Annotated in this window: 61 protein-coding genes, 1 tRNA gene and 1 pseudogene (1 of these 63 only partly in view); 33 read left to right on the top strand and 30 right to left on the bottom strand. The window is 60.0% G+C overall.

Annotated features, from left to right (window positions below; all coding sequences use genetic code 11):
• Together AC3WRD_RS26685 and AC3WRD_RS26690 are read left to right on the top strand one after the other, a co-directional pair.
• Positions 1-514, top strand: a pseudogene (locus AC3WRD_RS26685) (type IV secretion protein Rhs); the annotation flags it as partial.
• On the top strand, positions 507-887 hold the full coding sequence (locus AC3WRD_RS26690) for a UCP019853 family protein (RefSeq protein WP_102622494.1): 381 nt from the start codon (positions 507-509) through the stop codon (positions 885-887). The pseudogene AC3WRD_RS26685 and the gene AC3WRD_RS26690, both read left to right, overlap by 8 nt.
• A gap of 79 nt (positions 888-966) precedes the next feature.
• Here the strand turns inward: AC3WRD_RS26690 and AC3WRD_RS26695 are convergent, their stop codons facing one another.
• From AC3WRD_RS26695 to AC3WRD_RS26710, 4 genes are all read right to left on the bottom strand, one after another.
• Positions 967-1,134 carry a hypothetical protein gene (locus AC3WRD_RS26695; protein ID WP_167443766.1) on the bottom strand — a complete coding sequence of 56 codons (168 nt, stop codon included), beginning with the start codon at positions 1,132-1,134 and terminating at the stop codon, positions 967-969.
• 123 nt (positions 1,135-1,257) lie between these two features.
• On the bottom strand, positions 1,258-1,686 hold the full coding sequence (locus AC3WRD_RS26700; RefSeq protein WP_096822966.1) for a glycine zipper domain-containing protein: 429 nt from the start codon (positions 1,684-1,686) through the stop codon (positions 1,258-1,260).
• A gap of 136 nt (positions 1,687-1,822) precedes the next feature.
• A complete protein-coding gene (locus tag AC3WRD_RS26705) occupies positions 1,823-2,191 on the bottom strand; it encodes a glycine zipper domain-containing protein (protein WP_039769955.1) in 369 nt (122 codons plus the stop codon).
• Positions 2,192-2,503: 312 nt separating this feature from the next.
• Complete coding sequence (locus AC3WRD_RS26710; RefSeq protein WP_085701198.1) at positions 2,504-2,692, bottom strand: hypothetical protein; 189 nt, start codon at positions 2,690-2,692, stop codon at positions 2,504-2,506.
• A gap of 243 nt (positions 2,693-2,935) precedes the next feature.
• Between AC3WRD_RS26710 and AC3WRD_RS26715 the strand changes: the two genes are divergently transcribed.
• Positions 2,936-3,220 (top strand): hypothetical protein, encoded by a 285-nt coding sequence (locus AC3WRD_RS26715; RefSeq protein ID WP_102622495.1) that lies wholly within the window; start codon positions 2,936-2,938, stop codon positions 3,218-3,220.
• 54 nt (positions 3,221-3,274) lie between these two features.
• Here AC3WRD_RS26715 and AC3WRD_RS26720 read toward each other — a convergent pair whose 3' ends face one another.
• From AC3WRD_RS26720 to AC3WRD_RS26730, 3 genes are all read right to left on the bottom strand, one after another.
• Complete coding sequence (locus AC3WRD_RS26720; protein ID WP_007959944.1) at positions 3,275-3,595, bottom strand: YbjQ family protein; 321 nt, start codon at positions 3,593-3,595, stop codon at positions 3,275-3,277.
• Positions 3,596-3,745: 150 nt separating this feature from the next.
• Complete coding sequence (locus tag AC3WRD_RS26725) at positions 3,746-4,564, bottom strand: hypothetical protein (RefSeq protein WP_310650460.1); 819 nt, start codon at positions 4,562-4,564, stop codon at positions 3,746-3,748.
• 146 nt (positions 4,565-4,710) lie between these two features.
• A tRNA-Ser gene (locus AC3WRD_RS26730) sits at positions 4,711-4,800 on the bottom strand.
• Between the two features lie 306 nt (positions 4,801-5,106).
• Here AC3WRD_RS26730 and AC3WRD_RS26735 point away from each other — a divergent pair.
• From AC3WRD_RS26735 to AC3WRD_RS26745, 3 genes are all read left to right on the top strand, one after another.
• A complete protein-coding gene (locus AC3WRD_RS26735) occupies positions 5,107-5,796 on the top strand; it encodes a crotonase/enoyl-CoA hydratase family protein (protein WP_085732367.1) in 690 nt (229 codons plus the stop codon).
• Between the two features lie 216 nt (positions 5,797-6,012).
• A complete protein-coding gene (locus AC3WRD_RS26740) occupies positions 6,013-6,735 on the top strand; it encodes a 1-acylglycerol-3-phosphate O-acyltransferase (protein WP_102622496.1) in 723 nt (240 codons plus the stop codon).
• Between the two features lie 134 nt (positions 6,736-6,869).
• Positions 6,870-7,841, top strand: a complete 972-nt coding sequence (locus AC3WRD_RS26745; RefSeq protein WP_096822963.1) for a magnesium and cobalt transport protein CorA — start codon at positions 6,870-6,872, stop codon at positions 7,839-7,841.
• A gap of 42 nt (positions 7,842-7,883) precedes the next feature.
• Here the strand turns inward: AC3WRD_RS26745 and AC3WRD_RS26750 are convergent, their stop codons facing one another.
• The 3 genes from AC3WRD_RS26750 to AC3WRD_RS26760 all read right to left on the bottom strand — a co-directional run bounded on the left by AC3WRD_RS26750 (position 7,884) and on the right by AC3WRD_RS26760 (position 12,068).
• Complete coding sequence (locus tag AC3WRD_RS26750) at positions 7,884-8,606, bottom strand: amidotransferase (protein ID WP_102622497.1); 723 nt, start codon at positions 8,604-8,606, stop codon at positions 7,884-7,886.
• 94 nt (positions 8,607-8,700) lie between these two features.
• On the bottom strand, positions 8,701-10,845 hold the full coding sequence (locus AC3WRD_RS26755) for a 3-hydroxyacyl-CoA dehydrogenase NAD-binding domain-containing protein (protein ID WP_102622498.1): 2,145 nt from the start codon (positions 10,843-10,845) through the stop codon (positions 8,701-8,703).
• Positions 10,846-10,862: 17 nt separating this feature from the next.
• Complete coding sequence (locus AC3WRD_RS26760) at positions 10,863-12,068, bottom strand: acetyl-CoA C-acetyltransferase (protein WP_102622499.1); 1,206 nt, start codon at positions 12,066-12,068, stop codon at positions 10,863-10,865.
• Between the two features lie 583 nt (positions 12,069-12,651).
• Here AC3WRD_RS26760 and AC3WRD_RS26765 point away from each other — a divergent pair.
• Entirely contained in the window at positions 12,652-13,479 is an 828-nt protein-coding gene (locus tag AC3WRD_RS26765; RefSeq protein WP_102622500.1) for a c-type cytochrome, read from the top strand.
• A 14-nt stretch (positions 13,480-13,493) separates the two neighbouring features.
• Here the strand turns inward: AC3WRD_RS26765 and AC3WRD_RS26770 are convergent, their stop codons facing one another.
• From AC3WRD_RS26770 to AC3WRD_RS26815, 10 genes are all read right to left on the bottom strand, one after another.
• Positions 13,494-14,303 (bottom strand): transglutaminase family protein, encoded by an 810-nt coding sequence (locus tag AC3WRD_RS26770; protein WP_085710657.1) that lies wholly within the window; start codon positions 14,301-14,303, stop codon positions 13,494-13,496.
• Positions 14,300-15,250 carry an alpha-E domain-containing protein gene (locus AC3WRD_RS26775; protein ID WP_096822958.1) on the bottom strand — a complete coding sequence of 317 codons (951 nt, stop codon included), beginning with the start codon at positions 15,248-15,250 and terminating at the stop codon, positions 14,300-14,302. Before AC3WRD_RS26775 ends, AC3WRD_RS26770 begins: the two co-directional genes overlap by 4 nt.
• A gap of 12 nt (positions 15,251-15,262) precedes the next feature.
• Complete coding sequence (locus tag AC3WRD_RS26780; RefSeq protein ID WP_025113343.1) at positions 15,263-16,672, bottom strand: circularly permuted type 2 ATP-grasp protein; 1,410 nt, start codon at positions 16,670-16,672, stop codon at positions 15,263-15,265.
• Positions 16,673-17,148: 476 nt separating this feature from the next.
• Positions 17,149-17,496 (bottom strand): ribonuclease E inhibitor RraB, encoded by a 348-nt coding sequence (locus AC3WRD_RS26785; protein ID WP_096822957.1) that lies wholly within the window; start codon positions 17,494-17,496, stop codon positions 17,149-17,151.
• Positions 17,497-17,706: 210 nt separating this feature from the next.
• Positions 17,707-17,940: a hypothetical protein gene (locus AC3WRD_RS26790; protein ID WP_096822956.1), complete on the bottom strand. Its 234-nt coding sequence runs from the start codon at positions 17,938-17,940 to the stop codon at positions 17,707-17,709.
• Positions 17,941-18,094: 154 nt separating this feature from the next.
• Positions 18,095-18,970, bottom strand: a complete 876-nt coding sequence (gene speE, locus AC3WRD_RS26795; protein ID WP_085690505.1) for a polyamine aminopropyltransferase — start codon at positions 18,968-18,970, stop codon at positions 18,095-18,097.
• 136 nt (positions 18,971-19,106) lie between these two features.
• Positions 19,107-19,298, bottom strand: coding sequence for a PLDc N-terminal domain-containing protein (locus AC3WRD_RS26800; protein ID WP_102622501.1), 192 nt, complete (start codon positions 19,296-19,298; stop codon positions 19,107-19,109).
• Positions 19,299-19,369: 71 nt separating this feature from the next.
• Positions 19,370-19,900, bottom strand: a complete 531-nt coding sequence (locus AC3WRD_RS26805) for a hypothetical protein (protein WP_096822954.1) — start codon at positions 19,898-19,900, stop codon at positions 19,370-19,372.
• A gap of 90 nt (positions 19,901-19,990) precedes the next feature.
• The gene (locus tag AC3WRD_RS26810; RefSeq protein ID WP_096822953.1) at positions 19,991-20,509 is read right to left on the bottom strand and encodes an ankyrin repeat domain-containing protein; all 519 of its coding nucleotides are present in this window, start codon (positions 20,507-20,509) and stop codon (positions 19,991-19,993) included.
• Positions 20,510-20,606: 97 nt separating this feature from the next.
• Positions 20,607-22,445, bottom strand: a complete 1,839-nt coding sequence (locus tag AC3WRD_RS26815) for a long-chain-acyl-CoA synthetase (RefSeq protein WP_102622502.1) — start codon at positions 22,443-22,445, stop codon at positions 20,607-20,609.
• A 389-nt stretch (positions 22,446-22,834) separates the two neighbouring features.
• Between AC3WRD_RS26815 and AC3WRD_RS26820 the strand changes: the two genes are divergently transcribed.
• A complete protein-coding gene (locus tag AC3WRD_RS26820) occupies positions 22,835-23,113 on the top strand; it encodes a DUF3509 domain-containing protein (protein ID WP_096822971.1) in 279 nt (92 codons plus the stop codon).
• 73 nt (positions 23,114-23,186) lie between these two features.
• On the opposite strand, the gene mtnC is transcribed toward AC3WRD_RS26820, so the two are convergent.
• From mtnC to aroC, 5 genes are all read right to left on the bottom strand, one after another.
• Positions 23,187-23,870: an acireductone synthase gene (gene mtnC / locus AC3WRD_RS26825; protein WP_102622503.1), complete on the bottom strand. Its 684-nt coding sequence runs from the start codon at positions 23,868-23,870 to the stop codon at positions 23,187-23,189.
• Positions 23,871-23,874: 4 nt separating this feature from the next.
• A complete protein-coding gene (locus AC3WRD_RS26830; RefSeq protein ID WP_007959995.1) occupies positions 23,875-24,420 on the bottom strand; it encodes a 1,2-dihydroxy-3-keto-5-methylthiopentene dioxygenase in 546 nt (181 codons plus the stop codon).
• Positions 24,421-24,513: 93 nt separating this feature from the next.
• Complete coding sequence (locus AC3WRD_RS26835; RefSeq protein WP_085710648.1) at positions 24,514-25,140, bottom strand: methylthioribulose 1-phosphate dehydratase; 627 nt, start codon at positions 25,138-25,140, stop codon at positions 24,514-24,516.
• A complete protein-coding gene (locus AC3WRD_RS26840) occupies positions 25,137-26,282 on the bottom strand; it encodes an MFS transporter (protein ID WP_102622516.1) in 1,146 nt (381 codons plus the stop codon). The genes AC3WRD_RS26835 and AC3WRD_RS26840 overlap by 4 nt, the downstream gene beginning before the upstream one ends.
• Before the next feature lie 31 nt (positions 26,283-26,313).
• Complete coding sequence (gene aroC / locus AC3WRD_RS26845) at positions 26,314-27,405, bottom strand: chorismate synthase (protein ID WP_102622504.1); 1,092 nt, start codon at positions 27,403-27,405, stop codon at positions 26,314-26,316.
• 130 nt (positions 27,406-27,535) lie between these two features.
• On the opposite strand from aroC, the gene AC3WRD_RS26850 reads away from it, so the two are divergent.
• Both AC3WRD_RS26850 and AC3WRD_RS26855 read left to right on the top strand, forming a co-directional pair.
• On the top strand, positions 27,536-28,489 hold the full coding sequence (locus tag AC3WRD_RS26850) for an alpha/beta hydrolase (protein ID WP_096822948.1): 954 nt from the start codon (positions 27,536-27,538) through the stop codon (positions 28,487-28,489).
• A gap of 97 nt (positions 28,490-28,586) precedes the next feature.
• Positions 28,587-29,378 (top strand): hypothetical protein, encoded by a 792-nt coding sequence (locus tag AC3WRD_RS26855; protein ID WP_096822947.1) that lies wholly within the window; start codon positions 28,587-28,589, stop codon positions 29,376-29,378.
• Positions 29,379-29,420: 42 nt separating this feature from the next.
• On the opposite strand, the gene prmB is transcribed toward AC3WRD_RS26855, so the two are convergent.
• A complete protein-coding gene (gene prmB, locus AC3WRD_RS26860) occupies positions 29,421-30,329 on the bottom strand; it encodes a 50S ribosomal protein L3 N(5)-glutamine methyltransferase (RefSeq protein ID WP_096822946.1) in 909 nt (302 codons plus the stop codon).
• 239 nt (positions 30,330-30,568) lie between these two features.
• Here prmB and AC3WRD_RS26865 point away from each other — a divergent pair, with 239 nt between their 5' ends.
• The 5 genes from AC3WRD_RS26865 to AC3WRD_RS26885 all read left to right on the top strand — a co-directional run bounded on the left by AC3WRD_RS26865 (position 30,569) and on the right by AC3WRD_RS26885 (position 33,340).
• Positions 30,569-31,159, top strand: coding sequence for a cysteine hydrolase family protein (locus AC3WRD_RS26865; RefSeq protein ID WP_096822945.1), 591 nt, complete (start codon positions 30,569-30,571; stop codon positions 31,157-31,159).
• A 131-nt stretch (positions 31,160-31,290) separates the two neighbouring features.
• On the top strand, positions 31,291-31,611 hold the full coding sequence (locus AC3WRD_RS26870; protein WP_096822944.1) for a hypothetical protein: 321 nt from the start codon (positions 31,291-31,293) through the stop codon (positions 31,609-31,611).
• A 74-nt stretch (positions 31,612-31,685) separates the two neighbouring features.
• Positions 31,686-32,243, top strand: coding sequence for a Smr/MutS family protein (locus AC3WRD_RS26875; RefSeq protein ID WP_085732349.1), 558 nt, complete (start codon positions 31,686-31,688; stop codon positions 32,241-32,243).
• Positions 32,244-32,320: 77 nt separating this feature from the next.
• On the top strand, positions 32,321-32,866 hold the full coding sequence (gene folE / locus AC3WRD_RS26880; protein WP_003204506.1) for a GTP cyclohydrolase I FolE: 546 nt from the start codon (positions 32,321-32,323) through the stop codon (positions 32,864-32,866).
• Between the two features lie 102 nt (positions 32,867-32,968).
• Positions 32,969-33,340 (top strand): glutaredoxin family protein, encoded by a 372-nt coding sequence (locus tag AC3WRD_RS26885; RefSeq protein WP_102622505.1) that lies wholly within the window; start codon positions 32,969-32,971, stop codon positions 33,338-33,340.
• 30 nt (positions 33,341-33,370) lie between these two features.
• Here AC3WRD_RS26885 and AC3WRD_RS26890 read toward each other — a convergent pair whose 3' ends face one another.
• Complete coding sequence (locus tag AC3WRD_RS26890; RefSeq protein WP_102622506.1) at positions 33,371-34,537, bottom strand: aminotransferase-like domain-containing protein; 1,167 nt, start codon at positions 34,535-34,537, stop codon at positions 33,371-33,373.
• Positions 34,538-34,619: 82 nt separating this feature from the next.
• Between AC3WRD_RS26890 and AC3WRD_RS26895 the strand changes: the two genes are divergently transcribed.
• The 4 genes from AC3WRD_RS26895 (at position 34,620) to AC3WRD_RS26910 (ending at position 39,129) form a co-directional block, all read left to right on the top strand.
• Positions 34,620-35,063, top strand: a complete 444-nt coding sequence (locus AC3WRD_RS26895; protein WP_102622507.1) for a MarR family transcriptional regulator — start codon at positions 34,620-34,622, stop codon at positions 35,061-35,063.
• 198 nt (positions 35,064-35,261) lie between these two features.
• On the top strand, positions 35,262-36,611 hold the full coding sequence (locus tag AC3WRD_RS26900) for an NCS2 family permease (protein WP_085710637.1): 1,350 nt from the start codon (positions 35,262-35,264) through the stop codon (positions 36,609-36,611).
• A gap of 87 nt (positions 36,612-36,698) precedes the next feature.
• Entirely contained in the window at positions 36,699-37,328 is a 630-nt protein-coding gene (locus AC3WRD_RS26905) for a LysE family translocator (RefSeq protein WP_096822940.1), read from the top strand.
• Positions 37,329-37,587: 259 nt separating this feature from the next.
• Positions 37,588-39,129, top strand: a complete 1,542-nt coding sequence (locus AC3WRD_RS26910) for a hypothetical protein (RefSeq protein ID WP_146013103.1) — start codon at positions 37,588-37,590, stop codon at positions 39,127-39,129.
• A 123-nt stretch (positions 39,130-39,252) separates the two neighbouring features.
• Here AC3WRD_RS26910 and uraH read toward each other — a convergent pair whose 3' ends face one another.
• Entirely contained in the window at positions 39,253-39,606 is a 354-nt protein-coding gene (uraH, locus tag AC3WRD_RS26915) for a hydroxyisourate hydrolase (RefSeq protein ID WP_011333195.1), read from the bottom strand.
• Positions 39,607-40,026: 420 nt separating this feature from the next.
• Here uraH and puuE point away from each other — a divergent pair, with 420 nt between their 5' ends.
• From puuE to AC3WRD_RS26955, 8 genes are all read left to right on the top strand, one after another.
• The gene (gene puuE / locus AC3WRD_RS26920; protein ID WP_007960032.1) at positions 40,027-40,953 is read left to right on the top strand and encodes an allantoinase PuuE; all 927 of its coding nucleotides are present in this window, start codon (positions 40,027-40,029) and stop codon (positions 40,951-40,953) included.
• Entirely contained in the window at positions 40,950-41,465 is a 516-nt protein-coding gene (gene uraD, locus AC3WRD_RS26925) for a 2-oxo-4-hydroxy-4-carboxy-5-ureidoimidazoline decarboxylase (protein ID WP_102622510.1), read from the top strand. Before puuE ends, uraD begins: the two co-directional genes overlap by 4 nt.
• An 87-nt stretch (positions 41,466-41,552) precedes the next feature.
• Positions 41,553-42,548, top strand: a complete 996-nt coding sequence (gene alc / locus AC3WRD_RS26930) for an allantoicase (protein WP_007960036.1) — start codon at positions 41,553-41,555, stop codon at positions 42,546-42,548.
• Positions 42,549-42,699: 151 nt separating this feature from the next.
• Positions 42,700-43,203: an ureidoglycolate lyase gene (locus tag AC3WRD_RS26935; RefSeq protein WP_007960046.1), complete on the top strand. Its 504-nt coding sequence runs from the start codon at positions 42,700-42,702 to the stop codon at positions 43,201-43,203.
• Positions 43,204-43,254: 51 nt separating this feature from the next.
• The gene (locus AC3WRD_RS26940; protein ID WP_096822936.1) at positions 43,255-44,568 is read left to right on the top strand and encodes a urate hydroxylase PuuD; all 1,314 of its coding nucleotides are present in this window, start codon (positions 43,255-43,257) and stop codon (positions 44,566-44,568) included.
• A gap of 169 nt (positions 44,569-44,737) precedes the next feature.
• Positions 44,738-46,096: a nucleobase:cation symporter-2 family protein gene (locus AC3WRD_RS26945; RefSeq protein WP_085608811.1), complete on the top strand. Its 1,359-nt coding sequence runs from the start codon at positions 44,738-44,740 to the stop codon at positions 46,094-46,096.
• Between the two features lie 85 nt (positions 46,097-46,181).
• On the top strand, positions 46,182-46,967 hold the full coding sequence (locus AC3WRD_RS26950; protein WP_102622511.1) for an outer membrane protein OmpK: 786 nt from the start codon (positions 46,182-46,184) through the stop codon (positions 46,965-46,967).
• A 372-nt stretch (positions 46,968-47,339) separates the two neighbouring features.
• Positions 47,340-48,125 (top strand): outer membrane protein OmpK, encoded by a 786-nt coding sequence (locus tag AC3WRD_RS26955; protein ID WP_096822934.1) that lies wholly within the window; start codon positions 47,340-47,342, stop codon positions 48,123-48,125.
• Positions 48,126-48,163: 38 nt separating this feature from the next.
• On the opposite strand, the gene AC3WRD_RS26960 is transcribed toward AC3WRD_RS26955, so the two are convergent.
• Both AC3WRD_RS26960 and AC3WRD_RS26965 read right to left on the bottom strand, forming a co-directional pair.
• The gene (locus tag AC3WRD_RS26960; RefSeq protein WP_102622512.1) at positions 48,164-49,336 is read right to left on the bottom strand and encodes a patatin-like phospholipase family protein; all 1,173 of its coding nucleotides are present in this window, start codon (positions 49,334-49,336) and stop codon (positions 48,164-48,166) included.
• A gap of 35 nt (positions 49,337-49,371) precedes the next feature.
• Complete coding sequence (locus AC3WRD_RS26965; protein WP_096822932.1) at positions 49,372-50,304, bottom strand: lipid A biosynthesis lauroyl acyltransferase; 933 nt, start codon at positions 50,302-50,304, stop codon at positions 49,372-49,374.
• Between the two features lie 117 nt (positions 50,305-50,421).
• Here AC3WRD_RS26965 and minC point away from each other — a divergent pair, with 117 nt between their 5' ends.
• The 6 genes from minC to AC3WRD_RS26995 form a co-directional block, all read left to right on the top strand.
• Positions 50,422-51,159, top strand: coding sequence for a septum site-determining protein MinC (minC, locus tag AC3WRD_RS26970; protein WP_102622517.1), 738 nt, complete (start codon positions 50,422-50,424; stop codon positions 51,157-51,159).
• Positions 51,160-51,328: 169 nt separating this feature from the next.
• Positions 51,329-52,141, top strand: a complete 813-nt coding sequence (minD, locus tag AC3WRD_RS26975; protein ID WP_096822931.1) for a septum site-determining protein MinD — start codon at positions 51,329-51,331, stop codon at positions 52,139-52,141.
• Entirely contained in the window at positions 52,141-52,395 is a 255-nt protein-coding gene (minE, locus tag AC3WRD_RS26980; protein WP_003223146.1) for a cell division topological specificity factor MinE, read from the top strand. Before minD ends, minE begins: the two co-directional genes overlap by 1 nt.
• A 91-nt stretch (positions 52,396-52,486) precedes the next feature.
• Positions 52,487-53,122, top strand: coding sequence for an RluA family pseudouridine synthase (locus AC3WRD_RS26985; protein WP_085732336.1), 636 nt, complete (start codon positions 52,487-52,489; stop codon positions 53,120-53,122).
• 46 nt (positions 53,123-53,168) lie between these two features.
• On the top strand, positions 53,169-54,269 hold the full coding sequence (locus tag AC3WRD_RS26990) for a hypothetical protein (RefSeq protein ID WP_102622513.1): 1,101 nt from the start codon (positions 53,169-53,171) through the stop codon (positions 54,267-54,269).
• A gap of 120 nt (positions 54,270-54,389) precedes the next feature.
• On the top strand, positions 54,390-54,501 hold the 5' end (the start) of the coding sequence (locus AC3WRD_RS26995; protein ID WP_096822929.1) for a M18 family aminopeptidase. The gene runs 1,178 nt beyond the window's last position; 112 of the gene's 1,290 nt are visible here — the first part of the coding sequence; it begins with the start codon at positions 54,390-54,392; the stop codon falls past the right edge of the window.

Below are 54,501 nucleotides of genomic sequence, written 5' to 3' on the forward strand. Positions count from 1 at the left end.
GGTGAAGCTGGCGGGTGGGTTGAATCAGTACCGGTACGTGCCGAATCCGACGGGGTGGGTGGATCCGTTGGGGTTGAACTCCAACTGCCCGCCACCGAATATGCCGGGATGTCCGGTGCCGGATGGGGTAGCTGGTTCGGTTGTTGACGAAGGTGAACCGCTGACTCCAAAGCCCAAATCTCGACCGGGAAATTTTGGTAGTGAGGAAAAGCTTGCCGGGCATTTTGAAAAGCATGGCGCCGAATTCAAGGCGATGACCAGCGAAGAGTACTTGCTCATCGCACGAGGAGTAGTGAATCAAGGCACGCGTGTGGAGTACTTATACAAAGGAGAGATGCGAGCAGGGTATATCCAATTGATGGGTACTAACCGGAAAGGTGAAGCGAAATTTGCTTTCGTGGGCACCAACACAAATGATGAAATTACGACTCTACACACCAAAAGTGGAAAAGAGTTTTGGCGGACAATCAATGGTAATGCACAAGATAAAACAGTGAGGCCTGCTCATGACTAAGACACACAAAGCAATGGTCGTCGAAATAGACCAGTTTGTAGAAGACGCTATTTTGCTGGTTGTTGAGGGCGTTGAGGTCAGGTGCTTCGCAAACTACAGCCCTTCGAAAATTGAGGTCGGAAAAACTTACGAAGCTGAGTTCGAAATGGTGTTGTCTGGTGAGGATTTTGTATCAGCTACACAATGCGAAAAAATGCAGATCAAGATGCTCGGTAGTGGATTCCCCTGTGAGGTTTATGGCTACCTGGATGGCGAGGTTTTCCGGTCGTTTGTTGATTTTATGGATCAGGATATCCACTACGAATACCCACATCTGAATGGGCAGTTCGTCAAAATTAACGCGGACAGAATTGATGTCTCGTTTGTTCGATAGCGAATGGCGGGGTTAAACCACTGCTCACTCCCTTAGCGCTCTCAATAGAATTTCCAATATTCAACGAAACGAGTGCCCATCACTCATCATCATCAAAATCCTCATACTCAAGCTCCTCCCCCTCACCCTCCCAAAGCGGAACCGTCGCGTCATCCATCAACGACCCCGGATCTTCATTCCCCGGATCATTGATAAACGGCAATCCACTCGGGCCTTTTTCTTCCTTGCCTTCGGTTTCGGGAGTCATGGCGCACCTCGTCAATCGCATTCGTATACGACGTTCGAAAATTATGGTCGCTAATCGTTCCTGCGCCTGACAAGCAGGCACAAAAAACCCGGCATCAAGCCGGGTTTATGTAGAAACGGTCACTCAATGATGACGATTCTTGTGTTTGTACTTGTGCTTATGGCCGCCCCCAGAGTGCGATCTACCACCATCGTCACCCAGGTTGTTGCCGACCGCGCCACCCGCCGCGCCACCCAATCCTGCGCCGATGGCCGAACCGGTGGAGCCGCCGAGGCTGTTGCCGAGCACTGAGCCACCAGCGGCGCCGAGACCACCGCCAATCGCGGCTTCCGTACGATTGCGCTTGTTCGCCCCGACGGCACTGCCGGCCGCACCGCCCACGCCAGCACCAACCGCCGCACCGGTGCTGCCGCCGAGCTGACCGCCGACCACATTACCCAGCACACCGCCCAGCCCACCACCGACAGCCGCGGAACCATCGCCGGCAGCCATGGCGCCTTGAGCCACGAGCAGTCCAATAACCAACGCAGTTGCAGTTAAAGTCGAGCGCATACAGACCTCACAGGTCCCGGATCGGGACGGTATGCCCGGAGAGGGGCTATGTGAGATTGGAGGCGCATTCAGGGAAAACGTTCAGCAACGAAAAGGCCCGGCATCAAGCCGGGCCTTTTCAGACATGCATTCGCAATCAGTGACGCTTGTGACCTTTGGACAGATTGCTGCCTACCGCGCCGCCAGCTGCGCCACCCAGGCCGGCACCGATGGTTGCGCCAGTCTTGCCGCCCAGGCTGTTACCGATCACCGAACCACCTGCCGCGCCGACACCGCCGCCAATGGCCGCTTTGGTACGGGCACCTTTCTTGGCAGCCAATGCACTACCGGCCGCACCCGCTACACCAGCACCAATCGCTGCACCGGTGCTGCCGCCCATTTTCTGGCCGACCACATTACCCAACGCGCCACCCAGACCGCCACCCAGTGCGGCGGTACCGTCGCCAGCCATTGCACCTTGAGCAACCAGAAGCCCCAGAACCAGAGCAGGCAGAGTTAAACGCATGACGAAAACCTCAACAGAAGGAAGAAAAAAGGGCGCAGATTGAATGCTGTTGCCGCGGTAAAGTCCAGCGTCGCAACGCACTTGGCGCCGATTGGACAGCGATTATGGAAAAGGTTTTATGGCAGGCAAAAAAAAGCCCGCTGGGGAGACGGGCTGGAGACTTGCTTTCTAACGGATGGCTTCACCCTACGTAGACCGGTGTGAAAAGTTTGTGAAAGAAAGCAGGCGAATACGCAATTTCTGTAGGACGTTTCTTTCTGAAAAACACGGATAAAAAACCCCGCTCATTGGCGGGGTTCTTTCGCATCCGGATTACTTCCTGGAACGTGTCGTCACCTTGGGCAGAAATTTCGCTTTCGGCCCCTTGGGTGCTGTCGACTTGATCTTGCCGGTCTGCACCGGATCTTCGCCAAAGCCCGCCTGGTACTCGGTCTGGCCACAGCGCACGCAATTGTTGAATGGAAATTCAGCCCCGTCGTCTTCGATGTACGGATCAGTCATCTCTTCACCCCTTTCAAAAGCGGGTCGATACCGGCAAGACCCTTTTGCCTGAAAAAATATCGACCTCCAAGGCTTTTGAGACTAGCCGGTCATTCCTGGACTTGTGATTCAGATCGCCCAGAGCCCGACGAATGGCCTACAAAAAGCTCGGCGCGAAGATGAACCGCTGGTCCCACAGAGCTAAAGATTCTCGATGACTGGCCGTTGCCCTTTTTCCTACGCAATGAATCTCAAGGAGAGAACATGGAAATCAAAGGATTCCCACCGATGCCTGTTGTAAAGCTCACGGACGAGCAGATCGCCGCCGGTAAAGCCGCGGCGGAAAAATTCAAGGAGAAGCTTGCCTCAGGTGAGATCGTCATCAAGCCGCTGGACGGACCTAGTCCGGTGCAGCCTGGCAAACCTGGCGTCATCTACTATCCAGACCCGGTTCAGCCTGGCCAGTCCACCGGCACTCCACTCGTCGCGATCGACACTCCACTGACCTACGACTCGAAAGGCACCGTCCTGCTCAAACCGCAGGGCTGATTGCCAGCAACGAGCCCATTCACTTGAATGGGCTCACAAGCAGAAAACCAATGCTCAGCGCAACTTGACCGCCGTGCCGGTCGCGAACACCACAACCATACCGCCCTTCCCCGCCGGCATGCTGATCTCGAAATCCACCCCGACCACCGCATCCGCCTGCAAGGCCCGCGCCCGCTCCTTGATCTCGTCAGTCGCCTGAACACGCGCCTCCTTCAACGCCCGCTCCAGCGTCTGCGAACGTCCGCCAAAAAAGTCCCGCATCCCGGCGAACATATCGCGAATCACATTCACGCCCTGCACCGACTCGGCACTGACAATGTCCAGATACGCCGTGATCTGCCGGCCTTCGATGGAGTGGGTAGTGGAAATGATCATGGAAGTCGTCCTTTTACATACAGATAAAACCGCGATTGTACCGCCCCGGCAAAGTGAAGCCGAACCCAACTCTGTGAGCAAAAAAATCCGGACACCAGAATGCACAAGCCCCCCTGGCTTCTTGCAAAACCGGGGGGCTTGTTTATGAACTTATGGGTAGCGGAACGACCTGGCGGACGAGGGCTGCGTGCCTTTGATGGCAACGACGGGGATACGCAGTTCGGGTTGCGTGATGTCATAGAGCTGCAGTTCACAACCGTCCCCCCGATCCACGAAGACAAACTCCGCCAGATAGACCTTTTGTTTCTCGGGAATAAAGGCGCTTGTGATTGGCCCACAGGAGTAAGACGACGGGACGGTCGGATTGGCGGTTACCTGTTTCTCAAACTTGTTCTTCGACGGGTTGAATACATAGTCTTCGTTATAAAGAGTCCGATAGCCCGGTGCCGGAACCTGACTACTGATCGTCGATGAGCCGCCCACTTGCAGAATCTGGCCAGCATCGGCCTGCATTTCCAATTGGGGAAAACGCTTGGAGACCGCGCTGTCGAGACGGCTGAACCATTCGCCGACTTTATTGCGAAACGGTTTGACTACCGTCCCCAAATGATCAGGACGCCTGTCCGAGTCATTACCTCGGATCACTTCAAAATCTACCGGATTGGCCGTATCGCCTGATGCCTGCATGATCACTTTGGCGTGCTGATCATCGACGACAACCTTCTTCTGCTCGAGCATGATGCCGTCTGTCCAGAGTGTCGGCGCAGAACTGCGAGAGTCGGAGCCGCAGCCACACAACCCCAAAAATAGAACCATTGTGACTATTGTCTTCACTGCGCTTCCTGCGTTGAACTGCCGATGACCTTCCAGGCAAGTAGCGTTTCCTGAAGTCGATAACAAAACGCCACTATCGCGCAGAAACATAACCAAAGGGAACTGACGATACGCGGGAATTTCACCCACATTCATTGGAAACTCAAAAGCCGCGCCTGCTTTTTACTCAGCGAAATGGTGCGCCAGTCCCATACTGTTCCCATATCGCCTTTTTCCAGACGCCAAAAACCACAAACCCCCGACTTTCTCTAGGAAAATCAGGGGTTTGTGTTTACTGAATGTGGCGGTGAAGGAGAGATTCGAACTCTCGATACAGTTTCCTGTATACACACTTTCCAGGCGTGCTCCTTAAGCCACTCGGACACTTCACCGTATCTCTTCAAACATGTTCTGTCTGTCGAGGCGCGCTAATGTAGTCGAAAGCTTTTCTGATGGCAAACTTTTTTTCAGAATTTTCATGCGGTTAAGAGAAAAAGTCGTTTCTGCTATCGATGGGCCATGGCGATCCGGCCAATCTCGGGTGGGCGTGGCCCTTCTATATAGGCGCGCAGGCGTTTGCCGTGGGCACGTTACGGCGCATCAGCCGGTCGAGGGTGACCGGCGAGTCAGTCACAGCGCTTTACCTGACCGGCGACGGTGGGTAACGTCTGCCCATCTTTCTTATAAGGAATTGCGCCATGAGCGACCTGATTGCCTACCACCTCGAAGACGGTATCGCGACCCTGACCCTGAGCAACGGCAAGGTCAATGCCATTTCCCCGGACGTGATCGCGGCCTTCAACGCGGCGCTGGATCAGGCGGTGGCAGATCGTGCAATCGTGATCATCACCGGCCAGCCAGGCATTCTGTCCGGCGGCTACGATTTGAAAGTAATGACCGCCGGCCCTAAAGAAGCCGTGTCGCTGGTGACCGCCGGCTCGACTCTGGCTCGTCGTCTGCTGTCGCACCCGTTCCCGGTGATCGTTGCCTGCCCGGGTCATGCCGTGGCCAAAGGCGCGTTCATTCTGTTGTCCGCCGATTACCGGATCGGCGTCGACGGTCCGTTCAGCATTGGTCTGAACGAAGTGCAGATCGGCATGACCATGCACCACGCCGGCATCGAGCTGGCCCGTGATCGCCTGCGCCGCTCGGCCTTCCACCGTTCGGTGATCAACGGCGAAATGTTCGATCCGCAAAGCGCTGTGGATGCCGGTTTCCTCGACAAGGTGGTTTCTGCCGAAGAGCTGCAAGGTGCCGCCCTCGCCGCTGCGCGTCAGTTGAAGAAGATCAACATGACCGCGCACAAGAACACCAAGTTGAAAGTGCGCAAAGCACTGCTGGAAACCCTGGACAACGCGATCATTCAGGATCAGGAACACCTGGGCTGAACCCGCTTCGCTCCTTTATAGAAAAGCCCGACCGTCGTGTCGGGCTTTTTCTTGCACGCACGTTTCAAAACTCCGCAGCTGCTCTAGGACGCCTCTGACCGACAAGTCGGAAACATGCGCTTAAACATCGCCCATCTCCTGACTCTATAGCGGCAATTGCCGAAAACAGTGCACATCCGTACACTGCGCCACCTTTTGTCCCGGTGGGGCCTGAAAATGCTGTTTGTGTTTCGTATGTTATTGATGGGCCTGCACTTTATTCTGGCGGGTGTGCTCGGGGTGATCCTCGGGCTGTGCCGACCATTCAATCCGGACAACAGTCGTCTGTGCGCCCGACTGTACGCACTGCCGGCCATGTGCATCCTGCGCCTGCGAGTGAAGGCCGACGTCAGTCAACTGATGAACAAGCCTGACAGCTGCGTGATCATCGCCAACCATCAGTCCAACTACGACCTGTTCGTGTTCGGCAATGTGGTGCCGCGTCGGACCGTGTGCATTGGCAAAAAGAGTCTGAAATGGGTGCCGTTGTTCGGGCAGTTGTTCTGGCTGGCGGGCAACGTGTTGATCGATCGTGGGAACGCGCACAAGGCGCGCCAGTCGATGCTGACGACCACCGACACCTTGCAGCACAAAGACACGTCGATCTGGGTATTCCCGGAAGGCACGCGCAACCTTGGTGGAGAACTGCTGCCGTTCAAGAAAGGCGCGTTCCAGATGGCCATCGCCGCCGGCGTGCCGATCGTTCCAGTGTGTGTCAGCAGCTACATCAAGCATATGCGCCTGAACCGCTGGCGCAGCGGGAAAATTCTCATCCGTTCGCTGCCGGCAATTCCTACCGCCGGCCTGACCATGGACGACATGCCCATGCTCATCACCCAGTGCCGCGAGCAGATGCGCGAATGCATCGATGCAATGGATCGGCAACTTCAAGCTGCGTGAAAAAGAAACCCGCCCTGTGCGGGTTTTCTTTTGCCCGGTGAACTGTGCAGATTTCACTGACTCTCAAGCAGCGACACGGCTAAGCTGAAGCCATGTCTCCCCTGCCATCTGCCAATAAGAAGTGAACCACCACCATGGGTCGAGTTGTTGCTGCTGCGGTTTACAGCGCCGGTAAGAAAGTCACCAATATTTCCCTCGACGAAGGCGCCGCCTGGGCCGCCAAGACCGGGCACTTCGTCTGGATCGGCCTCGAAGAGCCGAATGCCCAGGAGCTGGCCAACCTGCAACGCCAGTTCAACCTGCACGAACTGGCCATCGAAGACGCCCTGGAAAAACACAGCCGCCCAAAACTGGAAACCTTCGGCGACGCCCTGTTCATCGTCACCTACTCCCCCGTGCGCGAGCACGGCATTCTGCAGTTCATCGAAACCCACATCTTCGCCGGCAAGGGCTACATCATTACTGCCCGCAACGGCCATTCGGCGTCCTACGCCCATGTCCGTCAACGCTGTGAGGCGCGGCCGCTGTTGCTGGAGCACGGGGAAGATTTCGTACTGTATGCGTTGCTGGATTTCGTGATCGAAAACTATCAGCCGGTGGGTGAAGCAATCCACGCCGAGATCGATGAACTGGAGCGCAACGTGTTGTGTAGCGCGCTGAATGAGCACGACATCCAGAAGCTTCATGGCCTGCGCCGCGACGTTCTGCGCTTGCGTCGATATGCGGCGCCGATGGTGGAAATCGGCGAAGAATTGCAGAAGCTGAGCTTCCCCTTTATCGACAAGAACATGCGTCCTTACTTCCGCGATGTGCAGATTCATGTCACGCGGCAGATGGAAGACCTGACCACCCTGGCCGACATTGCGAGCCAGACCATCGAGATCGGTGTGTTGCTGGAGGCGTCACGGCAAAGTGTGGTGCAGCGCAAGTTTGCGGCATGGGCAGCGATTCTGGCGTTCCCGACGGCGGTCGCCGGGATCTACGGGATGAACTTCCAGAACATGCCGGAGCTGAGCTGGCACTACGGCTATTTCGCCGTGCTGAGCTTTATCACGGTGGGCTGCGTGGGACTGTGGGCGAGCTTCAAGAAATCGGGCTGGCTGTAAGTTAAAAAAACGCCCCCGTGTACGGCACGGGGGCGTTTGGGTTCAAGCGGCGTTCGGTTTGTGCGCCACAAAACGCATCATCCATTCGGCCACCGTAGCGCCGTGGTGATCGTTTTCAAGGCTGGCCACGCCCTTGCTGTAGATCTGCTCGCCCAGTGCTTCCTGGCGAAGTTCCAGCAGTGCCCGCGAGTAATCGTGAATGAATTCCGGATGCCCCTGGAAGCACAGCACCTGATCGTTGATGTGGTACGCGGCGAACGGGCAGAAATCGCTGGAGGCGATCACCGTGGCGTTCTCCGGCAACGCCGTGACCTGATCCTGGTGGCTGATCAGCAGCGTCAGCTCTTCGCGCACCGGGCTCATCCACGGTGCCTTGGCCGCCAGTTTGTAGTTGTGAATGCCGACGCCCCAACCCTGGGTCGCGCGCTCGCTCTTGCCACCCAGCAGCAGCGCCAGCAGTTGATGGCCGAAGCACACGCCGAGCAGTTTGTCGCCACGCTCATAGCGGGTCAGCAGGTACTGCTTGAGGGTCTGGATCCACGGGTCGGTGCCGAACGAGTCGGCCTTGCTGCCAGTGACCAGGTACGCATCGAACGTCAGGTCATCACTCGGATAATCGCCCTGCATCACGTTGTATACCGTGAACTCGGCGGCGATCGGCTGTTGCGAGAACAGGCGCTGGAACATCTGCCCGTAACCCTGATATTGATCGACCAGTTCCGGACGCAGGATGTCGGTTTCCAGAATGCAGATGCGTAGCGACATAAAAAATACCTGACACGTGATGGGAATAATGCACACCCCAGAGCCTGCCTTGAAACCACCCGGCAAGGCAAGCCCCGAAATGCGTCCCCGCCCGTTAGAACAACTCGCCCTTCGCAGCCTTTTCCAGCAGCAGCGCTGGCGGCGCGAAACGTTCGCCGTATTGCTCAGCCAGGTACTGCGCCCGCGCGACAAAGTCCTTCACGCCATATTGATTGATGAACTGCAACGCACCGCCCGTCCATGCCGCGAAACCGATGCCGAAGATCGAGCCGACGTTGGCGTCCGCCGTCGAGGTCAACACGCCCTCCTCAACACAGCGCACGGTTTCGATGGCCTGTACAAACAGCAACCGGTCACGCACATCCTTCGGCGAAATCTGCCCGTCGGCTGTCTCGAAACGGGATTTCAGCTCGGGCCACAGGTGTTTCTGGCCTCCCGCCGGGTACTCGTAAAAACCGCCTCCCGCCGCCTTGCCCGGCCGCTTGTATTCGTTGAGCAGCAAGTCAATCACGGCGAACGCCGGGTGCTCAATCAGCGGTTTCCCTTCCGCTTGCAGGTCTTTGGCCGTTTGCTGACGGATATGGCTCATCAGGCTGAGGGAAACTTCGTCAGAGATCGCCAGAGGCCCGATGGGCATGCCGGCCTTGCGTGCTTCGGTTTCGATCATCGGCGCACTGACGCCTTCGCCGAGCATGGCAATGCCTTCGTTGGTGAAGGTGCCAAACACCCGCGAGGTGAAGAAGCCGCGACTGTCGTTGACCACGATCGGCGTTTTCTTGATTTGCAGGACGAAATCGAACCCGCGTGCGAGGGTTTCATCGCTGGTTTGCGCGCCTTTGATGATTTCTACCAACGGCATTTTTTCCACCGGACTGAAGAAGTGCAGGCCGATGAACTTGCTCTGATCCGGCACCGCAGCCGCCAGGCCGGTGATGGGCAAGGTCGAAGTATTGGAGGCGATCACCGCGTCGGCACCGACCACCTGTTGCGCCGCTGCCGAGACTTTGGCCTTGAGCTGACGGTCCTCGAACACCGCTTCGATGATCAGATCGCAACCCGCCAGATCGGCATCGCTTTCAGTGGTCTGGATCCGCGCCAGCACCGCTTCACGCTGCTGCGCAGACATTTGCCCGCGAGCGACTTTCTTGTCCAGCAGCGTCGCCGAATGCGCCTTGCCCTTTTCGGCGGCAGCAAGGTTGATGTCCTTGAGCACCACGTCGATCCCGGCCGAGGCGCTGACATAGGCGATGCCGGCGCCCATCATGCCCGCCCCGAGGACGCCCACGCGTTTCGTCACATAAGGCGCAAAGCCCTGCGGACGCGAACCGCCGGCATTGATTTCATTGAGCTGGAACCAGAAGGTGCCGATCAGGTTTTTCGAGATCTGGCCGGTGGTCAGTTCGGTGAAGTAGCGGGTCTCGATCAGGTGTGCGGTATCGAAATCCACCTGCGCGCCTTCCACCGCTGCGCAGAGAATCTTCTCCGGCGCCGGCAACGTGCCCTGGGTTTTGCTGCGCAGGATCGACGGCGCAATCGCCAGCATTTGCGCGACTTTCGGGTTCGACGGTGTGCCGCCGGGAATCTGATAGCCCTTCACATCCCAACGCTGCACGGCCGCAGGGTTGGCCAGAATCCAGGCCCGGGCCTTGGCCAGCAGCTCATCGCGATCCGCCGCCAGTTCATCGATCAAACCGGCCTGCAACGCCTGCTGCGGACGGACTTTCTTGCCTTCGAGCAGATACGGCAGGGCTTTTTCGATGCCGAGCATGCGTACCATCCGCACCACGCCACCACCGCCCGGCAACAGGCCGAGGGTCACTTCCGGCAGGCCGAGCTGCACCGAAGCATCGTCCAGCGCCACGCGGTGGTGGCAGGCCAGGCAGATTTCCCAGCCTCCGCCGAGCGCCGCGCCGTTGATCGCCGCGACCACCGGTTTGCCGAGGGTTTCCAGGGTGCGCAACTGGCCCTTGAGGGTCAGCACCATGTCGTAGAAAGCCTTGGCTTCAGGCTTGCCGACCTTGATCAGTTCATTCAGGTCGCCGCCGGCGAAGAAGGTCTTTTTGGCCGAAGTGATGATCACCCCGGCGATGTCATCTTTTTCCGCGAGCAGTCGGGCGACGCTGTCAGCCATGGCTTCGCGGTACACCGCGTTCATGGTGTTGGCGCTCTGGCCCGGCATGTCGATGGTCAGGAGGACGATGCCGTCCTGGCCTTTTTCGTAACGAATGGCTTGGGTCATGACAAGGTTCCTTGGGGTCAGAGGCGTTCGATGATGGTGGCGATGCCCATGCCGCCGCCGACGCACAGCGTCGCCAGGCCATAGCGCAGGCGCCGAGCTTCCAGTTCATCGAGCAAGGTGCCGAGAATCGCGCAACCGGTGGCGCCCAGCGGATGGCCCATCGCAATCGAGCCACCATTGACGTTGACCTTGTCCGGGTCGACGGCCATGTCCTTGATGAATTTCAGCACCACCGAGGCGAACGCCTCGTTGACTTCAAACAGGTCGATGTCTTCCACCCGCAGCCCGGCCTTGGCCAGCGCCTTGCGTGTGGCTGGCGCCGGGCCGGTGAGCATGATGGTCGGGTCGGTACTGGTGACCGCCGTGGCGACGATCCGCGCCCGAGGTTGCAGGCCCAACGCCCGGCCCTTGGCTTCGGAACCGATAAGCATCAGTGCCGCACCGTCGACGATCCCCGAGCTGTTGCCCGGCGTGTGCACATGGTTGATGCGCTCGACATGGCTGTAGACCCGCAGCGCCGTGGCGTCGAAGCCCATCTGGCCGATCATTTCGAAACTCGGCTTGAGCTTGCCCAGGCCTTCGAGGGTCGACTCGGCGCGAATGAACTCATCGTGATCGAGCAGAATGATGCCGTTCTGATCCTGCACCGGCACCAACGACTTGTTGAACGAACCGTCGGCCCGAGCCCGGGCGGCTTTTTGTTGCGAGTGCAAGGCGTAGGCATCGACGTCCTGACGGCTGAAGCCTTCAAGCGTGGCGATCAGATCGGCGCCGACGCCTTGTGGGGTGAAATGGCTGTGCAGGTTGGTCTGCGGGTCCAGCGCCCAGGCACCGCCATCACTGCCCATCGGTACGCGGGACATGGATTCGACACCGCCAACCACCACCAGGTCTTCGAACCCGGAGCGCACTTTCATCGCCCCCAGGTTCACCGCTTCCAGGCCCGAGGCGCAGAACCGGTTGATCTGCACGCCGGCAACGCTGACGTCCCAATCGGCCACCTGCACGGCGGTTTTCGCGATGTCCGAGCCTTGATCGCCAATCGGCGTGACGCAACCGAGCACCACGTCATCGACCTGGCTGGTGTCCAGCGAAGTGCGCGCCTGCAAAGCGGTCAGCAGCCCGGCCACCAGGTTCACCGGTTTGACGCTGTGCAGCGAACCGTCGGCCTTGCCCCGGCCACGGGGCGTGCGTAACGCGTCGAAAATCAAAGCTTGGGTCATGGCGTTCTCGAACCTGTGCGGTGAGTGAAATTCGTGCCTCCACTCTTGGCCGGGACGGTCACGGATTCAATGACCACAGCGCTCAATGACGTTGACGCGCACGCTCAGACGGACGGTCATTCCCGACCAGGTTAACCGGTTCAGGTCAGCGAGCTGTCTAGCAAAAGGGCGGCAAAGAAGCTGGCAATGGGCCTCATGCTTTTTTAATCGCGTTCAGCAGCAAATACATATGAAATGGATCTAAGCCAAGCGTGACGCGGGCCCTAAGGTGAACATGTACGTCGTTGTCGTCGGGTTTTGCCGAGGCAGGCGTTCTTCAACAGGAAGTGCAGCGCTTGCCATCATGGATATGCAGGCAGGCATCAGGAAATAACAAAAAAGGCGGTCAAGCCATGTTCAAACAACCGAAAGTTCGTCAAGCAGGGCTCATTCTTTTCGCCACGACGCTGTTGTTGATTTTGCCGAATCTGACCAAGGTCATCGGCTGATTCAAGCGGCAGGTATTGCTCATCGCCACTGAAAATGTGACTGGCCCGCTACCCGGGCCAGCGTGGCTGTGCCAACCTTTGCGCACTTCCACGACATGGACGGCGATCAATTGAAAACGCTCATTCTGTTTGGGGCCATGCTGCTGAGCTTGCCCCTGTCTGCCGCACAGCTGAATCTGGAGCTGGGCGCGAACAGCCGCAACTGGCAGACCGAGGAATTGCTCAAGCATCCTCAGGTACAAACCCTCACGATCAAGAATGATGTGTCCTACAAGAAGGACATGACCTATCGCGCCGTTCCCGTAGCCGCATTGCTGACCGGCATCAAACCGGACGATCACCTGCAAGCCGTAGCACTGGATGGCTTTGCCGCCGAACTGTCTGCCGCGCCGCTGCTGAACACCAAAGGTTCCCGCGCCTGGCTGGCCATCGAAGACCCCGCTCACCCATGGCCGCCGCTGTCGGAAGGCAAGCACAGCGCCGGGCCGTTCTATCTGGTGTGGACCGATCCGCAGGCCGGCCATATCAGCCCGGAACAATGGCCGTTCGAAGTGGCGAGCATCAAACGCATGGCGCCGGTGGCCGAGCGCTTCCCTGCCCTGCTGCCGGATCCTGCGTTGAAGGCCGATGACCCGGTGAATCAGGGTTTTGCGCTGTTCCAGAAGAACTGTCTGGCCTGCCATCGCCTGAATGGTGCGGGCGATGCGCAATTCGGACCGGACCTGAATATTCCCTACAACCCGACCGAATATTTCGGCGCGGACTTCCTCAAGCGCTACATCCGCGATCCGCAGAGTTTGCGCCAGTGGCCGCAAGCGAAGATGCCAGGGTTTTCCGCCGAAGTATTACCGGATGCGGATCTGCAGAAACTGGTGGGGTATCTGCAGCACATGGCCGGGCGCAAGGTTGCGCCCGCCAAGTAACCCGACTACGTCGTTTACTGCTGTTGCACCGAGATGATTGGCGCTGGTGTCGGCGACACCAGCACTTTCGCGTGCATCTGCTCTGACCCGCCGCCCCGACGCATGCCCCGCACCGGGCAGGCGTCGAGGTAATCCAGGCCCACCGCCAGTTTCAGGTGCCGCTCCGGCCGGGCCAGTTCATTGGTCACGTCGAAGCTGTACCAGGCGTCATCGATCCAGGCCTCGGCCCAGGCGTGACTGGCCAGATGCTCGCAATCCTCGCTGTACAGATAACCCGACACATACCGCGACGGCACACCGAGGCTGCGCGCGCAGGCCAGAAACGCGTGGGCGTGATCCTGGCAAACACCCGCCCGCCCGGCAAACGCCTCGGCGGCGCTGGTGTCGACTTCGGTGGAGCCCGGCTTGTAGGTCATGTGCTGATTCAGCCCATGCATCAGGTCGATCAATGCATTGCGGTCGCGTCGTTGCTTGCAGGACTTCTCGGCAAACGCCCGCAGCGCCTCGTCCGCCTCGGTGAGCCGGGTGAAACGCAGGAACGGCAGCGCCGACTGACTCTCGTGCTCCGCTTCGCGCAACTCGTCGATATCGACCTGCCCACGAGCGCCGATGATGATCGCTTCGTGGGGTTCGTCCATGGTCAGCACATGCAGGATGTTGCCGAACGGATCGAGCTGGGCGCGCACCGGGCGCGGCAGGTCGAGCTGCCAGCTCAGCACATGCTGACGCTCGCTGTCGTGAGGTGTCAGGCGCAGGTACTGGATGCTCGCCCGCACCTGATCTTCGTAGTGATAGGTGGTCTCGTGGCTGATGGAAAGTCTCATGCGGCCTCCAGGTAGGAACTGTGAATGGCGTTGCCCAACTGGCGCACCAGCGGGATGAACTCGGTGAGCCAGGCGTGCAGCCCTTCCTCGAGGATTTCGTGGATGCCGGTGTAACGCAGGCGTGCGTCCATTTCCGCCGCCAACCGTTGCGCTGGACGACCGTTGGCTCCCGGCAGTTGCGCGAGGATCTGGTCGATCTCTTCGGTGCAGGCCCGCAGCGAGCGCGGCACGTCGGCACGCAACAGCAGCAGCTCGGCGACATGCCGGGCGCCGGGCGCGTCGCGGTAGATTTCGGTGTAGGCCTCGAACGAGGACAAGGCCCGCAACAAGGCACTCCATTGGTAATAGGCGTGGGCGGTGCCGTCGCTGACCGCTTCGGCCTGATCGCCGGCCATTTCATAGCGGGCGTCTAGCAGGCGCAAAGTGTTGTCGGCCCGCTCGATGAACGTGCCCAACCGGATGAAACGAAACGCATCGTTGCGCATGATGGTACCGTAGGACGCCCCGCGGAACAGGTGCGAACGTTCCTTGATCCACTCACAGAAACGGCTCATGCCATAGCGGCTGAGGCCCTGGTTGGCGATCCCGCGGATCTCCAGCCAAGTGGCGTTGATGTTCTCCCACATGTCGGCGGTGATCCGACCGCGCACCGCGTGGGCGCTGGCTCGCGCCGCGCCGAGGCAGCTATAGATGCTCGCCGGGTTGGCCGCGTCGAGCGCGAAGAAGTGCAGCAATCGCTCGGCATGCAATTCGCCATGGCGTTCCAGGTAATCGTCCAGCGTGCCGGTGATCAGCAACGGCATCGCCAGTTCGTGCAAACCGTCGCCACGGCCGTCCTGCGGCATCAGCGACAGCGAATAGCTGACATCGAGCATGCGGGCGAGGTTTTCCGCCCGCTCCAGGTAACGCGACATCCAGTACAGATCCGAGGCAGTTCTACTTAACATGGCAGGCTTCCTTCAATCCTCGACCACCCAGGTGTCCTTGGTTCCGCCGCCCTGGGATGAATTCACCACCAGAGAGCCTTCACGCAGGGCGACACGGGTCAAACCGCCGGGCACAACCCGGGTTTCGCGGCCGGACAATACGAACGGACGCAGGTCGATATGGCGCGGCGCAATGCCGTTTTCGACAAAGGTCGGACAGGTCGACAGCGACAGCGTCGGTTGCGCGATGTACGCGTGGGGCTTGGCCTTGATCCGCTCGCGGAACGCATCGATTTCCGCTGTCGTCGCCGCCGGCCCCACGAGCATTCCGTAACCGCCGGAGCCCTGGGTTTCCTTGACCACCAGATCCGGAAGATTGGCCAGCACATGGGAAAGTTCAGACGGATTGCGGCATTGCCACGTCGGCACGTTCTTCAGGATCGGCTCTTCATCAAGGTAGAAACGGATCATCTCGGTGACGAACGGATACACCGACTTGTCGTCCGCCACGCCGGTGCCGATCGCATTGGCCAGCACCACATTGCCGGAGCGATACGACGACAGCAGACCCGGCACGCCGAGCATCGAATCCGGGCGGAACGCCAACGGGTCGAGGAAGGCGTCGTCGAGCCGGCGGTAGATCACGTCCACCGCTTTCGGGCCATCGGTGGTGCGCATGAAGACCTTGTCGTCGCGCACGAACAGATCGGCACCTTCGACCAGCTCGACGCCCATTTCCCGGGCCAGAAACGCATGCTCGAAAAACGCGCTGTTGAACCGCCCCGGTGTCAGCACCACCACACTCGGGTCGTCGATGGGGCTTGAGCTTTTCAGGGTGTCGAGCAGCAGGTTCGGGTAATGGTCGATCGGGGCGATGCGCTGGGCCGCGAACAGCTCGGGGAACAGGCGCATCATCATCTTGCGGTCTTCGAGCATGTAGCTCACGCCGCTGGGCGTGCGCAGGTTGTCCTCGAGCACGTAATACGTGCCGTCGCCGTCGCGCACCAGATCGACGCCAGAGATGTGCGAATAGATATCGCGGTGCAGATCCAGCCCCTGCATCGCCAACTGGTATTGCTCGTTGGCCAGCACCTGCTCGGCGGGAATGATCCCGGCCTTGATGATGCGCTGCTCGTGATAGAGGTCGGCGAGGAACATGTTCAACGCCTTGACGCGCTGGATGCAGCCGCGCTCGACGATCCGCCACTCGCTGGCGGGAATGCTGCGCGGAATGGTGTCGAAGGGAATCAGGCGTTCTGTCCCTTGCTCGTCCCCGTAGAGCGTGAAAGTGATCCCGGCACGATGGAACAGCAGATCGGCCTCGCGTCGCCGCTGGGCCAACAGCTCGTCAGGCGTATCGGCCAGCCAGCGGGCAAACTCCCGGTAATGCGGGCGGACCTGGCCGCCGGCATCGTACATTTCATCAAAATAGGTGCGGATCATGCCGTACTCCTTGTCACCCCGGACATACAGGCCTTCGCAAGGCCCGTGCCATCGGCATAAACGCTTTGATTTCAATCGGTTGGATATTCACGCCACAAACACCGCACCATTCCTGTGCGGCAAATGCCCCAACCTGATCGCCCCCGCCTCATTGCGACGCAGTGCAGTCGCCTATCACCAGCATAGTCAGAGTTGATTTCACTGCCCGGCGCCGCCTGCGGATAATCCGCACATCCGCTGCGAAACGTCCCTGACGAAGTGCGCAGCCCAACTGATCCGGCTTGCCCTGGCAGCCCTACCGGCCGTAACCCTGACCGGTTTCCTCTCCTTCCGGTCTTCCCTTTCAGCCACCTCTCCCGGTGGCTTTTTTTTGCGCCGGATTCTTGTTTCAGGGTTTTGCCGGGCGATGTTCAGGGTGCAGAAACGACAACGGCCGACCCGAAGGTCAGCCGTTGCTCGACGTGTTGCGAGGGTTATCAGTTCAAACGATGGCGGTTGCGCACCTCCTGCTTCACGCCCCAGCCTTCGATGATGCCGCCCAAGGGCTCGACCACCGCCGAAAAGCCCTGTTCGAAATCGCCAATGTCGTCGTAGGTTGCGTACATCACCTTGCTCAATTCCAGGGACCACGCGCCGTCGTCGCGCGCACTGACCTGGGCATTGATGGATTCACCGCGAAACTTGCCTGCCGCCCTGCGCGCCCGCTCCTCGTCCGGGAAAATGGCGTAGAACTCGATGGGATGGAATCGGGAAAAATCGAAACCGCCTTCTTTCATGCGGCGCAGCACGCTGCTGCTGATGTCTTCTTGATAGGCTGTGCTCATGAACGTCCCCCTCGCATAGATGGATAGACTTTCCGTATTCCCTGCACCTGGCCGAACGGCTCAAGCGCTACGACAACCGTGTTGCCGGCGGGAAACAAGCATGTAGCTGACAAGACCAGACCTTAGCGATCCGTTCGCTGATCTCGCTTGCAGAGTAGCCCCAAGATAGAGCCGCTGCCAAGGCCTGGTACGTTACGGACAAGAAGATTTTCAGATGGGCGTGATGCTGCGGATTTCGATGCTGTTCTGGGTTTTCAGGCTTTTGGCGCCTGCATCGGAGGTGCGCCCTTCCAGATCGTTCAGATCCAGTGCGGCGGCGACAGGAAGGAGTCGTTCCTTGATCAATCGAGCGGCCTCATCGTCGCTGGGGCATTCCGCGCGCTCGAAGATTTCATCGACAATTTCACCGTGATCATCCACGAAAGTGACTTTCCACTTTTGCATTGGTGCCTCCTCGAACAAACCCGCAAATGGGCTCATATCTATCTCGACTTTTGTCAGGATTGATCGTTCAAAAGCTTTACACCGATGAAACATGAAAAACATTTCATCTGCGGGAACGAAGCCGCTCGCTCCCGCAGTGATAACGGCTGAGTGATCAGTCGTTGCTTGGCTTGTTCACCGCTTGCAGCACGTATTGCGGCAAGGCGAAGGCGCCGATGTGGATTTCCGGGTTGTAGTAACGGGTGACGATGCCGCTGCCGATGAAGCGCTGCTGCAGGGTTTCACGGCTCAGCTTGCGGTAGGCCGGATTGGTCGAGCCCCAGGCGAAGGTCATCGAACCGCCGATGTAGGTCGGCACGGCCGCCTGATAGAAGTGCCAGTCCGGGAACAGGCTGCGCAGGCGACCGGCGGTGGTTTTCACTTCTTCGATCTGCATGAACGGCGTGCCGTTCTGGGTCACGAGGATGCCGCCCTCGTTCAGGCAGCGGTGGCAGGCCTGGTAGAAGTTTTCCGAGAACAGCACTTCGCCCGGGCCGATCGGGTCGGTGGAGTCGGAAATGATCACGTCGAACTTTTCAGTGGTGGTCGCGACGAAGCGCATGCCGTCGTCGATCACCAGGTTCAGGCGTGGATCGTCGTAGGCGCCCTTGGAGTGGTTCGGCAGGAATTCCTTGCACATGTCGACCACGGTGCCGTCGATTTCGACCATGGTGATGTGCTCGACGCTGGCGTGCTTGGTCACTTCGCGCAGCATGCCGCCGTCGCCGCCGCCGATGATCAGCACGCGCTTGGCGGTGCCATGGGCGAGGATCGGCACGTGGGTGAGCATTTCGTGGTAGATGAATTCATCGGCTTCGGTGGTCTGGATCACGCCGTCCAGCGCCATCACCCGGCCCATGCGCGGGTTCTGGAAGATCACCAGGTGCTGGTGTTCGGTGCGCACTTCGTGCAGCAGTTTTTCCATGCGAAAACGCTGGCCGTAGCCTTCGTAGAGGGTTTCCAGGTATTCGCTGGTCTTGGTGACGGTCATGGTGAAGTGCTCCGATGAATGCGCGGGCGCCAATCGTCAGGTTCGATTGCCCGGGAAAGGCGCGCATTCTACGTTGCCGAAGATGACAGGTCGAACCTCACTTCATCGGCCCGGCACAATCCATTGGCGCGAACGGTCAGATCCGCACATTGCCCCGCGGCCCGGCAATCGCCCAGATGATCAGGCCCAGCACCGGCAGGAAGATGATCAACAGCACCCAGAGGATTTTCATCCCGGTCTCGGCGCCGCTTTTCAGCACGTTGATGATCGCCCAGATGTCGAGGGCAAGAATGATCAGGCCGATCAGGCCGTTGAACGTGGAACCCATGGTGTCACTCCAGAATAGTGGCATGCACTTTTAGGATAGACGGTCGCGCGCAGGGTTCCCTTTTATTGCGCTCAGACGTGAACGGCGACCTTCAAGGCTTCCAGCGACGGCGCAGCGGCGATGCCGACTTCGGCACACAGTTCCAGCACGCGCGGCACGTCGTTGCCGTAGACCAGCACCACTTGCAGTTCGTCGTCGAGCAACTGGCTGAAGTTCATCAGCGTGTAGCCGCCGTTTTCCTTGTTCATGCTGCTCATCTGCACCTGGATGCGGTTGAGTGCGGTCAGCGCTTCGGTCTTGGCCAGTTGCTTGGGCTTGAGGTTGAACTCCACGCCCGGGCCGAACGAAGCCACGATCTGCGCGAACAGGTCAACGTAGGTGTCGGCCTGGAACAGAACGGTTTCCGGCAGACTGCCGACCACGACCCATTCGCCCAAAGGAATCGGGAAAGTGTCGTCGTAGTTGATGTCCGGATTGGCGGTCAGAAAAGCGTCGGCATCGGCGTAGGCCTGCGCCGCTTCATCAGCGACCTTCTGAATCTCGTCGTCGCCCATGCAGCCGGAGCTGATTTTGCTGATGAGTTCGGCGAGTGCGGCTTTCATGGGGGCGGATCCTGTGGCGAAGAGAATTTTGAGGGCGCGAAGGATAGCGCATTCTCGCCTTCGCCACAGAGCGGGTTCCGGCCCGACGGTTCAGCCCAGCAGTTTTTCCAGCTGCGCGGTGGTGTCCACAGCGCCCATGGTGCGGGCCGCGTCCAGCGCGGTGATGCCGTTGGCGTCCTTGGCTTTCGGGTCGGCGCCCTGGTCGATCAGGAACTCGACGATTTCAACCCGGTTGAACATTGCCGCCATCATCAGCGCCGTGCGGCCGTCGAAGGAAGCGCCTTCAATCTGCGCCCCACCGGCCACCAATGCCTTGACCACGGCCAGGTCACCCTTGAATGCCGCGCCGGCAATCGGGCTCTGGCCGTTGCCGTTGCGTTGTTCCGGGTCGGCCTTGTGCTTGAGCAGCACTTGCACCGCATCTACGTGACCGTAGTAACTGGCGAGCATCAACAGGGTGTCGCCCTTGCTGTTGGTCAGGTTGACCGGCAGACCGGCCGTGATCAGGCGATCCAGCATCGCCGCATCGCCGTCGCGCGCCTTGTTGAATACCTGCTCGGTGAATTCGGCAGCTTCTTCGGGGGTCATCTGGCGGCTTTGGTCGGACATGGGGCAACTCCACTTTCGGTCAATCGGAAAGCCGATAGTTTCCCGAGCGCGGCGATAGCTGTCACCCCCTTTTTTCCAAGACAGTCGATAGCCAATATCAATAACGGAACTTGCCGGCGCGAATGTCCGCAAGGATTTCATCCGTGACCTGCACGTAGGTTTCAGTACCGGGCAGCCAGGCATAGATCGGGTCATCACCTGTCTGGCCGGGGTCGAAGCCTTCGTTTTTCAGGCGCGTCTTCTGGTATTTGAAGGTGCCGGTGGTTTCCATTTTCACTTTGACCCGCAGGAACAACGGCACCGCATAGGCCGGCATGCGCTGGCGGGCGAAGGCCAGCAGCTCGGTGAAGTCCAGCGTCGCCAGAGACTCGGCCGGCGTGATCGCCGCCATGCCGGCGCGACCGTTGGTGTTGGGAATTTCCACGCCATAGGCCACGGCTTCGGAAATGTGCGGATGCTGGAGCAACAGGTTCTCGACCTCGGTGGTCGAGACGTTTTCGCCCTTCCAGCGGTAGGTGTCGCCGAGGCGATCGACAAACTGCGCATGACCGAAACCGATATTGCGCAGCAGATCGCCGGTGTTGAAGAAGCGGTCGCCCTTGGTGAATACGTCCTGCAGCACGACTTTCGCGGTTTTCTGCGGATCGGTGTAGCCATCCAGCGGCGCCTTGTCGTCGATCCGCGCCAGCAACAGGCCGCGCTCGCCCCGGTCGACCTTGCGCATGAACCCGTCAGCACCACGAATCGGTTCGCCGCTGTCCTGATCGTAGGCGACCAGTTCCCAGGCCATCAGCGAGAATCCGATGGTGTTGTCGAAATTGAGGATGTTGGTGAAGCCGATATTGCCGTCGCTCGCCGCGTACAGTTCGCAGATGTGATCCACCGCAAACCGGGTCTTGAACTCGGCCCAGGCACCGGGCCGCAAACCGTTGCCGATCATCTTGCGCACGTCATGGCGGCTGTCATCGCTGCTGACCGGCTGATCCACCAGATAACGGCACAACTCGCCGACGTAGCCGATGGTGGTTGCGCGGTAGCGGCGCACATCGCTCCAGAACTGCCGGGCGCTGAACTTGCGGCGAATCGCGAAGCCCGAGGCGCCATTGACCGCCGATCCCCAGCACACGCAAAGGCCGGTGGCGTGGTACAGCGGCAAGGTGCAATAGACGATATCGTCCGGGCGCATGTCGAGGGCGATCATGCCGAAGCTCGCCGAGCTGCGCATCCAGCGTCCGTGCTTGAACACGCCGGCCTTGGGCAAACCGGTGGTGCCTGAGGTGTAGATGTAGAAGCACGGGTCATCGAAAAAAATCTGCCGGCTGCTGGCCGGGTTGTCGCTTGGCGCATCGGCGCTGGCGCTGATCAGATTGGTGTAACCCTCCGGGGCGATGCCCGGCTGGCTGAAGGTGTCCTGATCCGCCACGAACCAGGTGCGGGCCGGCGCAATCGTCACTTGCTCGCGCACCGCGGTGAAGGCTGGCAGCAATTCCTCACCGACGACAATCGCCACCGGCGCCACCAGATTGATGCTGTGAATCAGCGTGTCGCGAGTCTGCGAAGTGTTGAGCAGCGCGCTGACGGCGCCGACCTTGGCCAGCGCCAGAATCGTCACCAGCAGTTCCGGGCGGTTTTCGATGAACACCGCCACCACATCGCCTTTGCCGATGCCCTGCCCGATCAGGTAGTGGGCAATGCGGTTGGCCCACTGGTTGACCTGTGAATAACTCAGCACCACCTCACCCGACAGCAGCGCGGGGCCCTCGGGATTGCGCAGGGTCGCTTGCTCGAAGGTCCAGCCCAGGCCACAGGTTTGGGTCGGATTCTTGACGTTGGCCACCTTCATGCCTTTCACCACCCGAGGGATGGCTTTGGCAATCATCGGCAGTTTGCGGAGCATCATGCTCCAGGTAATCGTGTCGCTAGGCGCGTGGCTCATGGCAGCTCCCGTTCGACCTTGGCGTGCAGGCCGGATTTTTTATTGTCGGGCAATCGGGTAAGGCAACCGGCGCTTCTTGAGCGAGGGTCGAGGCCGAAAATACGTCAGGGCTTCTCGGGCTGTACACGCGGTTTTTGCAATGTTTTGTATCCGCCAACGCTACAAGGCGAAACGCGATTGCAGCCGGATGGAATGGTTCCATCGGATCGACAGCGATCCCGCAAAATGCAGGATGCACGATGGCCATTCATGCAGATTGCACGACGACTTGAATTTGCATAATTTATAACTTATTGATTTATAACGATTTTATAAAAACAGAATACTGGCACAATCACTGCAACTCCCTCTGCATGCTTGCCATTCAAGTGCATACGGAGCTGAAAGACATGAGCCTGATCCAAGAAAAATTTACCTCCCTGTTCTCCAACTTCAACGTCACCACCCAACCGCGTCCCGATGGCGGGATCCTGCTGACGCTGAAGAGTGCCGACGGCAAAGTGTTCAAACGTGCGCTCACCTATCAGCAACTGCATGCCGGCGACCAACTGTCGTGGGCGATCAGCGCGATCCGTCGTGACCTGGCCGAACAAGCCAGCGAGCTGCCGCAAATCGGCATGCTGCAAAGCCAGCAGCGTTTTGCCCTGCCAACCTATCACTCGATGTAAACACCGCATAAACAAACAGGCCGTGGAGCTTTCGCTTCACGGCCTGTTTTTTTTGCGCATCGATTGTGTGGAATCAGAACGCTTCCGGTTCGATCCCGGTGAAGCTGTCGACAGTCACATGCCCTTCCAGCTCCCCACCCTCACGGGCCAGGCCGCAGGTTTGCAGGCCAGCGGCCTGGGCGGCGTCGAGTTCCTGCACGATGTCGGACAGGAACAGGATTTCCTGCGGTTCGACCCCGATGGCCTGCTGAATAGTGCTGTACGACTGCGCTTCGCGCTTCGGGCCCGACGTGGTGTCGAAATAGCCGCTGAACAGCGGTGTCAGATCCCCCGCCTCCGAGCAGCCGAAAATCAGCTTCTGGGCCTGAATCGAACCAGACGAATAAACAAACAGTTGATACCCGGCCTGATGCCAGCGCTGGAGCGCTTCGACGGCGTCCGGGTAAACATGACCCTTCAACTGCCCGGCCTGATAACCCTGCTCCCAGACCATGCCTTGCAACGCTTTCAGCGGTGTAGCTTTGCGGTCTTCGGCGATCCAGGCCAGCAGAATTTCTACCACTCGCTCAACGTCAGCCTGCGGCTCGTTGCTGTCGCGGCGCACGGCGTCCAGTTGTTCGGCGACGTCGGTTCGCTGGGCGTTCTGGCGAACGAAGTCCGGCAGGTGTTTGGCGGCATACGGGAACAGCACGTCGAACACAAAACTCACCGCGCTGGTGGTGCCTTCGATGTCGGTGAGAATGACCTTGATCGACATCGGCTCAGTCCTCCAGGCGCGGGAAGCGGCCGGCGATGTCTTCGCCGGTGAAGTTGGCGACCCAGCCTTCAGGGTTGTTGAACAGGCGGATCGCCACGAAATGCGGGTTCTCGCCCATGTCGAACCAGTGTTTGGTGCCGGCCGGTACCGAAATCAGGTCGTTCTTCTCGCACAGCACGGCGTAAACGTAATCGTCGATGTGCAGGGTAAACAGGCCACGGCCGGCGACGAAAAAGCGTACTTCGTCTTCGCCATGGCGATGTTCTTCGAGGAACTTGGCGCGGAATTCGGCTTTTTGCGGGTGATCGCTGTTGAGGCTGATCACATCGACGGTGATGTAACCACGCTCGGTCATCAGCTTGTCGATCTGCTCTTTGTAGGCGCCGATCACTTCTTCCTGGCTAGCGCCGGGCTGGATCTTCGCGGCGGCTTGCCAGCGGTCGAAGCGCACGCCCTGCTCGGCCAGGGTCGAGGCGATGTCTTCGAAATGGGTCAGCACCTTGTTCGGAATTTCAGGGCTGGAAACGTGATAGACGGACAGGCTGCTCATGGGGGCAATTCCTCGGTATCGGCCTTGCCGTCCGGTTCTTCGAGACCGGTCGGGCACTGCATTCATCAGGCAAATGGGCTGGTTCTGGTGAAGTCAGCCTTGGCGGTTCATGACGCTGCGGGTCTTCAACTCGCATTCAAACAGAAATTCAAAGGCCTCGATCTGGCGCAACGCGTCGCTCATCTGCGCGCCCCAGGTATAGAGGCCGTGACCGCGAATCAGATAACCGACGCAATCGGGATGGGCGTCGAGCCAAGGCTGCACCTTGGCGGCGAGGCGCGCAATGTCCTGATCGTTGTCGAAGATCGGCACTCGCACCCGGGATTCGTGGGTCGAAATGCCGCTGAAGGCTTTTTGCAGTTCGTAGTCTTCGAACTCGATGAAATCTTCCGGCGTCAGGCGCGACAGCACCGTGGCGTTCACCGAGTGGGTGTGCAGCACCGCGCCGATCTCCGGGCGCCAGCTGTAGAGCTGGGTGTGCAGCAGGGTTTCGGCGGACGGTTTTTTCCCCGGTTCCAGGCTGTTGCCGGACAAGTCGGTGGCAAGCACGTCGTCCAGACCCAACTGGCCCTTGTGCTTGCCGGACACGGTCAGCAGCGCTTCGCTCGGCGACAGGCGCGTCGAGTAGTTGCTGCTGGTGGCCGGCGACCAGCCGCGACCGTAAAGAAAACGCCCGGCGTCGACGATTTGCTGGGCAAGCTGTTCACGCGTAAGGCTCATGGCCTGTCCTCTTGCATACGTATGGCAATGATAACGGCAGCAGCGAGCGCCGCGAGACTGGCAATACTAAAGGTCAATGTCGCGCCGAGGGCATTCCAGCTGTAGCCGGAATACAACGCGCCCAGCGCACCGCCGGTGCCGGCCAGTGCGGCGTACAACGCCTGGCCCTGCCCTTGCTGACGCGCGCCGAAGCTACGTTGCACGAACTGGATGGCAGCGGCATGAAAGCTGCCGAACGTCGCGGCGTGCAGCACCTGAGCAAACAGCAGCACCCACAGGAATTCGGCGAACGAACCTAGCAGCAACCAGCGCAGCGCCGCCAGCAGAAAACTCGCCATCAGCACACGACGCAGGGAAAAACGCGCGAGGATCCGGCTCATGGCCATGAACATCAGCACTTCCGCCACCACGCCAACGGCCCAGAGCATGCCGATCACACCTCGGCTGTAACCCAGGCGTTCGAGGTGCAAGGTCAGAAACGTGTAATACGGCCCGTGGCTCATCTGCATCAGCGCCACGCAACCGTAGAACGCCAGGATCCCGGGATTGCGCAACTGCTTGAGAAAACCCTCGCCCGTCGGCCGGTTGCCCTGCGGCGGCTGCGCATTCGGCACCCACAGACTGCTGAGCACGATGCCGGCCATGATCAACACCAGCGCCGCCGGGTAGATGTCGAGGCTGAGCCATTCGAACAATCGCCCCAATGCCACCACGGTGATGATGAAACCGATGGAACCCCACAACCGAATCTGGCTGTAGCGGGAGGTCTGGCCCTGCAGATGCGCGAGGGTAATGACTTCGAACTGCGGCAACACCGCGTGCCAGAAGAACGCATGCAACGCCATGACCATCGCCAGCCAGGCGTAGGTCTTGCTGACGAAGATCAACGAGAAGGTCAGCAATGTGCACACCGCGCCAAAACGCACGATGGCCAGGCGTCTGCCGGTGTAGTCGCCGAGCCAGCCCCAGATGTTCGGCGCCACGCAGCGCATCAGCATCGGGATCGCCACCAACTCGCCGATGCGTGCGGCGCTGAATCCGAGGTGATCGAAGTACAGCGCCAGAAACGGCGCCGTCGAACCGAGCAAGGCGAAATAGAACAGATAGAAACTGGACAGCCGCCAGTACGGGAGCGCCGCCACGGTCAAACCGCAGCGGCTGTGAGTAGACCCATCAGAGCTGACCCAGGACCGGCGTGCTCACGCGCACGTCGGCGTTCTGACCACGGTGACGCAGCAGGTGATCCATCAGCACGATGGCCATCATCGCCTCGGCAATCGGCGTGGCGCGGATGCCGACGCACGGATCGTGACGCCCCTTGGTGATCACTTCCGCTGGGTTGCCATGAATGTCGATCGAACGGCCCGGCGTGGTGATGCTCGACGTCGGCTTCAAGGCCAGATGCGCGACGATCGGCTGACCCGAAGAGATACCGCCGAGAATGCCGCCGGCGTTGTTGCTGAGGAAACCTTCCGGAGTCATTTCATCGCGATGCTCGGTGCCACGTTGGGCGACTGAGGAGAAACCGGCGCCGATTTCCACGCCTTTGACCGCGTTGATGCTCATCAGCGCGTGGGCCAGTTCGGCATCGAGACGGTCGAAGATCGGCTCGCCCAGACCCGGCATCACACCTTCGGCGACCACGGTGATCTTGGCCCCGACCGAGTCCTGATCGCGGCGCAACTGGTCCATATAGGCTTCCAGTTCCGGAACCTTGTCCGGGTCCGGGCTGAAGAAGGCGTTCTGCTCGACCGATTCCCAGGTCTTGAACGGGATTTCGATCGGGCCGAGCTGGCTCATGTAGCCGCGAATGACGATGCCCTGCGTCGCCAGGTATTTCTTGGCAATCGCACCGGCCGCCACGCGCATCGCGGTTTCCCGCGCCGAGCTGCGACCGCCGCCGCGGTAATCGCGCTCGCCGTATTTGTGGTGGTAGGTGTAGTCGGCGTGGGCCGGACGGAACAGATCCTTGATCGCCGAGTAGTCCTTGGACTTCTGGTCAGTGTTGCGGATCAGCAGGCCGATGGAGCAGCCGGTGGTGCGGCCCTCGAACACGCCGGAGAGGATTTCGACTTCGTCGGCCTCCTGACGCTGGGTGGTGTGGCGGCTGGTGCCCGGCTTGCGGCGATCGAGGTCGCGCTGCAGGTCCTCAAGGGAAATCTCCAGGCCCGGCGGGCAGCCGTCGACAATGGCGACCAACGCCGGACCATGGCTTTCGCCCGCGGTGGTGACAGTGAACAGCTTGCCGTAGGTATTGCCGGACATGCAGGACGCTCCGTGAAATCAAACCCAAATTCATGATGCGCGCCAGTATACGCAGGCTAACCGAGTAGTTCATCCTCGAACCTTGGCGGTGTTGGTGAGTCCAACCGGCACCTTTGCAAATGATGGCGTGATGATGCTGCGAGTTTTGATCTTGAGCCTTACCCTGTTTACTGGCTTTGTCCAGGCGACCGTCCTGCAACGCCCGGTGACTTTGGACACCGGCAGCGGAGAACTTTTCGGCTCGCTGTTACTGCCAAAGTCTGACAATCCGGTGCCGGTTGTCCTCATTCTTTCTGGCTCGGGTCCTACGGATCGTGACGGAAACAACCCGGACGGCGGGCGCAACGACAGCCTCAAGCGACTGGCCTGGGTGCTGGCCAAGCACAATATCGCCAGCGTGCGTTTCGACAAGCGCGGGGTGGCCGCAAGCCTCGCCGCGACGCCGGATGAGCGCAATCTGTCGGTGGATGCCTACGTCGCGGACGCCGTGGCCTGGGGCCAGAAGCTCAAGGCTGATCCGCGTTTCGGCCCGTTGATCCTGTTGGGTCACAGCGAGGGCGCACTGATTGCCAGCCTGGCCGCACCGAAAGTCGACGCCGCTGCGGTCATTTCGCTGTCCGGCACGGCTCGGCCAATCGATCAGGTGTTGCGCCGGCAACTGGCCCGCAGTCTTCCGCCGCCACTGATGCAGCGCAGCAACGAGTTGCTCGACAGCCTCAAGGCCGGCCACACCGACGACAATGTCCCGGCGCCCTTGCAGCCAATATTTCGCCCTAGCGTGCAGCCGTATCTGATTTCGTTGTTCCGTCAGGATCCGTCCGCAGCCTTCGCCCATCTGAAAATGCCGGCCTTGATCGTTCAGGGCAGCAACGACATTCAGGTTCAAGTCGATGACGCCAACCTGCTCAAGGCGGCAAAACCCGACGCGACGCTGGCATTGATCGAAGGCATGAACCACGTGATGCGCATCGTGCCCAACGACGTGAAGCGGCAAATGGCCTCTTACAAGGACCCGAATTTGCCGCTGGCGGCGGAATTGGGGACACGCATCCTCGAATTTATTGACGGACTTCGCACCCGTTAAGCTCTTTTTGCCCTCTAGTCCTGTAGAAAACGGCCGATAAGCCTTTGTCGCCAGCGTACTGGCTGGCGGCAAGCAGCTTGGACAGGATCTCGCCGTTATGACTGATACCCAGACTTCACCCGACACCACCGCTGAAAAAGACGCACCGCCAGCGGTCGAGCTGCCATGGGCGGATGTCCACGTCGAGCACCACAAGATGCTCCGCCTGGCGCCGTTGCAGACCGATCGCAACACCGGCGGGCGGCCGTTGCGCTTTGTCGAATTCGGTTACGCCGAGCGCAACAGCAAAGAACATAGCCTGATGCGCATGTCGATCAAACTGCCCGCGCAGCGTGTGCGCAAAGAGCAGAACCAGCTCGACGTGTGGGTCGACCACAAGACCAAACGCGTGCACTTCGGTCCGGACAGCGGTTTGCAGATCGAACCGCTGAACCGTGGCATCGGCCGCTTCATGGCCGCCCAGGGCATCAACTGGGCGAAAAAGCGCTGGCCCACCTACACCGTCGACGGCATGGACTTGAACAACAAGGACGCGCTGAACGAAGACACGCGCCTGCGCCGCGATCACTTTCTGCGCGTGCATGGCTTTGATGTGGTTTACGCCGACGCCCAGCATTTGAAGGGCAGCGTCAAGGAAGTGCAGGTCGGTGACTTGCTGGGCGACTGGAACAGCGAAAAGCTGCAGATCGTCGAGATTCTCGAAGCTGCGCAGATGTTGCAGCAGGCCGAGCAGAACCTGGCCGAGCAGGAAGTGAAGCTGAAAAAGCAGGAAGACAAGGTCAGCAAGTTCAAGCGTGAAGACGCGGGTTTGCGCTTCACCATTACGTGTCTGGTGGCGTTTGCAGTGTTCCAGGCCGGCTTGCTGATCTGGATTGCCACACACCGCTAAGCCAATGATCGTTCCCACCGAGGTGGGAACGATCGGTTCAGGTCAGACGCGGGAAGCGAACAGGGCCTGATGATCGCGGCACTGTTCGGCGGTCAGCATGAACACGCCATGCCCGCCGCGCTGGAATTCCAGCCAGGCGAAATCGACTTCCGGGTACAACGCTTCGACGTGTACCTGGCTGTTGCCCACCTCGACAATCAGCAAACCTTTCTCGGTCAGGTGATCCGCCGCTTCGGCGAGCATCCGGCGCACCAGGTTCAAACCGTCATCGCCACAGGCCAGACCCAGTTCCGGCTCGTGTTGATATTCGTCCGGCATGTCGGCGAAATCTTCCGCGTCGACGTAGGGCGGGTTCGACACGATCAGGTCGAAACGTTGACCCGGCAAACCCTCAAAACCATCGCCCTGCACAGTGAACACACGCTCATCGACGCCATGACGCTCGATGTTCTGGTTCGCCACTTCCAGCGCTTCGAACGACAGGTCCGCCAGCACCACTTCGGCGTTCTGGAATTCGTAGGCGCACGCGATGCCGATGCAGCCGGAGCCGGTGCACAGGTCGAGAATCCGCGCCGGTTCGTCGCCGATCCACGGTGCAAAACGGTTTTCGATCAACTCGCCAATCGGCGAACGCGGGATCAGCACGCGCTCATCGACGATGAACGACATGCCGCAGAACCACGCCTCGCCCAGCAGGTAAGCGGTCGGAATGCGTTCTTCGATGCGGCGCTTGAGCAGGCGTTGCAGGTTGACCAGTTCGTCGTCTTCCAGCGCGCAGTCCAGATAGCTGTCGGCGATTTCCCATGGCAGGTGCAAAGCGCCGAGCACAAGTTGCCGGGCTTCGTCCCATGCATTGTCGGTGCCATGGCCGAAAAACAGATCCTCCCCATGGAAGCGGCTGACGGCCCAACGGATGTGGTCGCGCAGGGTACGAAGTCGGGAAGTGATCACGGGGCAGAACTCCAGAAAAAACGACTGGCGATTCTACCAGCCAAAACGCGCCACGACGACGCAGGAAAAATCCCGGGGCAACGGTAGGAGTGTTCCGAATTCTTTATCAGCTATTGAACAGAACGTGTAACTTGACGAGGCTGCAGGCCAGTAACGACGGTGCCTACGATGGTAGCGATTCACAGAACCGCTCAGCCAGAGGACAATGTCGCAAAAGCCCCACCCCAAGGAGCCCCAGAATGTCCGTTCCAAAAACGATGTTTCAACTCAGCGGTCGCGGTTACGCAGCGGCCACGTTGAGCCATGCCACCGTGGTCATCATCGATGCCCAGAAAGAGTACCTCAGCGGCCCGCTGGCCCTGAGCGGCATGGACGCGGCTGTCGCGAACATCAAACAACTGGTTGCCGCCGCCCGCGCAGCCGGCCGTCCGATCGTGCACGTACGCCACCTCGGCACCGTCGGCGGTCTGTTCGACCCGCAAGGCGAACGCGGCGAATTCATCCCCGGCCTGGAACCCCTGGGCGATGAAACCATTATCGGCAAACTGCTGCCGAGCGCTTTCCACGGCACCGAACTCTACGATCGTCTGCAAACCATCGGTTCGCTGGACCTGATCGTCTGCGGCTTCATGAGCCACTCCAGCGTCAGCACCACCGTGCGCGCGGCGAAGAACCTGGGTTTCCGTTGCACCCTGGTCGAAGACGCCTGCGCCACCCGTGACCTGCCGTTCAAGGGTCGCGTGCTCAGTGCCGAACAGGTTCAGGAGGCGGAAATGGCGATCATGGCCGACAACTTCGCCACCCTCGCGCTGACCCAGGATCTGATCTGATCGAGCGTAAATGAGCGGCTCAGCCCGCCGCTCATCTGCAAAGACCTCGCATTTGCTTCAATTACCCTAGCCTCAGGAACAACCCGGTCAACTCCCGGTCGAAGGGCCGATACCCATTGAGGAAGGTCGGAATGAAGTTATCCGATGGATTTGACGCACGCCGCTTGCGGCCCAAAGGCCAAAGCAACTGGCGTTTTCGTTTCGGCGCAGCGATCGCCGCCATTCTGGCGACGTTCGGCGTGCTGCTGGCGCTGGCCGGGGCCGCCAGCCTGCTGGGGCACCCACCGGCACTCGGCGACTTGAACGCAACCCCGATGGGCTCGGCGATCATTCTCGCCGTCGGCCTGTTGTTCCTGTATTTCGGCGTGGCCCTGTGGCGTCGTTGCCGGCGTCGCGCACGGCAATCGCGGGAACTGAACATGTCCCCGCACCTGATGAAAAAACACGACTGAATCGACGGCCTGGCTTTTTGCCGGGCCGTTTTGTGTCTGTTTGGGTAAACTGGCCGCCCTTCGCGGAGGCTGATATGCAAGACGACGATTTTTCCCTGTTCAAAAGTGCGATCCAAGGCGTCAAGCCGATCAAGCACGACCGCGCCGACACCGGCAAACCCAAGGCTGACCGTGCACAGATCGCCAAGCTGCGCCAGTCCGCGACCATCCGTACCGAAACCACCACTGTTGACGGTCTGTCCGATCAGTTCGTGATCGACGTCGGGCCCGAAGACGAGCTGATGTGGGCCCGCGACGGGGTGCAGGAAAGCCAGATGCGCAAGCTCAAGGTCGGGCAGATCCCGTTCGAAGGCAGCCTCGACCTGCACGGCATGAGCGTCGAAAAGGCCCGGGAAACCCTTTGGGCGTTTCTCGCCGAAGCGACCAAATTCGAAATCCGCTGCGTGCGCGTCACCCACGGCAAGGCTGTGCGGCTGGACGGCAAGCGGCCGATGATCAAGAGCCACGTCAACACCTGGTTGCGTCAGCATGCACAAGTGCTCGGTTTCTGCTCGTGCCAGGCGAAACACGGCGGCGCCGGCGCGGTTTACGTGATGCTCAAACGCACCATGATGGAAGGCCGCGACGAATAATCCCGTCACACCGAACTTGCAGGGTCGTGTCCGCCACCGTACCCTTGCCCTTTGCGAAAATCCCCACAGGTAGTTTCATGTCCCTGGAACAGAATTACACCGCGATTCTCGGCCAACTGGGCGAGGACGTGTCCCGCGAGGGCCTGCTCGACACGCCAAAGCGTGCCGCCAAAGCCATGCAGTACCTCTGCCGCGGTTATGAACAGACGCTCGAAGAGGTCACCAACGGTGCCCTGTTCAGCTCCGACAACAGCGAAATGGTGCTGGTCAAGGACATCGAGCTCTACTCGTTGTGCGAACACCACCTGCTGCCGTTCATCGGCAAGGCCCACGTCGCGTATATTCCGAGCGGCAAAGTGCTGGGCCTGTCGAAGGTCGCGCGGATCGTCGACATGTACGCCCGCCGCCTGCAGATCCAGGAAAACCTCAGCCGCCAGATCGCCGATGCGGTCCAGCAGGTCACCGGCGCGCTGGGCGTGGCTGTGGTGATCGAGGCCAAGCACATGTGCATGATGATGCGCGGTGTGGAGAAACAGAATTCGTCGATGATCACTTCGGTGATGCTCGGTGAGTTCCGTGAAAACGCGGCGACCCGCAGCGAGTTTCTCAGCCTGATCAAGTAATGCGTGACAGAAAAAAACCGGCGTTGATCGCTGGTTTTTTTTCGTCCGTGAAAAATCGGGTAAGCTGCGCGCCTTCTTCAATGTCCCTGTGAGGCTTGTAACGTGTTCGTCAAAGCGCTTCGTGTCGGCCTCGGCCAACTGATCATCTTCGTTGATTTCCTGACCCGCCCGGGCAAGAAACAGCGCCCCGCCGCTGCCCAGGCTCAGGTGGATACCGCCGCGAAAGACCTGACCCTGTATCAGTTCCACGCCTGCCCGTTCTGCGTGAAGACCCGCCGCAGCCTGCGTCGCCTGAATGTGCCGGTGGCCCTGAAGGATGCGAAAAACAACGAGCAGGATCGCCAGACCCTGCAGGAACAGGGTGGCAAGATCAAGGTGCCGTGCCTGCGCATCGAAGAGAACGGTCAGACCACCTGGATGTATGAGTCCAACACGATCATCGAATATCTGAACAAGCGGTTCGCCGCAGTCTGAATAAAAAAACCGGCCTGATGGCCGGTTTTTTCATGCAGCCTGTGCGGCCTGCGCCTGGCGTACCACCGCTGCCAGACGTTTGAGGCCTTCGTCCAGCCGGGCGGGGTCGATGTGACTGAAGTTCAGGCGCAGATGACCGTGGTTGCGATCCGGGTCGGGGAAAAACGGCTCGCCCGGCATGAACGCCACATCGTTGGCCAGCGCGGTGTTCAGCAACGTACGTGTGTCCAGCGGCTGCTTCAGGGTCAGCCAGAAAAACAGCCCGCCCTGCGGCGTGTTCCAGTCCGCCAGATCAGCGAAGTGAGTTTCCAGCGCCAACTGAAACGCATCGCGACGCTGACGGTAGAAGCCGCGCAATTCACTCAAGTGCTGTTGATATTTCTCGCTGCCGATCCACTGCAACGCCTGCCACTGCCCGATGCGGTTGGTGTGCAGATCCGCCGATTGTTTGAGTTTTAGCAGGTGCGGGAACAGATCCGGGCTGGCGATCAGGTAGCCGACGCGCAGGCCCGGCAACAGGGTTTTCGACACGGTCCCGGTGTAGATCCAACTGGATGTCTTCAAACGACCGGCAATCGGTTGAGCGCTGCCGCCGTCGAAAGTCAGTTCGCGGTAAGGCTCATCTTCAATCAGAGTCACGCCGAATTCGTCGAGCAGTGCTGCGACGGCCTCGCGCTTGGCTTCGCTGTAGCGTACGGCGGACGGGTTCTGGAAGGTCGGAATCAAATAGATGAACGCTGGGCGATGCTGCTCCAGGCGCTGGCGCAGTTGTGCCAGATTTGGTCCATCGGCCTCCAGCGGCACAGTCAGGCATTCGGCGCCGAACAGCTGGAAGATCTGCAAGGCCGCCAGATAGGTCGGCGCTTCGAGCAGGATTTCGGTGCCCTTGTCGATGTACAGCTTGGCCGCCAGATCGAGGGTTTGCTGGGAACCGCTGACCACCAGCACCTGACTCGCCTCACACGGCAACCCCAGCGCCCTCGCCTCTGCCGCCAGGGCTTCGCGCAACGCGGGCTCGCCTTCGCTCATGCCGTACTGGCCGAGAGACAGCGGCATGTCGGCCCATTCGACCTTCGGCAGCATGGCTTCAGCAGGCAAACCGCCCGCGAAGGACATGACTTCCGGGCGCTGAGCTGCGGCCAGGATTTCACGGATCAGAGAACTTTTGAGACGCGAGACACGTTCGGAAAAAGCCATGGAAGTCACCGCTAGCGAGGCATGGGAAAAATGAGTCAAACTTATTGACTGAAATTACGACAACCTCAGCGGAAACGTCAATATGATTGACCTTAAAAACTGCGCCAGCCAACAACAAGCCATGGAAGCGTTCTTCTTCGGTTACCAGGCGTTCACCGCCAAGGCTGACGAAATGCTTGAGCGTCGCGGCTTGTCCCGCGTGCATCAGCGCATCGTGTTTTTCATCGCCCGCTACCCGAACCTGAGCGTTAAGGAGTTGCTCGCGCTACTCGGTGTGAGCAAACAGGCGTTGAACATGCCGTTGCGTCAATTGCAGGAAATGCACCTGGTGGACAGCGTGGCGTCCGAAGAAGACAAACGGAAACGGCTTCTGACGTTGACCGTCGAAGGCGCGAAATTTGAACAGGCATTGCGCCGCGAGCAGGTGAAATTGCTGGAGCGAGTGTTTGCCGAAGCGGGCGAAACGGCTGTCAACGGCTGGCTGGCGGTGAATCTGTCGTTGGGGAAAAACCGCGCCGCCGAGTGATATAGCCCGATCCTCAAAACTTTCGTCGACAAAACCAAAAACATTATTTGCTTTATTTGTATACAAAAGCATAATCCACAGCGTGCGAGTTCCTGACCGCATGGTCAACAAATTCGCGTATGCCTCAAAGGACCGCTGCCACCCCCTCATAGGGTCCGGTCCTGGAAATAACAATAAAACTCTTGAGGAGTACTCGCTGTGGAAAGCCGCAAATCCGAAGCATCGACGCTGGAACTCTCGCCGCCGTTACGCAATGGCCTGCTTGAGCGCCTCTTTAAACTCAGCTTGCATGGCACCACGGTGAAGACCGAGCTGATCGCCGGTCTGACAACCTTCATCACCATGGCCTACATCATTTTCGTCAACCCGAACATCATGGCCGATGCCGGGATCGATCACGGTGCGGCTTTCGTCGCCACCTGCATCGCCGCCGCGCTGGGCTGCCTGCTGATGGGTCTGTACGCCAACTGGCCGGTGGGCCTGGCGCCGGGCATGGGCCTCAACGCATTCTTCACCTACACCGTGGTCGGCACCATGGGCTACAACTGGGAAACCGCGCTGGGTGCGGTGTTCGTCTCGGGTGTGCTGTTCATGATCCTGACCTTTTCGCGGATTCGCGAATGGCTGCTCAACAGCATTCCGGTCAGCCTGCGCTTTGCGATGGGTGCCGGTGTGGGTCTGTTTCTCGGGCTGATCGGCCTGAAGACCGCCGGCATTGTCGTCGACAGCCCGGCCACGCTGATCAAGCTTGGCTCGCTGCGTGAACCCGGCCCGCTGCTCGCCGCCATCTGCTTCCTGATGATCGCGATCCTCAGCTACCACAAAGTGTTCGGTGCAATCCTCATCAGCATCATCACCGTGACCCTGGCTGGCTGGGGCATCGGTCTGGTGCACTACGAGGGCATCATGTCCGCCCCACCAAGCCTGGCGCCGACCTTCATGGCCATGAACGTCGCCGGCGTGTTCAACGTCAGCATGATCAGCGTCGTGCTCGCCTTCCTTTTCGTGCACATGTTCGACACCGCCGGCACCCTGATGGGCGTTGCGCAGCGCGCCAATCTGGTAGGCGCTGACGGCCGCATCGAAAACCTCTCCCGCGCCATGAAAGCCGACTCCGCCTCCAGCGTATTCGGTGCAGTCGTCGGCGTTCCGCCGGTCACCAGCTATGTGGAAAGTGCCGCCGGTGTAGCGGCTGGTGGTCGGACTGGTCTTACCGCAGTCACCGTCGGTGTGCTATTTATAGCCGCGATGTTCTTTGCACCGCTGGCCGGCATGATTCCCGCCTACGCCACCGCCGGCGCGCTGATTTATGTAGCGATGCTGATGATGGGCGGCATGGCGCACATCGAATGGGACGAAGCGACCGACAGTATTCCGGCCATCGTCACCGCGATCATGATGCCGTTGACCTTCTCGGTCGCCGACGGTATCGCGCTGGGCTTCATTACCTATGTCGCGCTGAAGGCCGGCACCGGTAAATACAAAGAGATCTCCGTCAGCCTGTGGGTGCTCTGCGCGATCTTCATCGCCAAGTTCATCTTCTTGTAAGCGTCACGCGGTTCGAGCGTCAAAACAGCCTCACCCTTGCGGGTGAGGCTTTTGCACATTCTTGATAACGATAAAAAGGAGAAAGTGATGAGTCTGGAAACCTGGCTGCTGTTCAGCGGCGCTGCGCTGGTGGTGATCCTGATTCCGGGGCCGCTGTCATTGCTGATGATCAGCAACAGTCTGAATTACGGTTTGCGCCGTTCATACCCGGCATTTCTCGGTGGCGTATTCGCCTCGATCTGCCTGCTCAGTGCCTCGGCGCTGGGGCTCGGTGCTCTGCTGCTGGCGTCCGAAAAACTGTTCAGCGCCCTGAAAATCATCGGCGCGATCTACCTGTTCTACCTCGCCTGGCAGAGCTGGCAGCAATCACGCCAGCCATCGACCGGCGCCGAGGTTCCGCAAGCGGCACCGGTTCCGAAATTCCGCGCATTGTTCAGCCGGGCCTTCGTGCTGGGCGCGAGCAATCCGAAAGACATCTTGTTCTTTGCCGCGTTTCTGCCGCAGTTCCTCAGTGCGCAACAACCGTTCCTCCCACAACTGCTGGTGATGATCGCCACCTGGACGGTGCTCGATCTGCTGTGCAAGTTGACCTACGGGCTCGGTGCCCATGGTGCGGCGCGCTACCTGCGCAGCGGCAAGGGTCAGAGCTGGTTCAACCGGATCAGCGCCGGTCTGTTTGGCGGCGCAGGTGCCGCATCGCTGCTGAGCGGTCACTGAAATATCGCATCCTGACTGCCCAGATTTGCAACTGACTGCCGCCCTCGAATCGCCATGCGAGGGCGGCAGACGCTTCGCTAACCCCCCTCGCCTCTTCTGATGAACGATTGCCCGATCGTGTCCATCTGTCTTCGCTATACATATGTACCACCCGTCAAAACCCCGGCTTGACGATCATTTCTGCGCATCGTGCGCCTCATCTGGCGCACGGAGGCGGTGCCCTCCAGATAATCGATTGCCTGACAGAGCCAAACAATCAATGAGCCCCAAACGCCCCACCCGACCGAAAACAGATACGCCGGATACCACGCCTGTCGTACGGGACACCACGCCGGACACTCCAACACCACCGCGCCTGATGCCCGACACCTTGATCGATCCGACCTTGACCCACCCGGCCTGGCAGTTGCCTGCGCCACCTGTGACCCGCCGGCAGATGATCGAAATCTACGACCTCCCTGCCGAGACGCACGTCCGGGACAGCACCGTACAAAGGCCGATCGGCAGTTATTTTCTCGCACCCGGGCTGGTCAACCGACTGCCGCCTCCCGACCTGCTGAACGGCATTCGTTCAGCGGGCCGCCATGCCTATGTCGATCTTGTCGAGGGCGGAACGGTGCAGATCGGACCGGACACACAGAATGGAATGAGAGCCAGGCTTTCGAACGAACTCCTCGCGTCCGGTCCGTTGCTGGAACGGGTTGAGGGGACGCTGATGTGGCGTCCGGTCCTGACGGAAAATGCGCCGGACGCCGGCACCTCGCAATTGTTCATTTCACGCCACCGAGTGCCGGATGATGAACAGTCCACCGTACCGTCAAAACGCCCTCGCCTTGAGGAGACGCCGTGGAACGGTTGGAGCATCGACCCGCAACACGCCACCCCGGGTGACATCCGCGTCGACGGGATTCAGTACAAAGTCATTCCACGCGGCGACGCGAGCGATCCGATCGTCTACATCAAGAACCCGAATCATCTGATCTACGACTTCGACCTGCTGGACCGCACACTCAGACTGGACCCGCGGCAACAGCCGCGAGGCGCCATTCAGGTTCCACCGGCCCAGCACTGGCAAATCGATCCGACGTTACCGTTCGAACGCCCATTGACGAATTACGTCAGCCAATACTTTCCGGAGTTATCGGCGACCTCACTGGAGAACGTCGCCTTCCATCAGTTTGTACTGGCGAATGGCGCCAACACCGCCACCGGCTCGGGACTGACCCTGCTACGACAAACCTTCAACGACTGGAAAGCCGGAAATGCCCATCCACGCCCGCAATTGGCTGACCCACTGCTGATGCTGCCGATTCTGCCGACGTCGGGCAGTGGAGCGATCCGTGCCATCGAACTGCCGACACCGACACCGGGTGGGCCGTTGCAGCGGCTGGATTTCGATCCGGCATTGTTTCGTCAGGAATGGCTGTATTCGACCACCACCCAATCGGCGGTGGATCTCAAGCGTTTCATGGCGACATTGCTGACCCGTAACGGCTACGCCGTGTTCGATCCCAGCCCGTCCAACTCTTTTCCGGCGCTGGTGTTCAAACGCACCGGGCATGACTACGTGTTCTTCATCAGCCTGCATCGCATCCGGGGCCGCAAGATCAACCAGACGCTGAATGTCGATCAGCACAGCGCCAGCCTGCGCCTGCACATTCAGGTGGGCGCAGCGGCGGCAGCGGCGGTTATTGCAGCGCACGCCACCCACAAAGTCGTCTGGCTCAGGGGCGGCCCGCAGACGCTGGCGAACGCTGACGACACGGTGTTTATCGTGCGCGACGGACACGCGCGGCTGTGATCGCAGGTTGCTGAATGACCGACGAAAAAAAGCCCGCAGTGTGAGCGGGCGAAAGACCAAAGAAGCTATATGCGCAGTCGCTTCCCGGTGGGGGCAGCTGCTTGGGGGTCAGCTGCTTGGGGGTCAGCTGCCCCGATAGGTGGAATAGCTGTAAGGCGAGATCAGCAACGGTACGTGGTAGTGATCCTGTTCGGCAGAGATGCCGAACCGCAGCACCACCACGTCCAGAAATGCCGGCTCCGGCAACTGGACGCCACGGGCGCGGTAGTAATCCCCGGCGTGGAACTGAACCTGATAGACACCGGTACGGTAGTCATCGCCTTGCAGCAGCGGCGCATCGACCCGGCCGTCGCTGTTGGTAAGCGCACTGGCGACCAATTCCAGGTGCGAACCTTCAACGCGGTACAGCTCGACCTTGATCGAGCTGCCCGGGCAACCGTGTGCAGCGTCCAAAACGTGTGTTGTCAAACGTCCCATTGATTCTGCGCGCCTGCCTGCGTGGAGCAGTCAGACTTCGCGCCTCCCGAAGTCAGTTGAAAAGGAGACCGCACCGTTTCGGAGCACGAAAAGCTGCGGCGAGCGATTGATTAAGACACTTTTCAAAAAAATTGTACACAATAAAAACGACATTTTTCCTCTTACCCCCGCCATCCTCCGATTTCCCGGTGATCTGCCCTTGCACCATGCATTCATTGAACCCCCAGTCCATTAGCTGACTGGTCAGGCAGGTTTCTTGCAGGCTCACGCCATTAGCAGTAAAAGATGACAGCCGGTGAAAAATGCGAAAATTCAGGCTTACAAATTGAGAATAAAGTTGTATACAATCAGCCCATCGCTGTGACGCCAGCCTGTGCAGGCCGTTACACAACCTGTCAACGAATAAGAAGGAAGACTGCAGTGAGCGCTGACTACCCACGCGACCTGATCGGTTACGGCAGTAACCCTCCTCACCCACACTGGCCGGGCAATGCCCGGATCGCCCTGTCGTTCGTACTCAATTACGAAGAAGGCGGCGAGCGCAACATTCTGCACGGCGACAAAGAATCGGAAGCCTTCCTCTCGGAAATGGTCGCGGCCCAGCCTCTGCAAGGCGCGCGCAACATGAGCATGGAATCGCTTTACGAGTATGGCAGCCGTGCCGGCGTCTGGCGGATTCTGAAACTGTTCAAGGAATTCGACATTCCGCTGACCATCTTCGCCGTGGCCATGGCCGCCCAGCGCCACCCGGACGTGATCCGCGCGATGGTCGAGGCCGGCCACGAGATCTGCAGCCACGGCTACCGCTGGATCGACTACCAGTACATGGACGAGGCGCAGGAACGCGAGCACATGCTCGAAGCGATCCGCATCCTCACCGAACTCACCGGCGAGCGCCCGCTGGGCTGGTACACCGGCCGCACCGGCCCGAACACCCGTCGTCTGGTGATGGAAGAAGGCGGTTTCCTCTACGACTGCGACACCTACGACGACGACCTGCCCTACTGGGAACCGAACAACCCGACCGGCAAGCCGCACCTGGTGATCCCGTACACCCTGGACACCAACGACATGCGCTTCACCCAGGTCCAGGGTTTCAACAAGGGCGACGACTTCTTCGAATACCTCAAAGACGCGTTCGATGTGCTCTACGCCGAAGGCGCTGAAGCACCGAAAATGCTGTCGATCGGCCTGCACTGCCGTCTGGTGGGCCGTCCGGCGCGTCTGGCTTCGCTCAAGCGTTTTATCGAATACGCCAAAAGTCATGAACAGGTGTGGTTCAGCCGTCGCGTCGACATCGCGCGTCACTGGCACGAAACCCACCCGTACCAAGGGGCTGCCAAATGAGCACCTTTCAAACCCTGAAACCGTCGACCCTGAGCCGCGACGCCTTCGTCAAAGCCTTCGCCGACATCTACGAACATTCGCCATGGGTGGCCGAAAAGGCCTTCGACCTGGGCCAGAACGCGTCGATCGACCAGATCGAAACCCTGCACCAGCGCATGAGCGACATCCTGTTGAGCGCCGATCACACCAGTCAGCTGGCACTGATCAACGCTCACCCGGACCTGGCCGGCAAAGCTGCCGTCCAGGGCCAGTTGACCGAAGCCAGCACCAATGAACAGGCTGGCGCCGGTATTCACCAATGCACGGCCGAAGAGTTTTCTCGCTTCACCGAGCTGAACGACGCCTACAAAGCCAAGTTCAAGTTTCCCTTCATCATGGCGGTAAAAGGCAGCAACCGGCATCAGATCCTCGCGGCGTTCGAAACGCGCATTCACAACCCGGTCGACACCGAGTTCAAATGCGCGCTGGCGGAGATCAACAAGATTGCCCTGTTCCGTTTACTGACTCTTTAGCGAGCATGGCCCGAGCGTGTCAGACGCGGAGAACGCCCAGGGCCTCGCAAGCATCCCAAGCCACTTATTTAAAGGCAGACAAGAAGAATGAAAGCTTACGCCGTACCTTTCGAGAAGTTCGTCAACCTGGCCGATGCCCGTCTGGGCACCAAAATCATCTCGGTCACCGATGACTGGTTCGCAGACGCCAATCGTCTGTTTCAGCCGACCCCGGCCGTGTGGAAGGAGGGCGTGTTCGATGACAACGGCAAGTGGATGGACGGCTGGGAATCCCGCCGCAAGCGCTTCGAAGGCTACGACAGCGCGGTGATCCGCCTGGGCGTACCGGGTTCGATCAAAGGCGTGGACATCGACACTTCATTCTTCACCGGCAACTTCCCGCCATCGGCCTCTCTGGAAGCGTGCTTCCTGGCCTCGGGCGAGCCGGACGAAAACACCCAGTGGACTGAAGTGCTGTCGGCCGTCGAGCTGCAGGGCAACAGCCACCACTACCACGAAATCAGCAACGACAAGGCGTTCAGCCACCTGCGCTTCAACATCTACCCGGACGGCGGTGTTGCCCGTCTGCGCGTGTACGGCATTCCGTTCCGCGACTGGTCGGCGGTTGGCGACAACGAGCAAGTCGACCTGGCTGCAGCCCTCAACGGTGGCCGCGCCCTCGCCTGCTCCGACGAACACTTCGGCCGCATGAGCAACATCCTCAACCCGGGCCGTGGCATCAACATGGGCGACGGCTGGGAAACCGCACGTCGTCGCACCCCGGGCAATGACTGGGTGATCGTCGCGCTGGGCCACCCGGGCGAGATCGAGAAAATCATCGTCGACACCCTGCACTTCAAGGGCAACTACCCGGACACCTGCTCGATCCAGGGCGCGTTCGTCAAGGGCGGCACCGACAGCCAGATCGAAACCCAGTCGCTGTTCTGGCGCGAACTGCTGCCGAGCCAGAAGCTGGAAATGCACGCCGAACACACCTTCGTCGAGCAGATCAAGGCACTGGGCCCGATCACCCACATCCGTCTGAACGTGTTCCCGGATGGTGGTGTGAGCCGCCTGCGCGTACTGGGCAAAGTCGCGAAGTAACACCCGATCGTTCCCACGTCGAGGCGTCGAACCGTCTGCGTGGGAATGCATACCGTGACGCTCCGCGTCACAGTGGACGCGGAGCGTCCATGGCAGCGTTCCCACGCAGAGCGTGGGAACGATCAATTTTCAAGAGATTAAGAAGAACAGCATGCGCACACTGACGATTGAACCGCTGACCAAAGAAGCCTTCGCCCCTTTCGGTGACGTGATCGAAACCGACGGCAGCGATCACTTCATGATCAACAACGGTTCGACCATGCGCTTCCACAAACTGGCGACGGTCGAAACCGCGACGCCTGAGGACAACGCGATCATCAGCATCTTCCGCGCCGACGCGCAGGACATGCCGCTGACCGTCAGCATGCTGGAACGCCATCCGCTGGGCAGCCAGGCTTTCATTCCGCTGCTCGGCAACCCCTTTCTGATCGTGGTCGCGCCACTTGGCGATGAACCTGTATCAGGCTTGGTCCGCGCCTTCGTCACCAACGGCAGGCAGGGCATCAATTACCATCGCGGCGTCTGGCACCATCCGGTGCTGACGATCGAAAAGCGGGATGACTTCCTGGTGGTTGATCGCAGTGGCACAGGCAATAACTGCGATGAGCATTTTTTCAAAGAGGATGAGCGTTTGATCCTCGCCCCCCACCAATAAGAGAAGGTCTGATCACTCGACAACAAGAGTGACAGGCGAGAGGTAAAGACTGTGGAAGCACATCTGTTGGAATGGCTGAACCTGAGCGTGCGCTGGGTTCACATGATCACTGGCGTGGCCTGGATCGGCGCGTCGTTCTACTTCGTCTGGCTGGAGAACAACCTCAACCGCGTCAACCCGAAAACCGGTCTTGCCGGTGATCTGTGGGCGATCCACGGCGGCGGTATCTATCACCTGGAAAAATACAAACTGGCCCCTCCGTCGATGCCGGAGAACCTGCACTGGTTCAAATGGGAAGCCTACTTCACCTGGATGTCGGGGATCGCGCTGCTGTGCGTGGTGTTCTACTCCAACCCCGTGCTCTACCTCGTGGCACCCGGCAGCGGCCTGACCGGTCCTGAAGGCGTGGCCATCGGCATCGGTTCGCTGATCGCCGGCTGGTTCATCTACGACTTCCTCTGCGATTCGCCCCTCGGCAAGAAACCCGCCCTGCTCGGCTTCATCCTGTTCGTGCTGATCATCGGCGCGGCGTATGGCTTCAGCAAGGTGTTCAGCGGTCGTGGTGCGTACCTGCACGTCGGCGCGATCATCGGCACCATCATGGTCGGCAACGTGTTCCGCATCATCATGCCGGCGCAACGCGCACTGGTGGCTGCGATCGCCGAGAACCGCACGCCGGATCCGGCCCTGCCGGCCAAAGGCCTGCTGCGTTCGCGTCACAACAACTACTTCACCCTGCCAGTGCTGTTCATCATGATCAGCAACCACTTCCCGAGCACTTACGGCAGCCAGTACAACTGGTTGATCCTGGCCGGGATCGCAGTGTTGGCGGTGTTGGTACGTCACTACTTCAACACCCGTCACGACAGCCACAAGTTTGCCTGGACTCTGCCAGTGGCAGCGGTAGGCATGATCACCCTGGCTTACGTCACCGGCCCTGCGCCGATGCCGACCGCGCCGGAAGTGGCCAAGGCTCCTGCGAAAATCGAGTACCAGCCGCTGCCGGAAACGGCCCTGGGTGGTGGCGCGAAACCGGCTGAAGCGGCACAACCGGCCGCACCTGCTGCACCGGCCGCCGCTCCGGCTCAGGCGTCCAACACCGGCCCTGCGTTCGACAAGGTGCACAACGTGATCCAGGAACGCTGCGCGGTCTGCCATTCGGCCAAACCGACCAGCCCGCTGTTCAGCGCGGCACCGGCCGGTGTGATGTTCGACACCCCCGAGCAGATCCGCCAGAACGCGGCGCGGATCCAGGCGCAAGCCATCACCACGCAGATCATGCCACTGGGCAACATCACGCAGATGACCCAGCAGGAACGTGACCTGATCGGTGCATGGATTGCCCAGGGAGCCCAGACCAACTAAGCCGTAAAAACCTCGCGCGCAGGCTCGCGCCCACACGGATCATCCGGATCCTGTGGGCGCTGGCTTGCCTGCGATTGGCCGCATAAGCGGTCTGCCTGATGCAAAGAGGACAGCGGCAAGCAACCCGGCCGCTGTTCATCACAAGAATAAAAAAGATCCGAGGTGTTGCATGTCCGAGCTGTCCAAAGCGCGCATCCCCGACGCACCCGCCATTCAGCGTTTGCCCCTTTTGCAACTGATCCTCGTCGGTTTGCAACATGTTCTGCTGATGTACGGCGGCGCCATCGCGGTACCGCTGATCATCGGACAGGCCGCTGGCCTGAGTCGTGAAGAAATCGCCTTCCTGATCAACGCCGACCTGCTGGTCGCCGGCATCGCCACCATCGTGCAGTCCTTAGGGATCGGCCCGATGGGCATTCGCATGCCGGTGATGATGGGCGCCAGTTTCGCCGCCGTCGGTAGCATGGTCGCCATGGCCGGCATGCCCGGCATCGGTCTGCAGGGGATCTTCGGCGCCACCATCGCCGCCGGGTTCTTCGGCATGATCATCGCGCCGTTCATGTCCAAGGTCGTACGCTTCTTCCCTCCTCTCGTGACCGGCACGGTCATCACCTCGATCGGTTTATCGTTGTTCCCCGTGGCCGTGAACTGGGCCGGCGGCGGTGCTGGTGCCGCACAATTCGGTTCACCGATTTACCTGGCCATCGCCGCACTGGTGCTGGCCACCATTCTGTTGATCCACCGCTTCATGCGCGGTTTCTGGGTCAACATCTCCGTGCTGATCGGCATGTGCCTGGGCTACGTGCTCTGCGGCGCCATCGGCATGGTCGATCTGAGCGGCATGGCCAACGCGCCATGGGTTCAATTCGTCACCCCGCTGCATTTCGGCATGCCGAAGTTCGAACTGGCGCCGATCCTGTCGATGTGTCTGGTGGTGGTGATCATCTTCGTCGAGTCCACCGGGATGTTCCTCGCACTGGGCAAGATCACCGGCCAGGAAGTCTGCCCGCGCATGCTGCGTCGCGGCTTGCTGTGTGATGCCGGCGCATCGTTCGTTGCCGGTTTCTTCAACACCTTCACCCACTCCTCCTTCGCGCAGAACATCGGCCTGGTGCAGATGACCGGCGTGCGCTGCCGCTCGGTGACCATCGTCGCCGGCGGTTTGCTGATCGTCCTCAGCCTTCTGCCGAAAGCGGCGTTCCTGGTGGCATCGATTCCACCGGCGGTACTCGGTGGCGCAGCGATTGCGATGTTCGGCATGGTGGCAGCTACCGGTATCAAGATCCTGCAAGAGGCCGACATCGGCGACCGGCGCAATCAGTTGCTGGTAGCGGTAAGCATCGGCATGGGCCTGATCCCGGTGGTGCGCCCGGAATTCTTCGCCCACTTGCCATTGTGGATGAGTCCGATCACCCACAGCGGGATCGCCATGGCCACCCTCAGCGCGCTGACGCTGAACCTGTTGTTCAACATCCTGGGCGGCGCCGAACGCGCGGCCATCAACGACTGTCACGCACACCCGCACTGATCCGAAGAGTAAAAGAGGGGCTCGCCAACGCCAGCCCCCTCGCGACAGCTTTGCCTCAAACAATAAAAACAAGAGGGAGCAACAGATGATCCGGACTCAAACCAACGTGTTGTTGAGCGGCGGCCTGCTGGCCGCATCACAGGCCATGGCCGGCGATTTATTGCTGTGGCAGACCAACAGCCTGAGCTATCTGTACGGCAAGAACTTCGCGATCAACCCGTCGATCCAGCAGACGGTGACGTTCGAGCACGCCGACAAGTGGAAGTACGGCGACAACTTCCTGTTCGTCGACAAGATCTTCTACAACGGCCAGGAAGACCGCAACAAAGGCCCGCACACCTTCTACGGCGAATTCACCCCGCGCTTCTCGTTCGGCAAGATCTTCGACCGCAAGCTCGAGTTCGGCCCGATCAAGGACGTGCTGCTGGCAATGACCTACGAGTATGGCGAAGGCGAGAGCGAGGCCTATCTGATCGGCCCAGGTTTCGACCTGAAGGTACCGGGCTTCAACTACGTCACCCTGAACATCTTCCGCCGCCAGCCCGAAGGCCCGCGCCCGGGCGATGGTGTCTGGCAGATCACCCCGGGCTGGTCCTACAGCATTCCGGTGGGCAATTCCGACGTGCTGATCGATGGCTACCTCGACTGGGTTGTCGATAACGACGAAAACTCCCGCGGCACCTATCACGCCAACCTGCACATCAATCCGCAGATCAAATACGACCTGGGCAAAGCCCTCGGCTGGAGCCAGAAGCAGTTGTATGTCGGCACCGAGTACAGCTACTGGAAGAACAAATACGGGGTCGAAAGCAGCCACAACCTCGACACCAATCAGAACACCGCCAGCCTGCTGGTGAAGGTGCACTTCTAAGATGACCCGCAACCGTGCCCCCTACCTGTCGTCGGTGCTCTGTTGCGGGGCACTTGAGACCTGGCCGTTGAGTCAGTATTCTCCGCGGCCTTCTGAATTCGGTCTAAAAAAAAGCCCGGATTTAATTCCTGACCAACGGGCCAACTTATCCCGGCCCCGGTCAGTACCGAGGCGTCCCGAAAACACGCTCAGTCGACTGTTTTTCAGCAGCCGACGGGCGTTTTTTTGCTTTTCGAAAAGCCTTGGCTCAGCTCTTGCTAACAGCATGAAAGCTGACCGGATGGATGATTTTTGCAGCAACGAAAAAAGGCGCCACACCAGAGCGCCGACTCAAAAAAATAAACGTGGAACACCTACTTTGGGAGCAACCGAATGAAACGTATGAGCACCAGCCTGATGCTTGCGGGAACCATGCTGGCCGGGGGTCAGGCCATGGCCGACGGTCTGCTGCAATGGCAGAACAACAGCCTGACCTACCTTTACGGCAAGGATTTCAAGGTCAACCCGGCCATCCAGCAGACGGTCACCTTCGAGCACGCCGATGCATGGAAGTATGGGGACAACTTCCTGTTCATCGACAAGATCTTCTACAACGGCAAGCCAGACGGCGGCGTCGGCAACAACACCTATTACGGCGAATTCAGCCCACGCCTGTCGCTCGGCAAGATCCTCGACCAGAAGATTGAATTCGGACCGATCAAAGACGTGCTGCTGGCGATGACTTACGAGTTCGGTGAAGGCGACGTCGAGTCTTACCTGATCGGTCCAGGCTTCGACCTGGCGATTCCGGGCTTCGATTACTTCCAGCTGAACTTCTACCAGCGTCACACCGAAGGTTCGCGTCCGGGTGACAACGTCTGGCAGATCACCCCAGTCTGGTCCTACACCATTCCAGTCGGCAATTCGAACGTGCTGATCGACGGCTACATGGACTGGGTGGTCGACAACGACGTCAACAGCAAAGGCGAATACCACGCCAACCTGCACTTCAACCCACAGGTCAAATACGACCTGGGCAAGGCGCTGAATTTCGGCGAGAAGCAGTTGTACGTCGGTGTTGAATACGACTACTGGAAAGACAAGTACGGGATCGATGACACCCGTGCCTTCACCACCAATCAGAACGTGACCAGCTTCCTGGTGAAGTTCCACTTCTGATAGTGCTGCGGATGGCGCCCGCCAGGGCGCCATCCGTTTCAGGCCGGAACCACCGCCTCGCCGATTCCGAGAAACCGGCACAGCTCATCGCGCTTGGCCAACGCATCGCGCCGCCCCAGGTCGATCAGTTCACTGCAATACCCCGCCTCGAACAGCAAATAACTCAACACCCCTGCCCCGCTCGTTTTGGTCGCCCCCGGCCCGCGCAAGAACAGCCGCAACGCCGCCGGCAGTTCCTGACGATGCCGCGCCGCGATTTCATCGATCGGCTGACTCGGCGAGATCACCAGCACTTCCACTGGCGCCACACCCAAAGCCCGCGTTGGCGTTCCGTCGGGCATCAGATGGCTGAACTGGTTCAGACGCTGAAGCAGCTCGATGTCGCTTTCCAGGCTGTCAATGAACGTACTGTTGAGCATGTGCCCGCCGATCTGCGCCAGCGTCGGCTGTTGACCGGTATAAGTGCGCTCCAGCGGTTGTGCCGGGTCGAACCCGCGCGGGTTGCCGCTGACGCCCACCACCAGCACCCGGCTCGCACCCAGGTGCAAGGCCGGACTGATCGGTGCCGACTGCCGCACCGCGCCATCGCCGAAAAATTCCTCGCCGATTTTCACCGGCGCGAACAACAGCGGGATCGCTGAACTCGCGAGCAGATGCTCCACGGTCAATTGCGTCGGTACGCCAATGCGTCGATGGCGCAGCCAGGCATCGATGCTACCGCCGCCCTGATAGAAGGTCACCGCTTGCCCCGACTCGTAGCCGAATGCAGTCACCGCCACCGCATGCAACTGCTTGCGGGCGATGGATTCCGCGATGCCGGGCATGTGCAGTTTTTCATTGAGCAGGTGGCGCAGCGGCGAGCTGTTGAGCAGCGCCACCGGCAGTTGCCGGCCCATGCCCAGCAGGCTGTGGCTGACGAAACGGCTGGCCTGGCGGATCACCCCTGGCCAGTCGCTACGCAACACGCGATGGCTGCGAAAGCCTTGCCAGAACAGGGTCAGGCGTTCGATGGCGGCGCGAAAGTCCGTGGCGCCGCTGGCGAGGCTGACCGCGTTGATCGCCCCGGCCGAGGTGCCGACGATCACCGGAAACGGATTGTCCGCGCCCAGCGGCAGCAGTTCGGCAATCGCCGCCAGCACCCCCACCTGATACGCCGCCCGAGCCCCGCCGCCGGAAAGAATCAAACCTGTGACCGGTTCAGCTGGGCTCATCGCAACGCTCCGTGGTGCTTATGGGATTGGGTGGATCAACGACGTTTGGCGTACAGCTTCGGCTCGCCCGGCGGACGGCTCTTGAAGCGACGATGCGCCCACAGGTACTGCTCGGGGCAATCGCGCAACACGCCTTCTACCCACTGGTTGATACGGATGCAGTCGGCTTCTTCAGTCTCGCCCGGGAAACCTTCCAGCGGCGGATGGATCACCAGACGATAGCCGCTACCGTCGGCCAGACGCTCCTGAGTGAACGGCACCACCAGTGCCTTGCCCAACCGGGCGAACTTGCTGGTGGCCGTCACGGTCGCGGCCTGAATGCCGAACAACGGCACGAAGATGCTTTGCTTGGCGCCGTAATCCTGATCCGGTGCGTACCAGATCGCGCGCCCGGAACGCAGCAGCTTGAGCATCCCGCGCACGTCGTCACGCTCCACTGCCAGCGAATCGAGGTTGTGCCGCTCGCGGCCCTGACGCTGGATAAAGTCGAACAATGGGTTCTTGTGCTCGCGGTACATGCCGTCGATGGTGTGCTGCTGGCCGAGCAGCGCCGCGCCGATTTCCAGGGTGGTGAAATGCACCGCCATCAGAATCACGCCCTTGCCTTCGCGCTGGGCCTGTTGCAGATGCTCCAGGCCTTCGACATGGGCCAGCTTTGCCAGACGCTGACGGGACCACCACCAGCTCATCGCCATTTCAAAGAACGCGATGCCGGTGGAGGCAAAGTTTTCCTTGAGCAGGCGTTTGCGCTCGGCAGCGGATTTTTCCGGGAAACACAGTTCCAGATTGCGCTTGGCGATGCGCCGCCGGTCGCCGGCGAAGCGATACATCAAGGCACCGAGAAAGCGACCGATCGCCAGCAATGCCGGATACGGCAGCTGCACGATCAGCCACAACAGCCCCAGGCCGCACCAGAGCGGCCAGAAGCGTGGAGCAAGAAATGCTTTTCGAAAACGCGGGCGATCCATTAAAGCTTCCGTAAATACAGTGGCCGCGCATTCTACATCGTTCGACCCGGCTTGCGGCTGGCGGGCGTTCTCGTTATAAGTCTCGGCACTTTTAGTGACAAGCCGTTGTATGCCGACATGAGCCAAACCGAATCGCCAGACCAAGATCCCGTGTTCCAGCTGAAGGGCAGCATGCTCGCCATTACGGTGCTGGAACTGTCCCGCAACGACCTGGACAGCCTCGATCGGCAATTGGCCGCCAAAGTCGCCCAGGCACCGAATTTCTTCAGCAACGCGCCGCTGGTTCTGGCGCTGGACAAGTTGCCGCCGAGCGAAGGCGCCGTCGACCTGCCGGGCCTGATGCGCGTGTGCCGCCAGCACGGTCTGCGCACCCTGGCGATCCGCGCCAGCCGCATCGAAGACATCGCCGCCGCCATCGCCATCGACATTCCGGTGCTGCCGCCGTCCGGCGCCCGCGAGCGACCGCTGGAAACCGCTGAACCCGTCGCACCGAAGAAGCCGGAAAAACCGCCTGAGCCGGCCGTCAAACAGACCCGCGTCATCACCACGCCAGTACGTGGTGGCCAACAGATCTACGCCCAGGGTGGCGATCTGGTGGTGGTTTCCTCGGTCAGCCCGGGGGCGGAACTTCTCGCCGATGGCAACATCCATGTATACGGCCCGATGCGCGGTCGTGCGCTGGCCGGGGTCAAGGGCGACACCAAGGCGCGGATTTTCTGTCAGCAATTGAGCGCTGAACTGATCTCCATCGCAGGCCATTACAAGGTTTCCGAAGACCTGCGTCGCGATCCGATGTGGGGTTCGGGTGTACAGGTCAGCCTATCGGGCGACGTGTTGAACATCATTCGGCTTTAACGGATACTGCCGCATTTTCCAAGCATCTCTAAAACGTAGCGAAAACGGCTCAAACGAAGTAGGAAAAAGGCCAAAAGCCAAATTCCAGCCAAGGCTGTCCGACTGCAGTAGTTTTCAAGAGATGTTTTTCAGGGGCTGAACAGTCCTTCTTCCTTAGGGGTGAAACACCTTGGCCAAGATTCTCGTGGTTACATCCGGCAAGGGTGGTGTGGGTAAGACCACCACCAGCGCCGCTATCGGTACCGGCCTCGCTCTGCGCGGCCACAAAACAGTGATCGTCGACTTCGACGTGGGCTTGCGTAACCTTGACCTGATCATGGGTTGCGAGCGCCGCGTGGTGTATGACTTCGTCAACGTCGTGAACGGCGAAGCCAACCTGCAACAGGCCCTGATCAAAGACAAGCGCCTGGAAAACCTCTATGTGCTGGCCGCCAGCCAGACCCGCGACAAAGACGCGCTGACCGTCGAAGGCGTGGAAAAAGTCCTGATGGAGCTCAAGGAACAATTCGAGTTCGTGGTCTGCGACTCCCCGGCGGGCATCGAGAAAGGCGCCCACCTGGCCATGTACTTCGCTGACGAAGCGATCGTCGTGACCAACCCGGAAGTCTCCTCGGTACGTGACTCGGACCGCATGCTCGGCCTGCTGGCCAGCAAGTCCCGTCGCGCCGAACGTGGCGAAGACCCGATCAAGGAACACCTGCTGATCACCCGCTACCACCCGGAGCGCGTTGAAAAGGGCGAAATGCTCGGCGTCGAAGACGTCAAGGAAATCCTCTCGGTGACCCTGCTGGGCGTGATCCCGGAATCCCAGGCGGTGCTCAAGGCTTCCAACCAGGGCGTCCCGGTCATCCTCGACGACCAGAGCGATGCCGGCCAGGCCTACAGCGACACCGTCGACCGCCTGCTGGGCAAAGACAAAGCACACCGGTTCCTCGATGTCGAGAAGAAGGGATTCTTCGAGCGCCTGTTTGGAGGTAGGTAATGAACCTTTTTGACTTCTTTCGTGCCAACAAAAAGCCAAGCACTGCCTCGGTAGCGAAAGAGCGTCTACAGATCATCGTGGCGCATGAGCGCGGCCAGCGCAGCACGCCGGATTACCTGCCAGCCTTGCAGAAGGAACTGGTGGACGTGATCCGCAAGTACGTCAATATCGGCAACGACGACGTACATGTTGCACTGGAGAGCCAGGGCAGTTGCTCGATTCTGGAACTCAACATCACCCTGCCAGATCGCTGAGTCGATCCGGCAGGAACGACGGCGGCTCAGGGCCCTTCCGACACCGGAGGGGCCCTGAGCCGCCGTTGGCATTTGTTACGAGGCTGTTTTAATGCCGCTGTCCAACATCCACATCATCCATCAGGACGCCGCCGTTCTGGTGGTGAACAAACCGACCCTGTTGCTCTCGGTGCCCGGCCGGGCCGACGACAACAAGGACTGCCTGATCACTCGCCTGCAGGAAAACGGCTACCCGGAAGCGCGTATCGTCCATCGTCTGGACTGGGAAACCTCCGGCATCATTCTGCTGGCTCGCGACGCGGACACCCACCGCGAACTGTCGCGCCAATTTCATGACCGCGAAACCGAAAAAGCCTACACCGCCCTGTGCTGGGGTCAGCCGGAACTGGACAGCGGCAGCATCGACCTGCCCCTGCGCTACGACCCGCCAACCAAACCACGCCACGTGGTCGACCACGAATTCGGCAAACACGCCCTGACCTTCTGGCGCGTACTGGAACGTTGCGGCGACTGGTGCCGCGTCGAACTGACGCCGATCACTGGCCGCTCGCACCAGTTGCGCGTGCACATGCTGTCCATCGGTCACCCGCTGCTCGGTGACGGGCTCTATGCTCATGAGCAAGCCCTCGCCGCCTGGCCGCGCCTGTGCCTGCACGCGAGCATGCTCAGCTTTACCCACCCACAGTCCGGCGAGCGCTTGCGCTTCGAATGCCCGGCTCCGTTTTAAGCACTGCCTGACCGGCAGCCGCCTGTTTTAAAGGATTTTGTTCCGGATGAGTTGTACTGATTTCCTGGCAACACCCGTCAAGAAGACCCGTCATCAACTGCTCTACCTGATTTACGGCAACCAGGATGTTTACCGGCGCGAAGCCAAGTTCAGCATCCTGACCGCCCTGTCTCAGGCCAAGACCGGCAAACGTCCGGCGATCAGGATTCTCACCGACCGGCCGCAGGACTACGAAGGCTGGCCGGTCGACACCGTGCTGCTCGACGAGCCGACCCTGACCCGCTGGCAAGGCGAAAACGGCTATCACCACCGACGCAAGGCTTGCGCGATTGCCGCCGGCCTGCAACTGGCCGAAAAAACCTTGTTCGTCGACACCGACACCCTGTTCACCAGTGACCCGAATCGGCTGTTCCAGCACATCACCCCCGGGCAATCAGTGATGGATCGTTTCGAATACGACTGGAAAGACGTCTTCGAGCGCGACGACTACCTGAAGCTCGGTCGCGACCTCAGCGCCCACGGCGTAACCCCGGACAACGGCTTCAAGCTCTACAACAGCGGGCTGTGCGGCGTAACCGACAGCGACGGGAAATTGTTCGAAGAGTCGATCCGTCTGATCGACGAATGGACGGCCGACGGTTTCGAGATCCATACCATCGAACAGATCGCTCTGTCGTTCGCCCTGCGCAAGCGACCGGTGGTCGAGGCGCGCAAGTACATCTATCACTACTTCGCGGAAAAGCGCTTTTTCCATGCGATGCAGGCGTTCTTCTTCTCCCAGCACGGCGAGAAGTTCAGCCAGCGCCTGGTGGATCTGTGCAAAGACGTGCCGAGGGTCAAGCCGTTTCCGTCCGCCTGGCAGCGCCTGAAAATCAAATGGAAGCTGCGCAACCAGAGCGGCACGATGCGCAAGGTCGGCCGCGATCTGCTGTACGGCAGCGCCGCGCCAGATCATCCGTACTACAGCGCCTGTCGTCATGAGTGGTGGGAATGCGCCTCGCGGGAGATTCTGCGCTGGGACGATAGCCGTCAGAAAAAGCTCCTGAGCCAGAGCCGATGGCCGCAACAACTGCCGCGCCCGGAGCGGCCTGAAGATGAAAAAATCATCATGAACTACCTGAAAAAACGCGTGGCCGCCGCCCGCTGACCCACACTGTCCACTGCGGGAGCCTGCCCCCGCAGTGGATCTCCTTTTACATTCGATTTCGATTGTGGCCTGCGCACCGGCATGCGTTAAACTCCCGCCCATTGCTGTCTGGAGCTTCTTATGCGCGAAGAGTTGAACCAAGGCCTGATCGACTTCCTCAAGGCCTCCCCTACCCCGTTTCACGCCACCGCCAGCCTTGTTCAACGCCTGGAGGCCGCCGGTTATGTGCGCC

This window comes from Pseudomonas sp. FW215-R2, from assembly GCF_058789255.1.

What these genes read in the sequence shown, in the direction of transcription:
- AC3WRD_RS26945 (WP_085608811.1), top strand. Translation starts at nt 44,738, where the DNA reads ATGTCCGAGCTGTCCAAAGCGCGCATCCCCGACGCACCCGCCATTCAG.
- AC3WRD_RS26780 (WP_025113343.1), bottom strand. Translation starts at nt 16,672, where the DNA reads ATGATCCGCACCTATTTTGATGAAATGTACGATGCCGGCGGCCAGGTC.
- alc (WP_007960036.1), top strand. Translation starts at nt 41,553, where the DNA reads ATGAAAGCTTACGCCGTACCTTTCGAGAAGTTCGTCAACCTGGCCGAT.
- AC3WRD_RS26735 (WP_085732367.1), top strand. Translation starts at nt 5,107, where the DNA reads ATGAGCGACCTGATTGCCTACCACCTCGAAGACGGTATCGCGACCCTG.
- uraD (WP_102622510.1), top strand. Translation starts at nt 40,950, where the DNA reads ATGAGCACCTTTCAAACCCTGAAACCGTCGACCCTGAGCCGCGACGCC.
- AC3WRD_RS26695 (WP_167443766.1), bottom strand. Translation starts at nt 1,134, where the DNA reads ATGACTCCCGAAACCGAAGGCAAGGAAGAAAAAGGCCCGAGTGGATTG.
- AC3WRD_RS26710 (WP_085701198.1), bottom strand. Translation starts at nt 2,692, where the DNA reads ATGACTGATCCGTACATCGAAGACGACGGGGCTGAATTTCCATTCAAC.
- uraH (WP_011333195.1), bottom strand. Translation starts at nt 39,606, where the DNA reads ATGGGACGTTTGACAACACACGTTTTGGACGCTGCACACGGTTGCCCG.
- AC3WRD_RS26720 (WP_007959944.1), bottom strand. Translation starts at nt 3,595, where the DNA reads ATGATCATTTCCACTACCCACTCCATCGAAGGCCGGCAGATCACGGCG.
- AC3WRD_RS26755 (WP_102622498.1), bottom strand. Translation starts at nt 10,845, where the DNA reads ATGACCCAAGCCATTCGTTACGAAAAAGGCCAGGACGGCATCGTCCTC.
- minC (WP_102622517.1), top strand. Translation starts at nt 50,422, where the DNA reads ATGAGCCAAACCGAATCGCCAGACCAAGATCCCGTGTTCCAGCTGAAG.
- speE (WP_085690505.1), bottom strand. Translation starts at nt 18,970, where the DNA reads ATGACCGTCACCAAGACCAGCGAATACCTGGAAACCCTCTACGAAGGC.
- AC3WRD_RS26700 (WP_096822966.1), bottom strand. Translation starts at nt 1,686, where the DNA reads ATGCGCTCGACTTTAACTGCAACTGCGTTGGTTATTGGACTGCTCGTG.
- AC3WRD_RS26790 (WP_096822956.1), bottom strand. Translation starts at nt 17,940, where the DNA reads ATGCAAAAGTGGAAAGTCACTTTCGTGGATGATCACGGTGAAATTGTC.
- AC3WRD_RS26785 (WP_096822957.1), bottom strand. Translation starts at nt 17,496, where the DNA reads ATGAGCACAGCCTATCAAGAAGACATCAGCAGCAGCGTGCTGCGCCGC.
- AC3WRD_RS26830 (WP_007959995.1), bottom strand. Translation starts at nt 24,420, where the DNA reads ATGAGCAGCCTGTCCGTCTATCACGTTTCCAGCCCTGAAATTCCGAAC.
- AC3WRD_RS26870 (WP_096822944.1), top strand. Translation starts at nt 31,291, where the DNA reads ATGAAGTTATCCGATGGATTTGACGCACGCCGCTTGCGGCCCAAAGGC.
- AC3WRD_RS26725 (WP_310650460.1), bottom strand. Translation starts at nt 4,564, where the DNA reads ATGAATGTGGGTGAAATTCCCGCGTATCGTCAGTTCCCTTTGGTTATG.
- AC3WRD_RS26690 (WP_102622494.1), top strand. Translation starts at nt 507, where the DNA reads ATGACTAAGACACACAAAGCAATGGTCGTCGAAATAGACCAGTTTGTA.
- AC3WRD_RS26820 (WP_096822971.1), top strand. Translation starts at nt 22,835, where the DNA reads ATGAGCCTGATCCAAGAAAAATTTACCTCCCTGTTCTCCAACTTCAAC.
- folE (WP_003204506.1), top strand. Translation starts at nt 32,321, where the DNA reads ATGTCCCTGGAACAGAATTACACCGCGATTCTCGGCCAACTGGGCGAG.
- AC3WRD_RS26750 (WP_102622497.1), bottom strand. Translation starts at nt 8,606, where the DNA reads ATGTCGCTACGCATCTGCATTCTGGAAACCGACATCCTGCGTCCGGAA.
- mtnC (WP_102622503.1), bottom strand. Translation starts at nt 23,870, where the DNA reads ATGTCGATCAAGGTCATTCTCACCGACATCGAAGGCACCACCAGCGCG.
- aroC (WP_102622504.1), bottom strand. Translation starts at nt 27,405, where the DNA reads ATGTCCGGCAATACCTACGGCAAGCTGTTCACTGTCACCACCGCGGGC.
- AC3WRD_RS26965 (WP_096822932.1), bottom strand. Translation starts at nt 50,304, where the DNA reads ATGGATCGCCCGCGTTTTCGAAAAGCATTTCTTGCTCCACGCTTCTGG.
- AC3WRD_RS26910 (WP_146013103.1), top strand. Translation starts at nt 37,588, where the DNA reads ATGAGCCCCAAACGCCCCACCCGACCGAAAACAGATACGCCGGATACC.
- AC3WRD_RS26875 (WP_085732349.1), top strand. Translation starts at nt 31,686, where the DNA reads ATGCAAGACGACGATTTTTCCCTGTTCAAAAGTGCGATCCAAGGCGTC.
- AC3WRD_RS26775 (WP_096822958.1), bottom strand. Translation starts at nt 15,250, where the DNA reads ATGTTAAGTAGAACTGCCTCGGATCTGTACTGGATGTCGCGTTACCTG.
- AC3WRD_RS26935 (WP_007960046.1), top strand. Translation starts at nt 42,700, where the DNA reads ATGCGCACACTGACGATTGAACCGCTGACCAAAGAAGCCTTCGCCCCT.
- AC3WRD_RS26765 (WP_102622500.1), top strand. Translation starts at nt 12,652, where the DNA reads ATGGACGGCGATCAATTGAAAACGCTCATTCTGTTTGGGGCCATGCTG.
- AC3WRD_RS26740 (WP_102622496.1), top strand. Translation starts at nt 6,013, where the DNA reads ATGCTGTTTGTGTTTCGTATGTTATTGATGGGCCTGCACTTTATTCTG.
- AC3WRD_RS26990 (WP_102622513.1), top strand. Translation starts at nt 53,169, where the DNA reads ATGAGTTGTACTGATTTCCTGGCAACACCCGTCAAGAAGACCCGTCAT.
- AC3WRD_RS26985 (WP_085732336.1), top strand. Translation starts at nt 52,487, where the DNA reads ATGCCGCTGTCCAACATCCACATCATCCATCAGGACGCCGCCGTTCTG.
- AC3WRD_RS26950 (WP_102622511.1), top strand. Translation starts at nt 46,182, where the DNA reads ATGATCCGGACTCAAACCAACGTGTTGTTGAGCGGCGGCCTGCTGGCC.
- AC3WRD_RS26760 (WP_102622499.1), bottom strand. Translation starts at nt 12,068, where the DNA reads ATGACCCAAGCTTTGATTTTCGACGCGTTACGCACGCCCCGTGGCCGG.
- AC3WRD_RS26800 (WP_102622501.1), bottom strand. Translation starts at nt 19,298, where the DNA reads ATGGGTTCCACGTTCAACGGCCTGATCGGCCTGATCATTCTTGCCCTC.
- AC3WRD_RS26745 (WP_096822963.1), top strand. Translation starts at nt 6,870, where the DNA reads ATGGGTCGAGTTGTTGCTGCTGCGGTTTACAGCGCCGGTAAGAAAGTC.
- AC3WRD_RS26805 (WP_096822954.1), bottom strand. Translation starts at nt 19,900, where the DNA reads ATGAAAGCCGCACTCGCCGAACTCATCAGCAAAATCAGCTCCGGCTGC.
- AC3WRD_RS26770 (WP_085710657.1), bottom strand. Translation starts at nt 14,303, where the DNA reads ATGAGACTTTCCATCAGCCACGAGACCACCTATCACTACGAAGATCAG.
- AC3WRD_RS26905 (WP_096822940.1), top strand. Translation starts at nt 36,699, where the DNA reads ATGAGTCTGGAAACCTGGCTGCTGTTCAGCGGCGCTGCGCTGGTGGTG.
- AC3WRD_RS26955 (WP_096822934.1), top strand. Translation starts at nt 47,340, where the DNA reads ATGAAACGTATGAGCACCAGCCTGATGCTTGCGGGAACCATGCTGGCC.
- minE (WP_003223146.1), top strand. Translation starts at nt 52,141, where the DNA reads ATGAACCTTTTTGACTTCTTTCGTGCCAACAAAAAGCCAAGCACTGCC.
- AC3WRD_RS26890 (WP_102622506.1), bottom strand. Translation starts at nt 34,537, where the DNA reads ATGGCTTTTTCCGAACGTGTCTCGCGTCTCAAAAGTTCTCTGATCCGT.
- AC3WRD_RS26895 (WP_102622507.1), top strand. Translation starts at nt 34,620, where the DNA reads ATGATTGACCTTAAAAACTGCGCCAGCCAACAACAAGCCATGGAAGCG.
- AC3WRD_RS26855 (WP_096822947.1), top strand. Translation starts at nt 28,587, where the DNA reads ATGACTGATACCCAGACTTCACCCGACACCACCGCTGAAAAAGACGCA.
- AC3WRD_RS26810 (WP_096822953.1), bottom strand. Translation starts at nt 20,509, where the DNA reads ATGTCCGACCAAAGCCGCCAGATGACCCCCGAAGAAGCTGCCGAATTC.
- AC3WRD_RS26715 (WP_102622495.1), top strand. Translation starts at nt 2,936, where the DNA reads ATGGAAATCAAAGGATTCCCACCGATGCCTGTTGTAAAGCTCACGGAC.
- AC3WRD_RS26705 (WP_039769955.1), bottom strand. Translation starts at nt 2,191, where the DNA reads ATGCGTTTAACTCTGCCTGCTCTGGTTCTGGGGCTTCTGGTTGCTCAA.
- AC3WRD_RS26815 (WP_102622502.1), bottom strand. Translation starts at nt 22,445, where the DNA reads ATGAGCCACGCGCCTAGCGACACGATTACCTGGAGCATGATGCTCCGC.
- AC3WRD_RS26865 (WP_096822945.1), top strand. Translation starts at nt 30,569, where the DNA reads ATGTCCGTTCCAAAAACGATGTTTCAACTCAGCGGTCGCGGTTACGCA.
- AC3WRD_RS26835 (WP_085710648.1), bottom strand. Translation starts at nt 25,140, where the DNA reads ATGAGCCTTACGCGTGAACAGCTTGCCCAGCAAATCGTCGACGCCGGG.
- AC3WRD_RS26850 (WP_096822948.1), top strand. Translation starts at nt 27,536, where the DNA reads ATGATGCTGCGAGTTTTGATCTTGAGCCTTACCCTGTTTACTGGCTTT.
- AC3WRD_RS26960 (WP_102622512.1), bottom strand. Translation starts at nt 49,336, where the DNA reads ATGAGCCCAGCTGAACCGGTCACAGGTTTGATTCTTTCCGGCGGCGGG.